This is a genomic window from Dolichospermum sp. LEGE 00240 (assembly GCF_015207875.1).
Taxonomy (GTDB): Bacteria; Cyanobacteriota; Cyanobacteriia; order Cyanobacteriales; family Nostocaceae; genus Dolichospermum; species Dolichospermum gracile.
Map to the genome: position 1 here is coordinate 1 of NZ_JADEVZ010000042.1, position 43176 is coordinate 43176.

General features: G+C 37.6%; 42 protein-coding genes. 23 read left to right on the plus strand and 19 right to left on the minus strand.

Translation table 11 applies throughout. The features are described 5' to 3' along the window. Positions 1 to 544: 544 nt before the first annotated feature. From IQ226_RS14690 to IQ226_RS14720, 7 genes are all read right to left on the minus strand, one after another. Positions 545 to 1099, minus strand: coding sequence for a protoglobin domain-containing protein (locus IQ226_RS14690; RefSeq protein WP_193896504.1), 555 nt, complete (start codon positions 1097 to 1099; stop codon positions 545 to 547). 113 nt (positions 1100 to 1212) lie between these two features. After that, positions 1213 to 2091, minus strand: a complete 879-nt coding sequence (locus tag IQ226_RS14695) for a DUF4388 domain-containing protein (RefSeq protein WP_193896506.1) — start codon at positions 2089 to 2091, stop codon at positions 1213 to 1215. 77 nt (positions 2092 to 2168) lie between these two features. Beyond that, positions 2169 to 2714 (minus strand): ATP/GTP-binding protein, encoded by a 546-nt coding sequence (locus tag IQ226_RS14700; RefSeq protein WP_193896508.1) that lies wholly within the window; start codon positions 2712 to 2714, stop codon positions 2169 to 2171. Between the two features lie 223 nt (positions 2715 to 2937). Next, a complete protein-coding gene (locus IQ226_RS14705; RefSeq protein ID WP_193896510.1) occupies positions 2938 to 3309 on the minus strand; it encodes a roadblock/LC7 domain-containing protein in 372 nt (123 codons plus the stop codon). Positions 3310 to 3797: 488 nt separating this feature from the next. After that, the gene (locus IQ226_RS14710) at positions 3798 to 4460 is read right to left on the minus strand and encodes a response regulator transcription factor (protein WP_193896512.1); all 663 of its coding nucleotides are present in this window, start codon (positions 4458 to 4460) and stop codon (positions 3798 to 3800) included. 54 nt (positions 4461 to 4514) lie between these two features. After that, a complete protein-coding gene (locus IQ226_RS14715; RefSeq protein ID WP_193896514.1) occupies positions 4515 to 7685 on the minus strand; it encodes a type ISP restriction/modification enzyme in 3171 nt (1056 codons plus the stop codon). Between the two features lie 256 nt (positions 7686 to 7941). Further along, complete coding sequence (locus IQ226_RS14720) at positions 7942 to 9144, minus strand: sensor histidine kinase (protein ID WP_193896516.1); 1203 nt, start codon at positions 9142 to 9144, stop codon at positions 7942 to 7944. 218 nt (positions 9145 to 9362) lie between these two features. On the opposite strand from IQ226_RS14720, the gene IQ226_RS14725 reads away from it, so the two are divergent. From IQ226_RS14725 to IQ226_RS14740, 4 genes are all read left to right on the plus strand, one after another. Next, positions 9363 to 9833 carry a Spy/CpxP family protein refolding chaperone gene (locus tag IQ226_RS14725; protein ID WP_193896518.1) on the plus strand — a complete coding sequence of 157 codons (471 nt, stop codon included), beginning with the start codon at positions 9363 to 9365 and terminating at the stop codon, positions 9831 to 9833. Between the two features lie 142 nt (positions 9834 to 9975). After that, positions 9976 to 10293, plus strand: coding sequence for a hypothetical protein (locus IQ226_RS14730; RefSeq protein WP_193896520.1), 318 nt, complete (start codon positions 9976 to 9978; stop codon positions 10291 to 10293). 90 nt (positions 10294 to 10383) lie between these two features. Continuing rightward, on the plus strand, positions 10384 to 13575 hold the full coding sequence (locus IQ226_RS14735) for a type ISP restriction/modification enzyme (protein WP_193896522.1): 3192 nt from the start codon (positions 10384 to 10386) through the stop codon (positions 13573 to 13575). A 16-nt stretch (positions 13576 to 13591) separates the two neighbouring features. Next, positions 13592 to 14374, plus strand: coding sequence for an Rpn family recombination-promoting nuclease/putative transposase (locus IQ226_RS14740; protein WP_193896524.1), 783 nt, complete (start codon positions 13592 to 13594; stop codon positions 14372 to 14374). A gap of 146 nt (positions 14375 to 14520) precedes the next feature. Here the strand turns inward: IQ226_RS14740 and IQ226_RS14745 are convergent, their stop codons facing one another. Continuing rightward, positions 14521 to 15288 (minus strand): ChaB family protein, encoded by a 768-nt coding sequence (locus IQ226_RS14745; RefSeq protein WP_193896526.1) that lies wholly within the window; start codon positions 15286 to 15288, stop codon positions 14521 to 14523. A gap of 243 nt (positions 15289 to 15531) precedes the next feature. Between IQ226_RS14745 and IQ226_RS14750 the strand changes: the two genes are divergently transcribed. Further along, positions 15532 to 15912 carry a DUF2887 domain-containing protein gene (locus IQ226_RS14750; RefSeq protein WP_370567153.1) on the plus strand — a complete coding sequence of 127 codons (381 nt, stop codon included), beginning with the start codon at positions 15532 to 15534 and terminating at the stop codon, positions 15910 to 15912. Between the two features lie 69 nt (positions 15913 to 15981). Here the strand turns inward: IQ226_RS14750 and speY are convergent, their stop codons facing one another. Further along, the gene (gene speY, locus IQ226_RS14755) at positions 15982 to 17130 is read right to left on the minus strand and encodes a deoxyhypusine synthase (protein ID WP_193896528.1); all 1149 of its coding nucleotides are present in this window, start codon (positions 17128 to 17130) and stop codon (positions 15982 to 15984) included. Positions 17131 to 17347: 217 nt separating this feature from the next. Here speY and IQ226_RS14760 point away from each other — a divergent pair, with 217 nt between their 5' ends. The 3 genes from IQ226_RS14760 (at position 17348) to cobO (ending at position 19295) form a co-directional block, all read left to right on the plus strand. Continuing rightward, positions 17348 to 17707, plus strand: a complete 360-nt coding sequence (locus tag IQ226_RS14760; RefSeq protein ID WP_053540287.1) for a DUF433 domain-containing protein — start codon at positions 17348 to 17350, stop codon at positions 17705 to 17707. A gap of 117 nt (positions 17708 to 17824) precedes the next feature. Beyond that, a complete protein-coding gene (locus IQ226_RS14765; protein WP_193896530.1) occupies positions 17825 to 18301 on the plus strand; it encodes a hypothetical protein in 477 nt (158 codons plus the stop codon). Positions 18302 to 18608: 307 nt separating this feature from the next. Beyond that, the gene (gene cobO, locus IQ226_RS14770) at positions 18609 to 19295 is read left to right on the plus strand and encodes a cob(I)yrinic acid a,c-diamide adenosyltransferase (RefSeq protein WP_193896532.1); all 687 of its coding nucleotides are present in this window, start codon (positions 18609 to 18611) and stop codon (positions 19293 to 19295) included. Between the two features lie 384 nt (positions 19296 to 19679). On the opposite strand, the gene IQ226_RS14775 is transcribed toward cobO, so the two are convergent. From IQ226_RS14775 to IQ226_RS14790, 4 genes are all read right to left on the minus strand, one after another. Next, positions 19680 to 20378, minus strand: coding sequence for a hypothetical protein (locus tag IQ226_RS14775; protein ID WP_193896534.1), 699 nt, complete (start codon positions 20376 to 20378; stop codon positions 19680 to 19682). 435 nt (positions 20379 to 20813) lie between these two features. Then, positions 20814 to 21797: an RNA polymerase sigma factor, RpoD/SigA family gene (locus tag IQ226_RS14780; protein WP_193896536.1), complete on the minus strand. Its 984-nt coding sequence runs from the start codon at positions 21795 to 21797 to the stop codon at positions 20814 to 20816. 557 nt (positions 21798 to 22354) lie between these two features. Beyond that, positions 22355 to 24085, minus strand: coding sequence for an ATP-binding protein (locus IQ226_RS14785; RefSeq protein ID WP_193896538.1), 1731 nt, complete (start codon positions 24083 to 24085; stop codon positions 22355 to 22357). 120 nt (positions 24086 to 24205) lie between these two features. Beyond that, positions 24206 to 25000, minus strand: coding sequence for a glutathione S-transferase family protein (locus IQ226_RS14790; protein WP_193896540.1), 795 nt, complete (start codon positions 24998 to 25000; stop codon positions 24206 to 24208). A 370-nt stretch (positions 25001 to 25370) separates the two neighbouring features. On the opposite strand from IQ226_RS14790, the gene IQ226_RS14795 reads away from it, so the two are divergent. Continuing rightward, the gene (locus tag IQ226_RS14795) at positions 25371 to 26033 is read left to right on the plus strand and encodes a fasciclin domain-containing protein (protein ID WP_193896542.1); all 663 of its coding nucleotides are present in this window, start codon (positions 25371 to 25373) and stop codon (positions 26031 to 26033) included. Between the two features lie 350 nt (positions 26034 to 26383). Here IQ226_RS14795 and IQ226_RS14800 read toward each other — a convergent pair whose 3' ends face one another. Continuing rightward, positions 26384 to 26935 carry a ferritin-like domain-containing protein gene (locus IQ226_RS14800; RefSeq protein ID WP_193896572.1) on the minus strand — a complete coding sequence of 184 codons (552 nt, stop codon included), beginning with the start codon at positions 26933 to 26935 and terminating at the stop codon, positions 26384 to 26386. Between the two features lie 297 nt (positions 26936 to 27232). Here IQ226_RS14800 and IQ226_RS14805 point away from each other — a divergent pair, with 297 nt between their 5' ends. Together IQ226_RS14805 and IQ226_RS14810 are read left to right on the plus strand one after the other, a co-directional pair. Then, positions 27233 to 27913 carry a HEAT repeat domain-containing protein gene (locus IQ226_RS14805; protein WP_193896544.1) on the plus strand — a complete coding sequence of 227 codons (681 nt, stop codon included), beginning with the start codon at positions 27233 to 27235 and terminating at the stop codon, positions 27911 to 27913. 222 nt (positions 27914 to 28135) lie between these two features. Beyond that, a complete protein-coding gene (locus IQ226_RS14810) occupies positions 28136 to 28702 on the plus strand; it encodes a phycobiliprotein lyase (RefSeq protein WP_193896546.1) in 567 nt (188 codons plus the stop codon). Positions 28703 to 28997: 295 nt separating this feature from the next. Here IQ226_RS14810 and IQ226_RS14815 read toward each other — a convergent pair whose 3' ends face one another. After that, on the minus strand, positions 28998 to 30482 hold the full coding sequence (locus IQ226_RS14815) for a site-2 protease family protein (protein WP_193896548.1): 1485 nt from the start codon (positions 30480 to 30482) through the stop codon (positions 28998 to 29000). A 165-nt stretch (positions 30483 to 30647) separates the two neighbouring features. On the opposite strand from IQ226_RS14815, the gene IQ226_RS14820 reads away from it, so the two are divergent. Continuing rightward, complete coding sequence (locus tag IQ226_RS14820; RefSeq protein WP_193896550.1) at positions 30648 to 31358, plus strand: MBL fold metallo-hydrolase; 711 nt, start codon at positions 30648 to 30650, stop codon at positions 31356 to 31358. Positions 31359 to 31471: 113 nt separating this feature from the next. Here the strand turns inward: IQ226_RS14820 and ctpA are convergent, their stop codons facing one another. Continuing rightward, positions 31472 to 32725 (minus strand): carboxyl-terminal processing protease CtpA, encoded by a 1254-nt coding sequence (gene ctpA, locus IQ226_RS14825; protein WP_193896552.1) that lies wholly within the window; start codon positions 32723 to 32725, stop codon positions 31472 to 31474. Positions 32726 to 33119: 394 nt separating this feature from the next. Between ctpA and petB the strand changes: the two genes are divergently transcribed. The 4 genes from petB to IQ226_RS14845 all read left to right on the plus strand — a co-directional run bounded on the left by petB (position 33120) and on the right by IQ226_RS14845 (position 36028). Continuing rightward, entirely contained in the window at positions 33120 to 33767 is a 648-nt protein-coding gene (gene petB, locus IQ226_RS14830; RefSeq protein WP_027404375.1) for a cytochrome b6, read from the plus strand. Between the two features lie 279 nt (positions 33768 to 34046). Continuing rightward, entirely contained in the window at positions 34047 to 34529 is a 483-nt protein-coding gene (gene petD / locus IQ226_RS14835) for a cytochrome b6-f complex subunit IV (RefSeq protein ID WP_193896554.1), read from the plus strand. Between the two features lie 419 nt (positions 34530 to 34948). After that, positions 34949 to 35395, plus strand: coding sequence for an anti-sigma regulatory factor (locus IQ226_RS14840; RefSeq protein WP_193896556.1), 447 nt, complete (start codon positions 34949 to 34951; stop codon positions 35393 to 35395). Between the two features lie 261 nt (positions 35396 to 35656). Beyond that, a complete protein-coding gene (locus IQ226_RS14845; RefSeq protein WP_193896558.1) occupies positions 35657 to 36028 on the plus strand; it encodes a hypothetical protein in 372 nt (123 codons plus the stop codon). A gap of 306 nt (positions 36029 to 36334) precedes the next feature. Here the strand turns inward: IQ226_RS14845 and rimI are convergent, their stop codons facing one another. Further along, the gene (gene rimI / locus IQ226_RS14850) at positions 36335 to 36856 is read right to left on the minus strand and encodes a ribosomal protein S18-alanine N-acetyltransferase (protein WP_193896559.1); all 522 of its coding nucleotides are present in this window, start codon (positions 36854 to 36856) and stop codon (positions 36335 to 36337) included. Between the two features lie 125 nt (positions 36857 to 36981). Between rimI and lysA the strand changes: the two genes are divergently transcribed. The 3 genes from lysA (at position 36982) to IQ226_RS14865 (ending at position 40183) form a co-directional block, all read left to right on the plus strand. Continuing rightward, positions 36982 to 38394: a diaminopimelate decarboxylase gene (gene lysA, locus IQ226_RS14855; protein ID WP_193896561.1), complete on the plus strand. Its 1413-nt coding sequence runs from the start codon at positions 36982 to 36984 to the stop codon at positions 38392 to 38394. Positions 38395 to 38483: 89 nt separating this feature from the next. Beyond that, positions 38484 to 39437: a diadenylate cyclase CdaA gene (cdaA, locus tag IQ226_RS14860; RefSeq protein ID WP_193896563.1), complete on the plus strand. Its 954-nt coding sequence runs from the start codon at positions 38484 to 38486 to the stop codon at positions 39435 to 39437. Next, positions 39434 to 40183 (plus strand): isoprenyl transferase, encoded by a 750-nt coding sequence (locus IQ226_RS14865; protein WP_193896565.1) that lies wholly within the window; start codon positions 39434 to 39436, stop codon positions 40181 to 40183. The genes cdaA and IQ226_RS14865 overlap by 4 nt, the downstream gene beginning before the upstream one ends. An 83-nt stretch (positions 40184 to 40266) precedes the next feature. Here the strand turns inward: IQ226_RS14865 and IQ226_RS14870 are convergent, their stop codons facing one another. Together IQ226_RS14870 and IQ226_RS14875 are read right to left on the minus strand one after the other, a co-directional pair. Next, positions 40267 to 40533, minus strand: a complete 267-nt coding sequence (locus IQ226_RS14870) for a DUF3143 domain-containing protein (RefSeq protein WP_096665616.1) — start codon at positions 40531 to 40533, stop codon at positions 40267 to 40269. 51 nt (positions 40534 to 40584) lie between these two features. Then, complete coding sequence (locus IQ226_RS14875) at positions 40585 to 41055, minus strand: J domain-containing protein (RefSeq protein ID WP_193896574.1); 471 nt, start codon at positions 41053 to 41055, stop codon at positions 40585 to 40587. Between the two features lie 106 nt (positions 41056 to 41161). On the opposite strand from IQ226_RS14875, the gene IQ226_RS14880 reads away from it, so the two are divergent. The 4 genes from IQ226_RS14880 (at position 41162) to IQ226_RS14895 (ending at position 43026) form a co-directional block, all read left to right on the plus strand. Then, the gene (locus IQ226_RS14880; RefSeq protein ID WP_096665612.1) at positions 41162 to 41521 is read left to right on the plus strand and encodes a type II toxin-antitoxin system Phd/YefM family antitoxin; all 360 of its coding nucleotides are present in this window, start codon (positions 41162 to 41164) and stop codon (positions 41519 to 41521) included. Then, positions 41518 to 41832: a type II toxin-antitoxin system RelE/ParE family toxin gene (locus IQ226_RS14885; RefSeq protein ID WP_168645727.1), complete on the plus strand. Its 315-nt coding sequence runs from the start codon at positions 41518 to 41520 to the stop codon at positions 41830 to 41832. Before IQ226_RS14880 ends, IQ226_RS14885 begins: the two co-directional genes overlap by 4 nt. A gap of 274 nt (positions 41833 to 42106) precedes the next feature. Further along, on the plus strand, positions 42107 to 42580 hold the full coding sequence (locus IQ226_RS14890) for a DUF29 domain-containing protein (RefSeq protein WP_193896568.1): 474 nt from the start codon (positions 42107 to 42109) through the stop codon (positions 42578 to 42580). A 113-nt stretch (positions 42581 to 42693) separates the two neighbouring features. Further along, positions 42694 to 43026: a hypothetical protein gene (locus IQ226_RS14895; protein WP_193896570.1), complete on the plus strand. Its 333-nt coding sequence runs from the start codon at positions 42694 to 42696 to the stop codon at positions 43024 to 43026. Positions 43027 to 43176: the final 150 nt, after the last annotated feature.

Consider the following 43176-nt stretch of genomic DNA (forward strand, 5'->3'; position numbering starts at 1 on the left):
TTACTTAATATGTTCTATTTTTTGGCAAATAAAGTTAAACTCAACCAGAAAATTAGGTAGATAAAATTTTCCTGGCTGAAATTTTTCAAAAATCCCAATAATCTAGGTCACATCTGCGGAATGTGGGTTAGAAACCGCGTCTACACAGGCAAAACCCACCTGCGTGGGTTTAAATTCCTTGATTTTTCGTTAGTCCGCGTAGGCTAACTATCCCTGCGGGACGCTAGAAGAACTCTTGTGTAGCAGCGGTTGATCTTGGCGTGGGGAAGCCATATTCTATGCGCCAGTCCTAAGAGGATGTTTGAAAAGTCCTATCCCGTAATTTTCATCACATTGTTACCCCCCTTTCCCTTTATAAAGGGGGGTAACAATAAAAATCCAGTTCCCTCCCCTTAGTAAGGGGAGGGTTAGGGTGGGGTAAAAAATATTTGATACATCAACCATAACTTTTAAAACACCCTCTAAGTTGACACCAATAAACACTGCTAAACCCTATTCCCCATTACCCATTACCCATTACCTATTACCTATTCCCCATTACCTATTACATATCAGATGCACCAGTAGCAATCAAACGTCTGAATAAAGCTGCTGACCAACCAGTTTCTTTAAGTACCGCAGCAGAAGAAACTTCTACATAAGCTTGTTCAATAAAAGCTAAATCAATCATGCAAACTTTAGCCAAGGCATCTTTTAATTCATCTGATTTACCATCAGCTTTGAGTTTTTTACCGACTTTATCAACCACAACTGCCATTGCTGGAACTACGTGCTGAGGACCAATACCAATTTTCACATGAACCAAGCCAATATGCCAACGACATTTTGCATATTCATCGCCCCAATTATCCATCCCTGTAAACATTTGATTAAACCAATCAATAAAGGTGGCGTGTAAACGATGAACCCGTCCCTCAGTGGCATTTAAAATACCACTCATTTCTGCATCACGTCCCAGGAATTCATAGAAATGATTTGCCATTTCTTCAGCAACTGCTGTTCCCCAATCGGTATTTGCTTGCATTATCTTTTTATCTTCAGCCGTTAGACTAATCCTGGTTTCCATGGTGGTCAAAAAAGCGCGAGGTTCAATAGCCATAATGAATCCTTAAAAATAGTTAGGTGTGGATTTAATTAACTTTTGTTGATACTCTGTAAAAGATAGAGTATAGAAATTTCTCAAAATTAAGCTAGTGGCGGTAACAGGATTAATTAAGCAGTTTTACTCCGCAGAAAACCGACTAAATTTTTGAGAAATGATTGACTAACTGCTGGCTTTTGAGTAGGTTCTGGAACTGGTTCAACTATGGGTATTTCGTAAGTAGAAACTTCCTCGGTCATGGAGACAGAAGTAGCCGCAACCATAAAATGTTCTTCTGCTAAACCAATCACAATGAGACGGAAAGCTATTTGCAATACTGTATCTACGGCGAGATTAAGTTGATCCGCAATTTTGGCTAGAGAAACTTCACCATTGGCAAATTCCCAGACTTGCCATTCTTGAGCATTTAGCTGTAATTTAGGCTGTTTTGAACTTAGACCTGATAAGCCAGAGGTGGGATCTGGTAGTTTTTCAGCTAAGGCATTCCAGTCTCGTAATGCTCGCAATCCGATTAATATAACTTCGGTTGCGGACATACTTAAACCTGTCATTTCTCCCAATGGTAAAGCTGTAATTGGTTCAAATTTGAACTGACCATCTTTAATTTGAAATAAGGCACAGACTGGACGGAGAACCTGAGAGTTAAACAATAGTTTCAGTTGTTCTGCTTGGATTAAACCTTGGGATTTTAGGCACAGTCCCAAAGGTGAATTAATAAAACAGGCAGAAATGTGAGTCACCCTAGAAATTACCCGCTCACTTACCCATCCTCGTTGAGCAATTAACAATGTTAAACCTTGTTGATCTAAACGATCGGATGCAGCTACAACTCGTCCTTGATGCAGCCAAATATAATAAAGTTGCTTGGCGTTAGTTTGATTTTTGTCAGATGACAATTCAATATGAAGTATACCTGTCTTTTTGCCTTGATCTAAAAATTGCAGCAGTTCTGGTAAAGAAAAATCTGCAAAGTTACCATTAATAGACATAATCAGCCTCCTTGATGAAGAAGAGATTTATTAAAACCCATAATTCAAAATCCCAATTTGTACTTTCAAAAAAGCTCTTAACTCTCAACTGCACAACTTTCCATTAAGTATTGTACTAAGTGAATTACTGCTTCTGCTACTGAGTCTCTTTCGTTAGGATTCACCTTGACTAAAGGAGGCCGATTCTGCTCATCTACATAACCAATTGCTAAGTATATATCTTCCTCTGCCCAAGCTCCGGGACAATCTGTATGGCTGATACCGATGATCATCGGTACACTAACTCTCGCTTGCATGAAGTTGATAATATTCCGTGCTTGACGAAATTCTCTTGGTCTATGGGCTGCGATGAGTACGATATAGGCGTGTGCCTTATTAATCAAAATATCCCACATAAAGTCAAATCGAGTTTGACCAGGTGTTCCGTAAAGGTGCAGTGCCATATCTGGACCAAATTGCAATCTGCCGAAGTCAAAGGCTACAGTGGTTCTTTTCTTGAGCAATGCTGTTTCATCAGTTGCACGGGTATCTGTATCTACAACTTCAATTTCACTAACGGAACGAATAAAGGTAGATTTACCAGCCCCTACAGTTCCTGTGACAACCAAGCGCATAATTTCCATCTTTATCACCCTCCCATACAAAAATGTTTACAGTTGCTCACATTTTTATTTTCTTCTTGTTTAATTCTGGCAAGGTTGGCACTATCCCGTACTCAGGCTGACACGACCAATCTAGCTACTTACTGCAAAAATAAACACATCCAATTAAGTCAAAAGTTGCCTAGAATCAGCAGTATTTATCTATTGGGGAACTCTGAATAAGTTACCTCCGAGGTGATATGATTTACAGGAGGATCAGCTTTAATTCTGCCAGAACTCGTTTGATTTCTAGCATTAGTAATCCTTGTTTAGCACTTTCACTGGCTAAAACTAGCAGCACGGCATCTTGACCACAACTAGTTAAGATACCAAAGCCTTTATTGCCTTCTACAAAGATTCGGTCAATAGTTCCTCTGGCTAATTCCATACCAATTCTTTCGCCTAAGGATAACATAGATGCGGACATGGCTGATACCCTTTCTTCATCCATTCCACCTGGCAAGCTGGCTGCTAAAGGGAGTCCATCGGGAGTAACAAGTGCTGCTCCCTGTACATCAGTAGTAGCACTAACAAAGTTTTGTAAAACCATGCTGAGTTTTTCTGAGTTGATAGCCATGATGATTATTCTCCGTTGTTTTAAATGGGAAAGTGGGTAGGAAAATCAAGTAAGTACGGAATTAAACAAACTGTTTTCACTTGTAGTAGTACAGTATCATTTATTTTAAAGAAACAATAATGGCACTGTGTAAATAGAGGCCTCTTTTTTAGTATCCTTGTGATTTAAATTATGCACCAGTCAAAACTAAGATGATACCGAAAAAATACGGAATTTAGTTTTTCTTATTATTAATATAAGTTAAGATTATTGCTTTGTTTGTAATCTTAAGCTGTGTAACTTATATGACATCAGCTTTTGAGGTGATTTAATCGGTGTCAATTTTGGGTATTCTGTTTTAGTTTTTGTTGAGAGTGTCAACTATAGGAAGTTTTAAGTATTGTGATTAACTTTTGTCAATATTATCAAGTATGTCTATATAAATGTGGTGCTGAGGAAAGGTTGTAATCTGATAATGACTACATCAAAGAAACTACGTGCTATTTATTTCAAATATCTTGTTCTAAGTATGTCAAAAAACTATTGGCTAGGATAGCAGCTTGTGTGCGATCGCGTAAATTTAACCGATTTAAAATATTGGTGGCATGATTTTTAACTGTTCCTTCGGAAATATACAGTTTTTTGGCAATTTCTCGATTATTTTCGCCAATGGCAATTAACCGCAAAACTTCTTTTTCTCTAGGCGTAAGTTCTACTAAGTTCGGTGGTACAGCTAATACAGGTTGGGGTGGAATAGCAGGAAATTGAGTAATAAGTTTTTTAACTATTCCTGGTCCTAGTTGGGAATATCCTTTATTAACCGCACGAATAGCAACTGCTAACTCTTCTGAAGGTGTATCTTTGAGTAAATAACCCATTGCTCCATTTTGTAGTGCTGCTTTCACATATTCATCATCATCAAAAGTTGTTAAAATTAGAATTTTGCTGTGAGGGAATTGATGATTAATTTCTTTAGTTGCAGCAACTCCATCTATAATAGGCATTCTGATATCCATTAAAATTACATTTGGTTGCAGTTCCTTAACTAAATCAATTGCAATTTGACCATTTTCTGCTTCTCCGACAATTTTTATATCTGATTCTAGTTCTAATAATGCTCTTAAGCCTTGACGAATTAAGCTTTGGTCATCTACAATTAAAATTGTGATCATGGTAATTAGATTTGCCACTTTTATAATAATTCGGGAATCTGAATCTTGGGGTATTTATATAATAGGAAACTGAGGGATTATATCATCTATCTCTGTCATTAATTTAATTGTTTCTATGACGACAATAATGATTTTTTGATAATGAGTAATTTCCGCATCAGATAAATCTATGTTAGCACTTTTTCGGTCTTTTAACCATTTATCTAATACTTGATAACCACCAATTTTAAATTCCCACACTATTGGAGAAACTCCCGAAAAATAACAGTTCTGATTAATCAAAATCTGCTGTTTATTTGTATTATATTTAACTTGAGTTATTTCATTTTTACCATCACCTTGATAATGAATAGCGCCTCTTTCTTCTCCATTAAATAAAGGTAAATTAGCAGTAGTAGAAGTTTCTGATTTAGTCATGGGAGTTGGGGGCAGATTTTTCATCAAATGTAAATTAACTAACTTTTCTCCTTTGATAACTAATTGATTAAATAATTCATTATTGCTAGTTAAAGGAAGACGGGGAAAATCAATCTTTAAAAACTGGGAGTATCGTTGACGATATTGAGGAGAATGAAACACAGCATAAATATAGTAAAAGATATTTTCCGCTGTGGGAATATAACCTAATTTGGACTTAATTGCAGTCAGAAATTCTGGAGAAAAATTAGGTTTTCTGTCTTGGGTTGTTTCGTTTTCTGGATAAATATAAAGAGGGAATAAATAATTAATTTCCTTGGTTTTATTAGAAATAACACAAGATTCTATGATATCTTGAGTAGTACCAACTAAAGACCATTCCCCAGACTGAGATTGTTGTCTAACGGTAATTAATCCTAAATTATCACCTAATAACATATTTTTCATCACATCATTTCGAGGCATACAAATAAATCCCCTTGATTTACCTGTATAATAGGTGTATTTGATATCAAAAGGACGATATAAAATCCGTTTAATCGAATTTCTATTTATTGTATTAATTTTATTTTTTTTAACTCTGCTTTTTCTAAGATCATCTTGCGCTAAAGCAACCTGCCAATCTCTTGTATCTTTTCCTAAATTATACTTTTCTCTTGCTTCTTCTGGTGGTAAAAATGCAAAATCATTAACAATTTTTTCCACGTCTTCAGGAGTTTTCTGAATTGTTAAAGAATCTCGTGCTGTGACAATTCCCACAGAATTAACAAGCATGATATCAGTTATTTTCCAACCTCGATTATATTCTGCTAAAGCATAAACATCTTGAGGAGTCAACAAATAAAAAGGAGAAATAGGATTGATTTTTTCCCATGCTACGGTTTTCATCGTTAATTCTTTCAATAACTCATATTTATGTTCACGATTTCCCCATAAATCAGCATAAAAAACGCCATTCTCTGGTGCATTTTGTTGATTAAATATAAGCTGATTTTTAGGAATATCCTTAACAGCAATTAAAATCGCTACTCCCTGTTGAATATCAAAGACATTTTTATCTATACTTCCATCTGGAGAAACTTCTTTTTTCTTAGCATTACCATGTAAATTCAGAATATAAATCCGATTAAAACTTTGTAATAAACTTTGACGCATTCCTCGAAATGTGGGGTTATCTAAATAACCATGATTGGTAACAAAAGCTAAAATTCCTACTCCTATTTTATCAATTCTCCATTGTCCAAAGCGAATAAATTTTACATAATCATCTTGTAACCATTTGGGATTTTTTTCATCTAAAGATAATCCATCTATTTGATAATAATCTTTAACTAATCCTTCTATCCATTCATTTTTATTTTCTGAATGTCCCGAATAGGGAGGATTTCCTAAAACTACATGAATAGGGATTTCCGTTTTAATTGCTGCTGCTTGGTTTGCTTCTGCTGAGATATACTGGCCTAAAATTAATTCTGATTTTTTCACTCCTTCATTTAAAGCATTAGTTAAAAAGATATTTAATCTTTCTTTTTCTTGAAATTCATAACCTAAGTTTTCTAATAATAATCCCAGTTTTAAATGTGCAATTGTATAAGGAGTCATTAATAACTCAAAACCATATAAACGTTTGAGAACTTGTTTATCTCTAAATAATTGATTCCAACGGTTGACTCCATATTTTTCAAAGTTAAAATAAATTTGTTTAATGACTTCATATAAAAAAGTTCCTGTTCCCGTAGCTGGGTCTAAAATTGTGACGTTTTTACTACCTAAACCATCATCTAAATTAAAATCATTTTCTAAAATATGATTAACTGCTTTAACAATGAAAGAGACTACGGGTTCAGGAGTATAATAAACTCCTCTACTTTTTCTTAATGATGCTTCATAAGCTGCTAAAAATGTTTCATAAAAGTGGACTATGGGATCTTGTTTTCGTGTCTCTTGTCCAAAGTTTTCTAGAATATTATTCATATCAACTTTAGCTAAAAGTTCCACTAAGCTATCAATTGTCCAATTAATTTTACTGATGATATCTGTGGAAATAACTGTACTAAATAATCCTTGTAAAAAGGGAATTTTATCACTAATATGAATACCCGCAGTTTGACGATTAAATTGATATGTTATTTGTCCATGACAATGGCCTACCCTAGCGGTAAATAAACCATAAGCTATGGTTTGAGCGTACATATCAGCAAAGTTATAATTATCTAAATCTGGTAATAGTAACTCTTGAAATAATAACTTTAATTGAGTTAATTCTCCTGTTTGTTCTTCGGTTTTCAATGCTTCATTAATACTATAACGAATAGCTTTAGTTGCTGCGGCCATTTCCTTAGCTAAATCATAGTAGTTATTAATAGTTTTTTCTTGCTTACTGAGAAATGATCTAATTAATTGTTCTGTTTCTAATATATTAGAAGCAGGAATTATTTGATTGTTTTCAATTGTAGCTAAGGTGGTTTTTAATTGCAGTTTACCATCAAGATACCAATGAAACTGAAGATAATTAGTCAGGATCAGATTTTCACCAATGGATGATTCTAAATAACGTTGTAATTGTTCAGTTTTTTCAATTTTATCTAAGTTCTCTCCGATTTTTTTGGCTTCAATATAACCGAGTAATTGATTATTCTTTCTCACAGTAAAATCAGGAATACCTGCTTGATTTCCCAATTCTTCAACGGTGGATTTTATTCCTAAAATAACACTATTAATCAGATTTTCTAATGTGGAGTAGTGAGTGCGTTCACTGCCTTTTTCTAGTTTGCTTTGCACTTGTTGTAAATAGTGTCTAAAGTCCATATATTTTCCGTGTTTTTTAAATAAATATGTGATGTTATTAATGATAAGTTGCTAGTGAAATACATCGTCAGAATCAGGATATCCAGGAATTATATTACTAATTACCAATTAGTAAGCTCTACTAAATAACTGGTCACTCTATGATTATAATTCATTTTAAATATAAAGGTGATGAAATTCACGAATTTTTAATATTTCTTGACTTTATTTTCTGAGATAAATTTTCTAAAAACTATGATTTTGAGAGTAAAACAGTTTAATAATTCAGTAAAGGAACTTGGACAATAATTTGACAACCTGCACCTGGATGAGTGTTAATTTCAAATTCTCCTCCTAATGCTAAAATGCGATCGCGCATACTTTGTAAACCAAATCCTGTAGTATTTTGACCCCCATCAAAACCTTTACCATTATCCTGAATTATTAGCTTCAAGCCTGTTAAAGTTGTTATTAATTCTAGTCGAACTTCTGTAGCTTGAGCATATTTAGAAATATTCGTTAATGATTCTTGAATAATTCGATAAATAGCAGTGCTGATTTCCATAGACAGTGGAGAAATAATATAAATTTGACAAGTAGGTAAAATGCCATTATAACGCTGAAAATCCGCTGCAAGAACCTTAATTGCTTCCTCTAATGTTTGTCCCTGTAAAGGATGGGATCTCATCGTAGAAACCGATTGCCGAACATCTTGTAAGGCTTTTGAACCAAGTTCTTTCGCAGTGGCTAAAAATGTCATCGCTCTAGGTATATCATGTTTTGATAACTTTAAAGCCGTTTCTAATTGCAGATTTAAAGCCGTTAGAGAATGTCCTAAAGAATCATGAATTTCTCTAGCAATGCGATTGCGTTCTTCCAAAGTTGCCTGACTTTCAATTTTCAAGGCATATTGACGAAGTTTTTCGTTGGCAGCTTGCAGTTTATCTCGACTTTGCCGTTCAGCTAAAACAGTATTCATTAGTAGTAACACAAATACTAAACTTAAGCCAAATAGAACCGCCAAACTAAAACTGAAAAATCTAAATCTTTCCTGCGCTATTGGTGAAAATCTTCCAGGAGGAATCCGTTGTCTCAGAGTAAATATAAATAAAATAAATGAAGATAAAGTAACTGTTAATCGTCCGGGAAGTTGAAAAATCAAACAACTACGAGTTACCAAAATTAAATAGAGAAAGGGAAAAAGTCTCGCACTTCTACCACCGAAAAAACCAGTAATTAAAATTAAAATAACTTCCAATGCCGTATAAATGATTTTATTGGTTTTATTGAAAGTAGGCAACCTTAACCCCATTAAACCAAAAATTGTTAAACTACAAATTGTCAATTCTGGATACATTGCCGAAAAACGCGGTGAGGGAGATGGCATTAATGCCATTAAGGCTGAAAATCCCAACAATAGCCATTCTAAATACAACAGAAATCGAAAAGGATGATTATTAAACTGAATAGGACGATTCATAATTGATTGATAGTTGATATAGTGACAAGGCTGAAATCCTCAACCTGACTTAAAATATTTGTATCACGATTAAGTTAAAATGGAACAAGCATAAGATATCTGAATGCTAATGTCATGACTAAAGTAATGGGTGTAGACGTGACTTTTGCCTCATGTGGTTACTGGGTGCTAGTCTCTATGATAGGAACATAGAAACCCGACATAACCAAAAGGTAATTATGAAATTGAAGACATTATCACTAATTGCTGGTACTCTGGCTTTGACTTTAATCGCAACTCCCTTTGCAGTTCAAGCAGAAGAAAATTCATCTTCACCCCAACCTGGTCAGGAATGGCAAAAAGAAAGTCCATTTAAAAAGTTGAATTTGACCCCTGAACAAAAAGCTAAAATAAAAGCAATTCGTAGCAATACCCGCACTCAAATTGAGGCTGTTTTGACGACTGCACAAAAGACTAAATTACAAGCTGCAATGGCAGAACATAAAGCACAACGTCAACAAGGACGTGGAAAAAGAGGTGATATTTTTGCTTCATTAGGCTTATCCACTGAACAAAAAGCTAAAATGAAAGAAATTAGAGAGTCATCAAAACAACAAATGGACGCTATATTAACTCCTGAACAAAGAGCGCAAATACAGCAAATGTGGGAAAATATGCGTTCTCCTCGTCAACAAAATAAACCCCAATAATTTTCAACTATTCAAATAAGAATAATACATCAGGGGTGGGTATAAAAAACTCATCCTATTTTTGTGCAGATATTTTTCAATGAATTAAGAGCTATGGCACATTATGCTAAAATGAGAAATACACTTTAATCAAGTGATTAAGATGACACAATCTACACCCCAAAGGGTTGTCCGTCGTGGTCGAGTATTTCCCGAAATTCAGTGGACAGAAACACAAAAAGCTCAAGATAGAGCTAGAAGACAGGCTTTTTCTGAGCGTTGTTGGGTAATTTTTGAGCGGTTAAAACCAGAGATATTAAATAAATACTATGGTTGGTACATTGCTATTGAACCTGATAGCGGTGATTATGTCATTGATCAGGATCAAGAGGTAGCTAGTAAAATGGCTAGAGAAAAGTATCCTCATATCATTCATCATATTTATGGCATTAATGAAACAGGAGTTAGTGGCAGAATATGATTGAGGGCAGATTTGGAGATAAAGGTAATTTTAAAAGTTGAGTTACTTATCACTTAATTCAATCTAAATTGTTTTCAAATCCATACATATATGAATAATCTACAAACCTACATTCAAGAAATTACGCAAATTTATCAACAACAAAATGCCACAGAACATACTTATCGCCCAGCATTAAAAAAATTAATGGAATCTTTAGATTCTCAAATTCAAGCTATTAATGAACCAAAAAGAATAGCTTGCGGTGCGCCAGATTTTGTAATGAAAAATGGTATTTTAGAAATTGGACATATTGAAGCTAAAGATATTGGTATTTCTCTCAAGAAAGTAGAAAAAACTGCACAAATGGGACGTTATTTTCAGGCTTTGGGTAATTTGATTTTAACTGATTATTTAGAATTTCGCTGGTATATTCAAGGAGAATTAAAATTAACTGCGTCTTTAGGAACTATTGATAAAAACAAAAAAATCAAAGTTGATAAAGAAGGAATACAGGAAGTTGACCAACTTTTACGGCAATTTTTATTAGCTAAAGTTCCCCAAGTTACCACACCCAAAGATTTAGCTAAACGCATGGCTAGTTTAGCCCAATTAATGAGAGATGCTATCAAAAGTGCTTTACAGGATGTAGATAATGGGGGAATGTTACGTCAGCAGTTAGAGTCATTTCAACGAGTATTAATTAAAGATTTGACGGTCGAACAATTTGCGGATATGTACGCCCAAACTATTTGTTATGGGTTATTTGCAGCGCGGTGTAATACTGATAATCTTAATACTTTTTCACGGGAAACAGCAGCTTTTAAATTACCAAAAACTAACCCATTTTTAAGAAGTATTTTTGGACAAATAGCCGGACCAGATTTAGATGATAGAATTAGTTGGACTGTGGATAATTTAGCGAATATTCTCCAACAAACGGAAATGGCAGAAATTCTCCAAGATTTTGGTAAACGGACTCGCAGAGAAGATCCTGTTGTGCATTTTTATGAGACGTTTTTGGCAGAATATGATCCAAAAATGCGAGAATCAAGAGGGGTTTATTATACTCCTGAACCTGTGGTTGATTATATTGTTAAAAGTGTGGATTATATTCTCAAACATAAGTTTAATATTAGTAAAGGTTTAGCAGATTCTAAAAAGATTAAAATCCCCAATCCCAAGGGTGAGGGAACTCTAGAAACCCATCAAGTTTTGATTTTAGATCCTGCGGTGGGTACGGGAACTTTTATGCACAGTGTAATTGATTTTATTTATGATCAGTTTAAATCTCAAAAGGGGATGTGGTCAAGTTATGTTAGTCAACATTTGTTACCCCGATTATTTGGGCTTGAATTGTTGATGGCACCTTATACTGTAGCACACATGAAATTAGGTTTACAGTTGCAAGAATTGGGTTATGATTTTAGTTCTGATGAACGGTTAAGGATTTATTTAACAAATACATTACAAGAGGCTTTTCAAATTCCTGCTGCTGATGGTTTGATGAACAGAATTAGAGATGAAGCAGAAGCAGCAAAAGATATAAAACAAGATGTTCCTGTGATGGTAATTTTAGGAAATCCTCCCTATTCTTATGAATCTATAAATACTGACCCTTGGATTGTGGGATTAGTTAGAGATTATTATCAAGTGGACGGGAAACCTTTAGGAGAAAGAAACCCGAAAGGATTATTAGATGATTATGTAAAGTTTATCCGTTTTGCTCAACATCGGGTTTCGGAAACGGGTTATGGTATTGTGGCTTTAATTACGAATCATGGTTATTTAGATAATCCCACTTTTCGGGGAATGCGTCAAAATTTGATGCAAACTTTTGATGAGATTTATGTTTTAGATTTACATGGTAATAGTAAGAAAAAAGAAGTTTGTCCTGACGGTTCACAGGATAAAAATGTTTTTGATATTCAGCAAGGTGTAGCAATCAGTATTTTTATTAAATATGAACATAGTCAGCAAAAGTTAGCATCTGTTTATCATGCTGATTTATGGGGTATGAGAGAGGTTTATGAAAATAAGGAGTTAGTTGGAGGTAAGTATCATTGGTTAGCTGAAAATGATATTAGTTCAACTGATTGGAAAATTGTCAAACCTGAAGCTAAATTTTATCTATTTAACCCTCAAAATACCAGTTTATCATCAGAGTATGAACAAGGATGGAAAGTTATTGATATCATGCTAGTGAATGCTGCTGGTATAAAAACCCATAGAGATCATTTTGCTATTGATTTTGAGGAGGAAAGCATTACTCAAAAATTTAGAGAATTGCGAGAAACTAATTTATCTAATGAAGACTATAGCAATAAATATAATATTCACGATCATCAAGATTGGCGATTAGATAAAGTCCGTCAATTAATTCGCTTAGATAATCAATGGGAAGATAAAATAATTAGTTGTTCATATCGCCCTTTCGATTGGCGTTACTGTTATTATAGTGATCTAATAATGGATAGGCCTAGACGAGAATTACTTGATCATGTTTTTAGAAAAGATAATTTATGTTTAGGTTTAGGTCGTCAAGGAATTGCTGTAAATGATCCTATCTGGTCTTTGGTATCAGTTGCGAACCAACCTATTGATACTAATATTTTTAGAAGAGGTGGAGTTAATATTTTCCCTCTTTACCTTTACCCAACAGATACCCCAACTTTATTTGATTCTATCCCAACTAATACACCTAGAGGACGTAAACCGAATCTATCCCCAGAATTTATTATTGAATTTTCCCAAAAACTAGATTTAGAATTTATGTTTGATGGAAAATCAGATAAAAATAAAACCTTTAGACCAGAGGATATTTTTAATTACATTTACGCTATCTTTCATTCTCCTATTTACCGTCAACGCTACGCCGAATTTTTAAAGATTGATTTTCCTCGCGTTCCTTTAACTGCCAATTCTGCGCTTTTTTGGGAATTAGTAATCAAAGGTGATAAATTAGTAAAATATCATCTCATGAAAGAAACAGGAACAGAAATTTCTACTTATCCCATTCATGGTTCTGATATTGTGGAACAAGTGAAATATAATGAAAATCATCAACAAATTTGGATAAATTCTGAACAGTATTTTGATCAAGTTCCGCAACAAATTTGGAATTTTTATATTGGAGGTTATCAAGTTTGTCAGAAATGGCTGAAAGATAGAAAAGGGAGACAATTGAATTTTGATGATATTAGCCATTATCAAAATATGATTTCTATCATATCGGAAACTATTAAGATTATGGAAGATATTGATCAAATTATTGAAAAATATGGCGGTTTTCCGTTAGAATAATAGTTAACAACAAGATATGAAGACAGACACGATATTTTACACATTACTGCAAAATCTCCCCAGTGTGTTATTTGAACTGCTAGAACAGCCTCCTAAACTAGCTTTACACTACGAATTTTCCTCAGTAGAAATCAAAGAATTAGCCCGACGGATAGATGGCTTATTTTTACCCAAACCAGAGTACCCGCAAGACCCGGTTTATTTTGTGGAAGTACAATTCCAAAGCGATGATAATTTATACTGGCGATTAATTACAGAAACATTTCTTTATTTAAACCAATATAAACCTCAAAGAACATGGCAAGCAGTTGTATTATGGGCAAATCGGGATCTTGATCCTGGTATACCCTTAGCATATCAAAGTTTACTAACTGCGGGACTAATTCATGTCGTTTACTTAGATGAAATAACCGATACATCATCTTCAATTGGTTTAGGTATTATTAAATTAGTAGTTTCCCCTGAAGATGAAGCTATCCAACAAGCAAAAACTTTGATCAATTTGGTAGAAAAAGCAGATGCGGCCAAGAGTCGTAATCTTTTAGAATTAGTAGAAAGAATGCTGGTTTACAAATTTTCATCCTATAGCCGTCAGGAGTTAGAAGCAATGTTTGGATTAACAGAATGGCAAAAAACTCGATTTTATCAAGAAGTAAAAGAAGAGACGGAGTTAGAAACTAAGTTAAAAACGATTCCTAAACTGTTAAAGGAGGGGCTAACTGTAGAACAAATTGCTCGGATATTTGAGTTAGATATCGAAGTGGTAAAACAAGCAATTAAACAGCAAAGTAGTAAATAGACATTTGATAAATAAATGTAGGGGCGATTAACCTGTTTCTGGATCTAAATAGCGGGCAAGATGCCCGCAGCACAAGAGTATTTCTCTAGATTAATAACTGGGTAAATATTTTTTGCTAGATTGGGCAATTTGTTATTTGCATATCCCTAGCGCAAAACTTTAACTTTTGAAAAAACTCCATTTTCGTCTTCATCAAATTGTTTGTGAACTTCATCCCAAGCCATTTGTTCAGAAGTAAGTTCATCCATATTTTCATTCAGTGCCGTATTATAACGTTGCATGAATATCCGCTGGGCTTCTGGGGAAAGATGGGTGCGAACTTCAGGAGATAAATCATCTGCACTGTTACAGATTCCTGGACAAGGATGGGGAAGTGTTTTTTCAATTGTGTTAATTTCTTCAGCACCAGCACTTTCGAGAATTAATTGAAATTCGCCACTGCGATCGCTCGGTACTTCTACCATCACTAAAAATTCACCAGCTTCTAAACGGGTTTGATAGAGTGTAGCTTTGTCTTCTGGCATTCCTAAAGCAGTGAGAACTGATACCAAACCTGCACCAGCACTACCAGCGATCGCACCACTTGCAGCCCCCAATAAGATCGCCCCAATTGGACCTGCTGCCACAATTGGCCCGACAAAGGGAACAAATAATACACCTACACCTGTTAACAAACTCAGGAACGAACCAAACAAAGAACCGAAAATTGCTCCTGTTCTCAAACCTCCGAGAATCACATCTCGCTTCGTAATAAAACCAGAAATTCGCGTTTCTGATTGGAAATTTCTCCCCATCACCGAAATATTATCCTTGGGGACATTTCTATCTAGTAACCGCCGAATTACATTATCAATTTGTTTCTCTTCTTTAAATACAGCGGAAATTGTCCGTTCTGCTTGATATGTTTCTGACACTTCTTTACTCCTAATATTTTGTGTTGACAATGATCAATTACACTGATATTTTTAAAATCTATTTTGTCGTTCAATCAATACTGAATAATAATTTAATTAAATATTTTCTGAATCAATCTTCAGAGATAGTTGACTTGAATTTGTAATTAGTTGAATTTAGATAAAAATCACTCTGGGGATTGATACAATCTCAATAAGTCAGAAATGGAGAGCGATCGCTACCATGTTTGAGAAAATGATGAAATAACCGATACATCGTCTTCAATTGGTTTAGGAATTATTAAATTGGTAGTTTCCCCTGAAGATGAAGCTATACAACAAGCAAAAACTTTGATCAATTTGGTAGAAAAAGCAGATGCGTCCAAGAGTCGAAATCTTTTAGAATTAGTAGAAAGAATGCTGGTTTACAAATTTTCATCCTATAGCCGTCAGGAGTTAGAAACAATGTTTGGATTAACAGAATGGCAAAAAACTCGGTTTTATCAAGAAGTTGAAGAAGAAACTAAGTTAAAAACCATTCCTAGACTGTTAAATGAAGGGCTAACTGTAGAACAAATTGCTCGGATACTTGAGTTAGATATCGAAGTAGTGAAACAGGCAATCAAACAACAAAGTAGTAAATAGACACTTAAAGAATTAAATATAGGGGCGATTCAGCTTGATTAGCGATCGCCCACAATAGATAATAAATCCCTAACCTTTCACAGGTGTACCGCAGGGATAAGTAGCAACTTTTTCCTGACTACTCTCACTCACAGGCTTGTCTTTAGCCGCTAGATAATCTTTTTGCAAAGTATCTAATAAAGCTTCTCGTTCATCAAACAATCGCTTCAGGGGACGAGGTGAACATTGATTCAAGACATAAGCCGTCACCAAAGGTAAAGCGATCGTACTATCGGTATAACAAACAATGGCGCTCGGTAACTCATCTGGGTCAATCTTACCCCAACTCACAGCTTCTGCGGGAGTCGCACCCGACAAACCACCAGTATCAGGACGGGCATCAGTAAACTGGACAAAGAAATCATGTCCCCGTTCTTCCAATCCTAACACCTCGTGAAGTTGCGGTTGTGTTTGTAATAAAAAGTTCTTGGGACTACCACCACCAATAATTACCGCCGCACTTGTACCATCGTTTTCTCGCGCTCCATAAACGATCGCTGCTGTTTCATTGACATCAATGGACGGATCTATTACCAGCTTTGAACCTTCTAAAGCCAAAGCAGCCACATTCATCCCAATGGAACTATCTCCAGGAGAAGAAGTATAAATAGGTACGCCACATTCATAAGCCGTCGCCAATAAGCAGGAATTTTTGACACCCAATTGCTTTTCGATTTCCCAGACGCACTTACCCAGTAAATGATGAAATTCAGCCGTTCCCATGGGTTTTTGGAAAGGTTCAGCTTGGAGAACTTTGCGAATAAAAGCGTCCGTTTCTAGCAGTACGTCGTAACCAAAAATAATGTCATAAATTCTGATTGTTCCTTCTTCTCGCAATTTGACATCATCTAAAAAGGGACTACCCGCAAATAGTTCAAAACCCAAACCATAGTGCATATCATGGTAAAGATTCGCACCTGTGCAAATCATCCAGTCAATAAAACCATTGCGAATGAGAGGCGCAAGGGCGGAAACTCCAAAACCTGCCGGTGTCATCGCCCCAGATAGGCTTACTCCTACGGTGACACCCTCTTGAAACACTTCCTTAGTTAGCAGTTGACAGGCTTCCCGCAACCGGGCTGAGTTGTAAGCGGTAAAATAGGTATCAATCAAGTCAACCACGCTAACATTGTTAGACATGGGGATAGGTGCAATTTTTTTACCTGGCTTTTGTGACATTTTTGAGAAATCCTGAATAGTAAATATGCCGAATACAATGTTATCGTATTCAAATGTAGGGAAGTTGCTAAAATGTTATGCAGCTATATAAATTAGCGGCAATGCTGAAGATAATACTTCGGAAGTCATCCAATTTTCTATTTCTATTTGAGCAAATCCAAAGGTATATCTCAACCAATATTTGCTATTATTAAACATAACTAACTTGTTATTAATTATGGCACAAGCGTTAGTGAGTCTCTCTGAAGGAATCGCATCCGAACCTGCACCATTGGAATTTACCACTGATGGTGTGATTAGGATAGGTAAAACTCGTGTAACACTCGATACGGTAATTGCTGTTTTTAAACAAGGAACAACAGCAGAAGAAATTGCTTATCGTTATCCATCCCTTAAACTTGCTGATATTTATGCTACCATTGCCTTCTATCTCAATCATCAACAAGAAGTGGAAGTGTATTTACAGCAAAGACAGCAACAAGCACAGGAAATTCGTAAAATAAATGAGGCCAGATTTGATTCCCAAGGGTTGCGTGATAGATTGTTGGTGCGGAAAGCAGAACGGGAAGTATGTTGAAACTGCTGGCTGATGAGAATTTTGATAATACTATTGTGAGGGGATTGTTGCGACGTAACCCAAATATTGATATTGTCACGCAATTAATTACCTGTTAACTTAAGTGTGGTGGTTGAAATGTACGTAAATATTAAACATTATAATTCTAATGAAGGGTCTTCTGGAGAAATAACTGAAAAAAACCTATCTGAAATATTGCATATTCTCAATTCAGAAAAATATATGCAGAGAGTATCCGCATCACAAGAACTTGATGATTCCGATCTAAAAGAAATACGGAGTGAACTCGATAATGAAGCTGAGGAAAAATTCTTGCAGGGTGAGATCAGTTCGTTCTTTAAGCTTATGTACAATGGAAACTGCCATTGCCTAACCCGCAAAATGCAAGAGAAGGGAGGATGGACAATAGTTTTTGGTTATACTTTTGAAAAAAAGAATTTAGCTGAATCTTCAATAGTATTAATATCACATTCTATCACTAGAGATGAATTCGGTAAATTAGTGGAATTAACTCCTTTCTTTCCTCCTGATTTATATCACTTCATTGGGCATGAAATTGGTAAATCTGGTATTGACTTAATAGCTTGTAGATAAACACTTATGAATCAATTTCACGGTTAATTTTTGAATTTTTAAAGCGATTACTAGGTTGCGCTATCTCTGTTCTTTCGGTAATGTAAGGGATACGAGACGCGATCGCTCTTTTTGGTTTACAATAAGATTATCCCAGAGGATTAACTCGGAAACCGATGCCAACCCTCACAGATATTTCTACTTTTTATTAAGATCACAGCTAACATAATTTATGTGATTTCTGGTCTATCATAACTAATGAATTTGTCGAAGCAGAAAAATTATACTTCATGTTCTTAGTCTTAACAGTTATTTATCAACAGGATTTATGAAAAGCGACACACCAGAAGAATTACATCCAGATTCAGCAGATCAAGAGATTTCCCGGTTAATTGATGAGGTAATATCAACATCCCAAACTGATGAAAAATACCGTCAGAAAATGCAGCGACGGAAAGAAGTCCAAGATCAACGTATAGCCAAAGCCATACCGGAAAAAGGCTTAATTATTGTTAATACTGGTCATGGAAAGGGTAAAACTACAGCGGCTTTGGGAATGGTGTTGCGATCGCTCGGACATGGATATAAAGTAGCTATAGTGCAGTTTATCAAAGGCGCATGGGAACCAGCAGAAAAACGCGCTTTTAGCCATTGGGAAAACCAACTGGAATTTCATGCAATGGGAGAAGGCTTTACATGGGAAACTCAAGATCGTGATCGTGATCTGGATAAAGCTGCTGCTGCTTGGGAAAAATCCCTAGAATTTATCAACAACCCAGACTTTAAATTAGTTCTCCTTGATGAAATTAATATTGCTCTGAAACTGGGTTATTTACAGGTTGAAGAAGTCCTAGCAGGTTTAGCTCAAAAACCAGCAGACAAGCACGTAATTCTCACGGGAAGAGGCGCACCACCCGCATTAATTGAAAAAGCCGATTTAGTCACTGAAATGACATTAGTTAAGCATCCTTTCAAGGATCAAGGCGTGAAAGCACAAGCCGGAATTGAGTATTAATTCAAATTAGTCATTGATCATTGGTTATTGGTCATTAAGAGGGTGTTTGAAAAGTCTAATTTATTACTTGCAAGGGCGACTAGAAGTCGCGGAACCACACAGACGAAACCCACCTATTCCTTCGGTCGCGTAAGGGATACGTGGGTTCAAAAGTCTTGATTTTTCCTTAGTCCACGCAGGTGGACTTTGTTTGTGTAGTAGCGATTTCTAATCGCCGGAAACTTTTCAAACATCCTCTAAATTATTTCTCCCTGCTTTATAGCATTTCCTAATTATATCGAGTATATTTATAGCCTCCTCCTCGCTTGCGGGGGTTCAGGGTGGGGTTCTTGTACCTGACTAAAAAATGCTATATCCCAAGGACAATTATTTACGTCCACCTACTTATTTAAAACCATCGCTTTCTTGTTGACACATCTGCAAAATTTCCCTATCATTAGAACTTACAGAACTCAACTGATGATAGTCTTGTAAAGTTACTGAATAAGGATAAGTTGTGAACTCATTTTCATTAACTTTAGGGATTGTACTAGCTGTAGCAACCTCTATTGCACCAACTTCACCGGGAGAACTTTTCACCGTCATTGCTAATTCTCCTGACTTAGCCAAAGTTCCTTGAAAACAACTAAATTCAGAGTGAGGAAAATACAAAGCACCAATAATTTTACCTTGTTGTTTTTGAAAGAGAATGTAACCTTGTCCTAATTCATTTGGTGTGGATGATTGTCCATAAAGATAAGTCCCATCTTGTTCGGGAAATTGGACTTGTCCTTTTCTCCCCAATTCTCTCGTATTTGTAGATAATGCTGTGATATTTTCTGTTAACTTATCAGTAGATATCTGATTAGAAATATTCACTGGTGATTTTTGCATAGCTTCCTCTTTAATCACAGCAGGATCAAAGTTAATCTGTCTTTGATTTATGGGTACTACATAATTAGTAGTTAAGGCTGTTGATGAGAGGAGTTTGTAATGTTGTTGACTAGAATAACTAATACCCAAAATACCAGCCGAAACAATTAGTCCAAGAATGGGAAATTTAAATTGGCTAGAAGTCATTAATTTGGAAATATGATTAAGCATCGGATTTCTCCTGTAATAAAGTTAACTATTGTTGTTTCCTGGATTTTTGCCATAATAACTGAATACTCATTACTGACGATTCCCTCAAAAGTTTTATCTATATATTTAATTTTAAATTCAGCAAAAACTTACTATTTATGTAAATTTGGGGAATAATCTCAGATTATCATTAGTTAATAAATTTATCCATCACTTCATAAAATCCTCCACCGGAGGGATGTAAAATCGAGATTGAAAATTCTCAGCCTGTTTCCATGTTTAATTCTTGTATTGATCTGCCAGTAGATACAACTTCCCATCTACAGATTTCGCAAAATAAATCAGAAATTTGCAGAACCTTTTCTATTTCTTCAAAAAAATCGCCCCCTGTTTTCAACTCAGGAGGCGCATCACCAAGAGGGATGTTTTGAAATACGCTGTTGCGTGTCCACATTTCTAGCTGGCAACGTATTCTTTGACATTAGCTCGACGGCGACGTAAATGTGCAAGAGCTTGATGCTCTAATTGACGGACTCGTTCCCGACTGAGGTTCAACCGTTCACCAACTTTCGCCAAGGACATTTCATTTCCATCTTCTAAACCAAAGCGTAAGGCGACAACTTGACGCTGTTGGGGTGTGAGTTCTGCAAGTAAATTATTCAAGTCTTGACGTAGAAACTCTTGAGTAGTGTAATACTCAGGGGAAGGACCGTCATCTTCCAACATTTCTTGTAATTCGGTATCTTGGTTTTCACCGACGCGCACATCTAAAGAGACTGGTTGACGCGCCATATTCAGATATTCACGAATCTGAGCCGGTTCTAACTCCAGTTCTTTGGCGATTTCTGTGGGTGAGGGTGATCTTCCTAGCTTTTGCGCTAACTCCCGTTGAACTTTTTTAATTTTGTTCAATTTTTCGGTAATATGGATTGGGAGGCGAATGGTTCGACCTTGTTGAGCGATCGCTCTGGTAATTGCCTGACGAATCCACCAATAAGCATAGGTTGAGAACTTATAACCCCGCATAGGATCAAATTTCTCCACACCCCGTTCTAATCCCAAAGTACCTTCCTGGATTAAATCCAGAAATTCCATATTTCGCTTTTGATATTTTTTCGCAATAGCTACAACCAAGCGTAAATTAGCCTCAATCATTTTTTGCTTGGCTCGCTTACCTTGTACCATCAGATGATTTATTTCTGTTTCTGATTGATTAACACGGGCAGCCCATTCTGATAAACTAGGTTCATGATCAATTTCCTTGCTCAAAGCTTCTTTAGCTTCTAGCAGTATCATCATTTGCTGTACTTGTTTACCGTAGATAATCTCTTGTTCACGGCTTAACAAAGGTACACGACCAATTTCTCGCAGATAGGTTCTGACCATATCAGCGGTAAATTTGGCATTGACATTCTCTGTATGATTTTTGACTGTAGGCATTGGTGCTTGTATCCTCTACTCCTTAAACATAATCAATATTTTTTTAACAAAGGCAATTCGTAAGCTTATAATATACACCACTGGATATGAAAAGCTACCATCAGGCATGATTGATATTGATCCAACCTTTATGAAGATGTTGTTAGTCTAAAAATATGTCTCCTTACCCTCTCGATAATTTTAATTTTGGAGTTTTAGCGGAAATACATTGGATTGGTGGCTAGAATTCTTTTGTTTAAGTTATCTAGTAGTGGTTTTGAAAACGGAGTCAGTATGAGTTTACTTTGATTTTATGTTACGACAAACAGAGTCAATAGTAAAGTTCCCAGATGATAAATATCTCAGTAATCAAGCCAAAAAGCTGATAACTATTTTTTTTAACCTCCAAAAACTGTGTTCGCATATCCATAGTGACGCGAAAACCCCTCTAAAGTTGCTTTTGATTAGCCGGATAACCGAACTTGAGCTATTTGGGTAATTGGTAATTGGTAATGGGTAATGGGGATTCTAACTTCTTTCTTCTCCCTGAACTCTTGACTCCTGACTCCTGACTCCTACTAAAATCCTAAATCTGCTTTTGCTAGTTCAGCAGCAGTGAATACTTCCTCATCTGTTTTTTCTTCCCAAGCGATCGCCCCAATTTCGGAATAAAAGGTAGAATCATAGGGACGAGTCCGCACGACTACTGGCATAGGAACAGCATGACCCAAAATTAAAGCTTGTTGTTTAGAGTCCAACTTAGCTAAGACTGAGCGTAAACCACCCGCACCAGATACACCTGTAAAAATAGCATCAATATCTTTTTCATCATTCAGCAAAGCGGTGATTCGAGTCCCAATCTGAGACATAACTTCATTATCTATCCCTGATGGACGTTGATCAACTACCAAAAGTGTGACAAAATATTTCCGTAGTTCCCTCGCAATAGTCCCAAAAATTGTACTTTGTACCACCGCTGGGTCAAGAAAACGGTGTGCTTCTTCTATTGTAATCATTAATGGTGTGGGCCGATCCAAAGGATTTTTACTTTGGAGAAATTTATCAGCTTTTTTCACATAATGCTCATGTATTCGTCTGGTAATCATATTCGTCACCAACATATATGAGAGCATATTGGACTGGGAACCAAATTCGATAACTACGTTTTTTCCAGCTTCTAAAGATTGGACGATATTTTTAATATAATTTTGCGGACAAGCACTTCGCATATACTTTAAACTATCTAAGCGAAAAAGTTTCCGTTGTAATGCCATAATTGAGCCTTTGTGTCCGCGTTTTTCGTCACAAAACATCTCAATATCTTCATTACTCATATTGAGTAATTGAATAATCCAAGATTTACCCAACTCTGTAAAGAGGATATTGGCATTATCTAAAGCCGCTTCTGAAAGTCCTAAATCACGATTACATAGTTTAATATCTTCAACTTCCACCTGTTCATAGCTCAGATAAAGTTCTTGTGCATCTCGTACACCTCGCCGTTTAGTTGAATCTGGATCAAGTGTGTAAACTTCAACTTGTCCGGGAAACAGTTGTTTTAAACCCTTAACAGTATTAACGTTCTTTCCTTCGGCGACTGCTTCCCAACCATATTCTGAGTGCATATCAAAAATCAAGTTAACAGCCGCATTTTTACGAATCACCCCGGCTAAAATTAACCGTGTCAGGAAAGATTTCCCAGTCCCCGATTTACCAAAAATCCCATTACTCCGTTCCACAAAGCGGTTTAAATCAATGCAAATCGGCACATCCATATCTAAGGGTTTACCGATAGAAAAGTTGTTGCGTTGAGGGTCATCTTCCCAGCCAAACACCTTGCGGAAGTCCTCTTCATTGGCTTCGTAAACTTGGCTAAAGTGACTAGGAATAGTTTTCACAGGTAATAATTCCATCGTCGTACTGGTTTGGGGTTGAAAGGATGCTAAACCAGTGGACGATGGGATAAAAGAATTAGAGGATTTACCATTATGAGAAAAGCCAGATTCTGGAGATTCAGGGGTAAACATCAACATCGGTGCTAGGTTGATCATCCCATAAGTACCGCTACCTGCTAATACTTCGCGCAAAAAACTATCTTCCCAATTGGGAGGACTAGCTGTAATGCGGTCATTCGCCATACCCAAGGATACATCTGTTAGCATACAGAAAAAGCGCGATCGCATCCCTTGTACCACGAGAAATTTACCTACCCGCATATCTTCGACAGAAATATCTGGGTGTAATCTGACCTCCAAACCCCCAGTCAGAGAACCTTCAATAACAGAACCTAATGGTAATCCCAAATTCATTTTTGTTTGTTGTCAGTTGTCAGTTGTTATAGCAGGGAACAGGGAACAGGGAACAGGGAACAGGAAATATTGATATTTTTCTTGCCTCTTGCCTCTTGCCTCTTGCCTCTTGCCTGTTGCCTAATCAATTTGAATACTTGTGGGTGAATTTCCTACGGGTGGTGTGATTCCTGGTAATGGTTTTCTAAATTGAGAGTAGATGCGATCGCGCCAAGCGAAAAATGCTTCATAATCAGGATTATTGGCTATACTCGACAACCCTTTCCCTCTAAGAGATACCGGTAAATCCAAATAAGCACCTTCGGGGAACTTCAAAAGCATGGATAAACTAGCAACCGTTAAATCAGCTAAAGTTGGTTCATCACCCGTTAAATAAGGACTACCCACCAATAATTGGGTAATAATATCCAAATCTTGTTTTAAGCTAGTAACAGCCGCATTTACCACATCTGGGGTGAAACCGACACCAAAACCCAGCACCGAGAGAAAATCACCAGGAACACCTTCCACAACACTTCTGAGAATATCTGGAGTAGAAACTGGTAACAACGACTTACGAAAACTCTGATCTTGACTAATAGCTGCAAATAGAGCCTTTCTCCCTTTAACACCGATAGATTCATCAGCCCAATCTTCCAATAATAAAGTCAAAGCCCGTTTTTTGGGATCAGTCGGTATCAGAGGATTATCTGGGTATTCTGAATCTAAATATTTAGCGATTTCTGTAGAATCAGCAATATATCTATTGCCATCTTTTAACACTGGAACTTGCTTTTGTCCAGTTAACCGAAATAATTCTAACTGGCCAATTCCTGGTGCGACTTCGATTTTGCGATACTCCAGCCCTTTATAATCTAGGAGTAAACGAACTTTTTCGGAAAATTGAGATAGTTCCCACTGATATAGCTCTAGCATATTGTATATTCTGCAACTTGTTTAGTTGTTAATTTCATAATTGTATCTTCAATTCTGAGGATTTTCCTGTGAATTTATCATTTTCTGGGTGGAGTTGTTGCCCATCAAATTGAAAATTACTCGATTTTGTGGGGGTATTAACCCCAGTTATTCATTCACAAATCGCACAGAATTCATTCTAAATTCTCAATTCCGACTCCTGAATTCTGTTCGATAAATATTCCTAGACCTGACCACCAATTTCTAAATTCTTTGATCACCTTACCTCAATTTTTGCGAAAAATTTTGTTCCTGAGTCAAGAACCTTTTTAGTTGGCAAAATGCCATAAATCTTGGTATAACTTGTATGCAATCAATACAAACAAAATTTATGAACGCTAATTACAGCAAATTATTGCCCAAAATCACTGCAATCATGGGATTAATGAGTATCGGTCTTTTGACTACCATTCCATCTCCAGCGCAAGCACAACGGAGGGGCGGTATGAATCCCAGACCAAGTATTTTCAATGAACCACCTTACAATCGCCGTAACAAGCCCAGTGAAACCGCACCGGTTAGCGAACCTACCCAACCAGCTACAGAAGCTCCCACTGCACCGGTTAGCGAACCTACGCAGTCAACATTAGTGACTTTGCTTGAGAAAAATGGATCTTTTAAAACTCTCGCTAAAGCTGTAGAAGCCGCAGGACTTACAAAAACCTTACAAGGAAAAGGTCCTTTTACCATTTTTGCTCCTACAGACGCAGCATTCGCAAAACTACCAGCGGACGCATTAAAGGATTTATTGAAGCCAGAAAATAAGGAAGTATTGGTCAAGATTTTAACCTATCATGTAGTCCCTGGTAAGGTACTCTCCACTGACTTAAAATCTGGGGAAGTAAAAAGCGTAGAAGGGGGTATTATTAATGTTAAAGTTGACCCGGCTACAGGTGTAACTGTCAATGATGCCAAGGTAACTCAGGCAGATATCCAAGGTAGTAACGGTGTTGTTCATGCAATTGATGACGTAATTCTGCCTCCTGATTTATAAATTTTTGAGATTTGAGTGATCAAAATTCGCAAATTAAAATCCCCGAACCATGAAAAATCGGGGATTTTATTATAGTCAGACGGCTGAGAGGTTGTCTGAAAAGTTTTAGGTTGTGATTTTAGGCATTTACAGATCCCCCATACCCCTTAACAAGATCTCGCGCGTATTGTATTCCTAACATCACCTCCCTATCGGGTAGGTGAGAGGCTTCTAAATAGGTAAACCGAAAAATTTAAAGGTATGTGAAGAAAAGTAAAATCGCCCAAAACTCTCTTCCTGTTCCCAGTTAAGAGTTCCCTGTTCCCTTGCCCCAACAACAATTTTTAACGCCAACCTACTTACTGTTTAGGTTAACGAGCCTTAGCAGTAGCCTTAGCTTCAGGTTGCTTTGCTTCTTGAACTAACTGCATCATCAACTGTTCCAGTTTTTGTGCTGTCTGTTCTTCTTGGTGTAAATTTTGCTCTAACAACTGGACAATTTGGTTTTGTCCCATTTGCTCGGCAACTTTAATTAAGCCACGATAACAAGCAATTTCCAATTGTTCAATTTTACAATGCCATTCTGCTAGTCCTACGTCTAAAATTTTGGGATTATCCGCAGCTAGAAGTGTGAATTTTTGACATTCACTAATTAAACCAGTCGCAAGATCACAAGTAATTCGTTGTGGTTGCTCTCCTAAAATATTTAACACCTGTTTCAAGTTTTCAATGTGCTGTTCAGTTTCTTGAATATGTGGCTCAATCACTGCTTTCAATTTACTGTTTTGACAACATTGCCACATCATTTGCTGGGCTTCTAAAAAGCGATTTTCAGCATCGGACATCGTGTTAATTTCATAGATAAACTTCTGTTGTAAGCCAGTGATTTTCTTTGTGCCTGGGCGATCGCTAACTAAAACCATGATCATTCTCCTAATGGTAATTTCGCTGTCTTTCACAGTCGTTCCATTAACCCTACGTCTATTCCGATCTATTCTCTTCTTTCTTAAGACATAGTATAGGTATGAAGTTTTACGGTTATTTAAGTAACAATATCATACCAAAGTCTGAACTATGATTTGTGTCATCTCTTTGATTGAGATGATTAATGGGTTTATTGTCGCCAAAATCATCCAAATTATCAGAATCACAAGAATCGTAGTTGAGATTGCCCCAATTACGTTAAAGTAAAGATAAATTAAGAAATTGCTGTCAAATAAATGGCTGCTCCAAGTTTAGAAGTAATTGCGACTCAGTTAGAAAGTCCAAATTTGCGCGATCGCATGGTAGCTCTTGCTAGTTTGCGTCATATATCTGCCGATGATGCAGTCCCTTTAATTAAAAAGGTTCTAGATGATGAATCCCTGCAACTGCGCTCAATGGCAATCTTCGCTCTCGGAATCAAAAAAACCCCAGAGTGCTATTCTATTCTGGTGAAAATTTTAGAAACAGACCCAGATTATGGCATCCGCGCTGATGCTGCCGGTGCATTAGGATATCTAGAAGATAATAGAGCCTTAGAAGTGCTATCACGGGCATTTTATGAAGATACAGACTGGTTAGTGCGATTTAGTGCTGCCGTATCTTTAGGTAATATCAAAGACCCTCGCGCCCATGATATTCTCATCCAAGCCTTAAATAGCGAAGAAATAGTCATCCAACAAGCAGCTATTTCCGCTTTAGGCGAAATCCGCGATGTCAATTCTGTCACCCATATTCTCCGTTTTGCCCAATCAGAGGATTGGTTAGTGCGACAACGACTAGCTGAGGCTTTAGGCAATTTACCGACTCCCAAAAGTGTCTCCGCTTTAAAATATCTAGAAAAAGATAGTCATAAAAACGTTGCTGAAGCAGCCAGGATTTCTCTACAAAGACTTGAGGAAACCAACAACCTGAGTTAACTGAGTTCGGTGTTAGGAGTTTCTCCTTCGGAGACGCTACGCGAACGGAGTTTGGAGTTATGATTTTTTCAAAGAGATCGTAAGGGTTTGAGAATTATACTTGGGGCGAGTTTTCCAACAATTCTCTTATGTCGAACTCAGGTTGAGTTGAACTTAAAGTTGCTTCCTAGTTTTTAATAATAGAAGGCATTGTTAAAATTGTGATGCAGGACAACTTTATTTATGAACATTGAAGGATTTTTTGAATTAAGTGCTGGAAAATGGTTTTCCCATCGCACCAGTCACCACTTAGCGTTTAAACAATCAGAAGACGGCAAATCAGACATTGTAATTGAAATGTTAGCCGCTGATCATCCAGAAGTAATTAAACTGTGTGAACAGTATGAAATTGCGCCAAATAAAGCTTCCTGTGGGGCGCGAGTTACCTGGAATGGCACAATGGAATGGGACGAAGAAAAACATCAGGGTTCGACTGTTTTAGCCACAGTCCCCAATACAGATAACCCAGATGAAGGTAAATTACTTCGGGAAATGGGTTATGCCGAAAAAGCCCCCGTTGCTGGTAGCTATAAAATCGGTGATGATGGGGCTTTAACTCTAATTACTGAGTATGAAACCATGTGGTCTGAAGAAAGGCTATGGTTTGCCAGTCCTAATTTACGGATGCGGGTAAGTGTGCTAAAGCGGTTTGGTGGCTTTAGCATGGCTTCCTTCACTTCTGAAATCCGTATGGGTAGCACAGATGCTTCTAAAAAGGCTACTGAAGCCGCTAATTCACAAAAATCCTAGACTACAATATTGGGGTTGGTAATAGGTAATTAGTCATTGGTCATTGGTCATTGGTAATTAGTCATTAGTCATTGGTAATAGGTAATTAGTCATTGGTCATTGGTCATTGGTAATTACCTCTTGCCTCTTGATCACATTTACAGCAGATTGTAGATTAATTAGGTACAGGATATAAATTCAAAGCCAGACAGCAAGCTAGTTTTTACTTCTTCCTCCTTCCTTCTTCTTCATCCTGACTCCTGACTCCTGACTCCTGACTCCTGACTACTTCTTTCTGACTCCTGACTCCTTCTTCTTAAATTTGCAACAAATTAGCTAGAAATTTGGGTAATGGTAAAACAATCAACAATAGCAAAGCCATTGACATTAATCCCATAAAATCCCGTTGATTATCTAATTCTGTGACATCATTTAAAGCAGGTTCATCAACTAAGGGAACAAATAATAAAATAATTGCCCAAAATAAAAATTCTTCTCGGATAAACGAAAGCATTAGTAATAATAATCTGGCAACTTGACCAATAATCACAGCAGTCCGTTGTCCAAACATAGCATGAACAATGTGACCACCATCTAATTGTCCCACAGGCATTAAATTTAATGCGGTGACAATTAATCCTAAAAAACCTGCAACTGCAACTGGATGTAAATCAATGGCAGATTTTGCAGTTAATTCGCTTCCTAAAGCCAATTTTGAAAGTAAAGCTAATAGAATCGAATATTTAGGATTGAGTGCATTGGGGTTTAAAAGTCCGGCTTTTTCGGGTAAAGCTACTATTTCTGAATGAGCTAAACCCCAAACTAATAAAGGTATAGTCATAATAAATCCTGCCAGGGGTCCTGCAATACTCACATCAAATAATGCTTTGCGGTGAGGTATGGGACTCTGCATTTTAATAAAAGCACCAAATGTGCCTAAGAAAAAAGGTATAGGAATAAAATAGGGTAATGTGGTGCGAATTTTGTAGAATTTCGCTGTTAAATAATGACCTAGTTCGTGAGTTCCTAAGATAGTTATTAGTCCCAAAGCATAAGGTAAACCCTGAAGAAATAATGTGAAATCAGATTCTAGTTGGGTGATATTAAAACCCGCGATTTTTGAGCCGATAAAAGTGGTGCTGAATAAAGTTGCTACTAACAATAGTAATGCTAAGACTGGTTCGGAAATTTTTCCTGAGTCTTGTTCTTGTTGGTGATTTTGTTTAACTGTTTGGGGGTTGGGAACTAATACAAAGAAGGGTTTATCATTCATTCCTTCTTGAAATATGACTAAAAAGCGATCGCCAAATTGTCCTTCAATATTAGCTTTAATCTGCTCATAAGCCGCACTAGCCATAGTTCGCAACTGTCCCCGACAAATTACTGCTTGGGGACGATACTCAATATTTTGCACATAATAAACAGACCAGGGAAAACAATTTCGCAATTGGCTTTCTTCTGCTAAGTCTATGGGACGGACAGGTGCTGTTTCTCCGGGAGGATGATTATCTGATGGTGATAGATTTTCTGGAGATTCATTTTGGGGATTTACGGGTAATTGCCGACCCCGATTAAACAATACCCAATATAATAATAAACAACCTCCCGATACCCAAAGAATGAGTGCTGATGGGGGAGCTTGTTTAGGACCATATATCAGCGTCCAACCAGTCAATACAAATGCAGGTGTCATTAAAACCAACCACAATAACCATACAGGGGTTCTTGTAGCCCGTGCAACGCTTTGTTGCATCATTAAATAAGTCAATGACCCCAGAAGGAGGAGAAACCAAAATGCCATATTATTTTCACTATGTTTGATAAAATGCCCTACTTATAATTTTTGTTACAGATTTTAATTATAAGCAAGACTGCACGCCTTAATTTTTCAATCACAGTTCACAGTCATGGTGAATACACTGTAACCTGATTGTTCACCACTCCTTGAGTTTGAGTTTTTTCATTTATGTCTTCTTTTCCCCAGCAGTCGAGTTACAAGACTAAACCACCACGTTCTATCTTGACAAAAAGCCCGTCAACGCCAGAAAATCCTCTGATTTTTACGAATAACAGTATTTTTGCCTTTCCACCTAATCGGGACACTTTAGGAGGAACATCTTACTTCATTATCAGCAATGAAGGAAATATTCTCATAGATTGCCCAGCTTTAGAACAAATAAACCAGGATTTTTTGTCCTTACATGGGGGAGTCAGGTGGTTTTTTATCAGTCATCGTGGTGCTATTGGCAAAGCCGCAGAATATCAGCAAATCTTAAATTGCGAAATTCTCATCCAAGAACAAGAAGCCTATTTATTGCCCGGTGCAACTGTCACCACTTTTACTGATGAGTTCACTCTCAATGCCACAACACAAATAATTTGGACACCAGGCCATTCTCCAGGCTCTTCTTGTTTATATTATCGTGAATTTGACGGCGTGTTATTTTCAGGACGGCATTTACTTCCTAACCAGCATGGCGAACCTATGCCACTACGCACTTCTAAAACTTTTCATTGGCTACGACAACTCAAAAGCGTTAAGTTATTGAGCGATCGCTTCACACCACAAACTTTAACTTATTTATGCCCTGGCGCTAATACAGGCTACCTCAGAGGTAAACCCTGTATAGACCAAGCTTACCAAAAAATCACCAACTTGAATTTAGGTGACAGGTGACAGGTAACAGGTGACAGGTGACAGGTGACAGTTAAGAGGGAATAGGGAATAGGGAAAGAAATTCCTACCAATTACCAATTACCAATTACCAATTACCAATTACCAATTACCAATTACCCATTACCCATTACCAAATTCTTACTCAAAAGTTCTACAGCCGCTTGATATTGAGCATCTGCATTTGTGCCGACTTGTTCCCGGTTAAGTGATGGTTGGGGAATAATTTGATCAGGTTTAATTCCCAACTTATTAATATCTCGATGGTTAGGAGTTTCATATTTAGCAATTGTCACCGCCAAACCAGAACCGTCGGATAATTCAAACAAAGATTGAATTAAACCCTTACCAAAAGTCGTTTCTCCAATTAATTGGGCGCGATGATTATCTTGTAATGCACCCGCGAGGATTTCGCTGGCACTGGCAGTTCCTTTGTTAACGAGAATTACTAAAGGATCCGTGGTTAAAGCCGGGCCAAAGGCTTCATAGCTTCCCTGAATGCCTTGACGGTTGGCAGTGTAAACGATTGTGCCAGAGTCTAACCATAAACGAGCAGTTTCAATTCCTGCTTGTAAGAGTCCACCGGGATTATTTCTTAAATCAAGAATATAGGCATCCGCGCCTTTTTTTTCTAGAATAGAAATAGCGTGTGCCAACTCAGTAACGGCATTGGCACTAAATTGACTCAGTGATAGATAACCAATCTTGGTTCCTTGGGGGGATAATCGTAAATCAGCAACAACAGGATTCAGCGAAATGCGATCGCGTACCAAGATAACTTCCTTGTCCTGTTCTCCTTCCCTGGCAATTAACAAAGTAACCACACTGCCCATTGGTCCTCGCATTCGCGCCGCCGCCTCATCAAGAGTCAGATTCTCTGTAGATAAACCCTCAATCTGCAAAATGCGATCGCCTGGTTTTAAACCCGCCTTATCCGCCGGAGAATTATTAATAGGTGTAATTACCTCCAACACACCAGTTTGGGGATTGAGCGTAATTTGTAAACCCACACCAGTTAACTCTCCAGAAGTGCTAACCTGCAAACTCCGATATTTCTCAGGATCAAGAAACCGGGTAAAAGGATCATCCAAACTCTTCAGCATCCCCTGAATAGTAGTATAGGCTGCTTCATGATTAGCAAAATGCCCTTTTAACGCCTTTTGTCGTACAGCAAGCCAGCTTTGATGGTTAAAAGTGCCATCTAAATAAGAGCGATTAACAATTCGCCATACTTCATAAACTAACTTCTGTTCTGGAGTCAAAGCCGAAGCCGGCGGAACATATCCTCCCAAAACCAAACCGAAAAGCAATAGTAGCAACCATCCTAGCCGCCAAACCCGTTTGTGAATGAACCCTAATTTCAGTGCCATCTCAGACTCAAATTCCCTAAAAATTTCTGTAATGCTCAGTTGCTGATGAAATCTATCTCTCGACTATGTTACTTTTTTTATAGAAGAAGTGCATTCTTCTCATAAAGTTGCTAGTCCAAATTTATGAGCTGCCCATTCTTCCTGATCAACGATAAAATCATCTTTGGAGTCAACATAGTTAGCGTTGGCTCGTAAAGACAAGAAGACAGGAATATCTATCAAAAATAGGGTGAGTTACACCCAAATTTACGCTCGTGGACAAATAGAAGCCCATTCTCTTGGATGAAGCGAGAAGCGAACCCTCTAACTGAGGTTAGTTGAATAGTCATGGCCGACTAAGCTTCGCATAACAAAACTTATCAACCGCAATCTATTTTTAGGACCTTAAGATTGTATGGCTAACGTCTATGACTGGTTTGAGGAACGCTTGGATCTCCAAGAAATTGCTGATGATATCACCACCAAATACGTTCCTCCCCACGTTAACATCTTCTACTGCTTAGGTGGAATTACCCTAGTCTGCTTCCTGATCCAGTTCGCCACCGGATTTGCGATGACATTCTACTACAAACCTACAGTTGCCGAAGCTTTCTCCTCCGTAGAGTACATCATGAACGAAGTCAACTTCGGTTGGTTAATTCGCTCCATTCACCGCTGGTCAGCCAGCATGATGGTATTGATGATGATTCTCCACACATTCCGCGTTTACCTCACAGGTGGCTTCAAAAAGCCCCGCGAATTGACCTGGATCAGTGGTGTTATCCTCGCAGTTATCACCGTTTCCTTCGGTGTAACAGGCTACTCCCTCCCTTGGGACCAAATTGGTTACTGGGCTGTAAAAATTGTTAGTGGTGTACCAGAAGCCATTCCCGTAGTCGGCGTTCTCATCTCCGATTTACTTCGTGGTGGTTCTAGTGTTGGTCAAGCCACCCTCACCCGCTACTACAGCGCCCACACCTTCGTTCTCCCTTGGTTAATTGCCGTCTTCATGTTGTTCCACTTCTTGATGATTCGCAAACAAGGTATTTCTGGACCTTTGTAATCAAAGTTATTAGCAAATAGGCGAAACTTGTGTTTCCAGATCATCGTAGTTTGTTTTAAACTAAAGAGAAAATACAGCAGAATTGAGGAGTCAGGAGTCAGGAGTCAGGAGTAAAACTGGCTTTGTGCATAAGTTTAAATTTTGTACCTCCTAACTACGCCACCTGCTGTAACTTGTCAGTTGTAGACATAAACTACCATCGGAAACTCAAGCTAGGTGTATTGTTGATAGCTTTCATCAATACTTTAAATTCACTTCAGCCGGAGAGCGCATTTAGAAATGTCAACCCAAAAAAAACCGGATCTGAGCGATCCCAAATTAAGAGCTAAACTTGCCCAAGGTATGGGTCACAACTACTATGGTGAACCAGCTTGGCCTAACGATTTGCTCTATATATTCCCAGTCGTAATTATGGGTTCTTTCGCCTGTATTGTGGCTCTAGCAGTCCTAGAACCCGCTGTCATCGGTGAACCAGCCAATCCTTTCGCTACTCCTTTGGAAATTTTGCCAGAGTGGTACTTATATCCTGTATTCCAAATTCTCCGCTCACTACCTAGTAAACTATTAGGTGTGTTAGCAATGGCTGCTGTACCCCTGGGCTTAATTCTCGTTCCCTTTTTGGAAAACGTGAATAAGTTCCAAAATCCTTTCCGCCGTCCCGTAGCAACAACAGTATTTCTTTTTGGTACTCTTGTCACCATATGGTTAGGTATCGGTGCTGCAATGCCATTAGACAAATCCTTAACTTTAGGATTATTCTAAGGTAGTTGTAGTTACAGTTAAAACTAAATCTAGTAGCGTCTGTGATTTTCAAGAGTATATACAGAATCATATCTGACAAATAGCCGTAATTATTTGATGGTCTACTTGTGACTGGTATTTTTCAAGAGATATACTTTTGAAGATCAACAGCCGCTAACTGAACTAAAACTGCGGGAAGAGTATATGAGTGATGAGGATAGAGTTGCAGGAGTCGGGAGTCAGGCGTGAAAGCCTGTTGTGGATGGAGTTTCATGAATACCTACGGTACCTTGACACGAACAATTCATGTCCTAACCACCTTGACCGTTGCTATAAAACCAAAATATCTCTAATCTAATCATCACCATTCCTAAATGTGAACTTCTCAAATCACAAAAACACAACTACTGTTCAATTACTTTCTATTCAAGTCACGGTCAATGCTTAGCATAGTGCAGCAAGACCATCGAACGGTAAGGAGCGATCTTAAGCTCTTAAATCCAGTGCAACAATGGTTTGAAGAATTCTGTCACCAATATTTACCTAAATATGGCTGGTCAGATAGCCAACTTTATCGTCTCAACCTAGCTTTAGCAGAAGGTTTTACCAACGCAGTTCGTCATGCTCATCATGCTTTACCACCGGAAACAACTATAGAAATTCAAGTCAGTTTATGGACTGATAGGCTGGAAGTGAGAATTTGGGATTATGGAAAACCATTTAATCCTGATGTGATTACCGAGCCAGAACCGGGAACTCTACAAGTAGGTGGATATGGATGGTTTTTACTCCGCCGTTTGGCGGATAAAGTTGTGTACGAACGTGATTCAGATGGTAGGAATTGCCTGTTAATTGTTAAATATTGTTTAGAAGAACAGCAAAATTAGAAGTTAGTCAGCTATCCGATATTTGAAAGTCAAAATTCAAAATTCAAAATAATTACATTTGTAGTTACAGCAAATTGCACATTAATCAGGTACAGGATGTAAATTCAAAACCAGGCAGCAAGCCAGTTGTAATCCTGACTCTTGACTCCTGCTGTATTTTGTGGTGTTTGTTATAATCAGACCGAAATAAAAAACTTTTTTCTCCACGAAAAGATAATTTTTAAAGAAGAGTTAATATTTTATTAGCACAAAGCAAGAGACATGACCTTTAAAAAATTGCAATTTAATTTTGAGAAAATCCGTCCGTGGCTAACCCTGTTAGCGATCGCCTGGTTATTAGCATCATTGGGATTGGGCTGGTTAGTTAATTCCTTAGTAATTATTTTGGGGTTATTGTTTTTGTTGCCTGTGATAGCATTCTTGGGGTTTCGCTGGTGGTTACAAAAGAATTTAGTTACTAGCCAGTGTCCTGTCTGTGGGTATGAATTAACAGGGATAAATAACAGCCAAGTACAATGTGCTAACTGTGGTGAACAACTATTGGTTAAAAACTTTCAATTCCAACGCTTCACACCAGAGGGAACAATTGATGTAAAAGCGGTTGAAGTGCAAGCCCAATCACTGGAAGATTAGCACCGCAAGGCGGAAGTCAAAAGTCAAAAGTCAAAAGTCAAAAGTAAGATGGAGTAAGATTTTTAGCGATTGGGAATGGTTGTCTCATTTACGCCGCAGTGTATTAGTAAGTTGTCACCTGAGTTCGACATAAGATAATTTTTGGAAAACTACCCCAAATATGAGTCTCAAACCCTTATGATCTCGTTGAAAAAATCATAACTCTGTTCGCGTAGCGTTTCCGAAGGAGAAACTCCGTTCGCGTAGCGTCTCCGAAGGAGAAACTCCTAACACCGAACTCAGGTGTTGTCAGTTGTCGGTTGGAATCTAGAAGGGTGAATTTAGGAAAGTTGCCCATTGATCTAGATGTTTGAGAAAATGTGGTTGTTGTAGTTCAGACAGCCAGAGAATCAAGGCATCCTCATTGTTATCTTTGTAATAACCCCGTCGTTTTCCCGCAGTTTTGAAACCAAATTTTTGATACAAAGAAATAGCAACGTGGTTAGAATCGCGGACCTCGAGGGTAGCCCTCTCCAAACCAATATCCACCGCAGTTTGCAGCAGGGAATATAATAGAGCTTTTCCCAGTCCTTGACCATGATATTGGGGATGAACTGCCAAAATTGTAATGTGTGCTTCCTCTAAAATTGACCAGAAGCACCCCATTCCTAGCAATTCGCAGTGATTAAAAGGTGAAAATAAACCCAAAAAATGACTATTAGGACTTTCTAACTCTCGTAGGTAGCCTTCCATAGTCCATAAACCATCAAAACAGGCCTTATCTAGTTCTAATAGTTCAGTGAGATTATCTTTGGTTAAAGATTGAATTTTTAAGTCGGATGAAATCACAATTTTTGAGGATTGAGGAAGGTTAATTACCAATTACCAATTATCCATTACCAATGAGAGGGTAAACTGGAAATTAGGACATATGCTCATGGCCTGATTTTTCACAAAGACAACTCTTATTAGTTATGGTATCGACTTACCCCGTCGAAGTTCAACTTTCTGGCCGTCAATATTTACAGTCAACAACTGGTGACAGTGCGGATATTTCTCCTAATCAACAACTCTTACCTTTGACAGCGAGAGTTAATGATCATGATCATCTGGAAATCGGTGGGTGTGATGTTACAACCCTAGTTGAACAGTTTGCTTCACCTTTATATATTTTAGATGAGGAAACCCTGCGGACAGCTTGTAGACAATATCGAGATACCTTCAAGGAATATTACAAGGGAGAATCTCAGGTACTTTATGCTTCTAAGGCCTGGAATTGTTTAGCTGTTTGTGCGATTGTGGCCTCAGAAGGTTTAGGAATTGATGTAGTCTCCGGTGGCGAACTTTATACTGCGCTGAATGCGGGTATAAGTCCTGATAAAATTTACTTACATGGAAATAATAAATCTCATGACGAGTTAGTTTTAGCGATTCAGTCTGGATGTACTATTGTAACGGATAACTGGCATGAATTAGATATGCTGGTGAAGATAGCCGGGGAGAATATGGAAAATTCTTCTCCTTCGCCCATTCGGATCATGCTACGCTTAACTCCTGGGATAGAATGCCATACTCACGAATATATTCGCACTGGACACTTAGATAGTAAATTTGGTTTTGATCCTAATGATTTACAAGAGGTGTTTGCCTTTGTGAGTCAACAGCCTAGTTTAAACTGTGTGGGGTTACACGCTCATATTGGTTCACAAATTTTTGAACGTCAACCACATAGAGATTTAGCGGCTGTGATGGTGCAGTGGTTAAGGGATGCGGCTAAACATGGTTTGCAGGTGACAGAATTAAATGTTGGTGGTGGTCTAGGGATTAAATATACAGAATCTGATGATCCCCCAACTATTGTGGAATGGTCGAAGGCAATTTGTGAAGTTGTACAAGCTGCTTGTATATCGGAAAATTTGCCTTTACCAAAGTTACTCTGTGAGCCAGGGCGATCGCTTATTGCCACATCTTGTGTCACTGCTTATACAGTTGGTGCTACCAAAGTGGTTCCTGAAATTCGCACCTACGTGGCGATTGATGGCGGAATGTCAGATAATCCCCGTCCTATCACCTATCAATCAGTTTATCGGGTGGTGGTTGCGAATAAAATATCTGCTCCTTGCACCGAAATCGTGACATTGGCGGGTAAACATTGCGAATCAGGAGATATTCTGATTAAAAATGCCCAACTGCCAAAAACTGAAGCAAATGATATTCTCGTAGTTATGGGAACTGGTGCATACAATTACAGTATGGCATCTAACTACAATCGCCTCCCTCGACCGGCAGCAGTTGTAGTGGCAAATAGCGAAGCAAATTTAATTTTGCAGCGCGAAACTTATCAAGACTTGATTCGACAGGATTGCCTACCAGAAAGACTTAAATAGTCAGTAGTCCTTGGTCATTAGTCATTAGCTAAGAACCAATGACTAATGACTAACGACAACTGACAAATGACTATAAGAATCCAGATGTCATGAGAGATTGGTGGAAGCAATGGCTGATAAACCTGGGAGATTGGTCGCAGTCCTTGCTCCTTGGGACTCTGGATATGATGTTGGTGCTGGCACTGACATACATGATCCTGGTGATTATTAGTGAACGGCGCACATTATGGATGGTGCGAGGGTTTATAGTCTTAATGCTTTGCTCGGCGCTCAGTGGCAAGTTAGGATTACCTTTGCTAAATTTTGTTCTGGAAAAATTGGTGATTGGCTGTGCTGTGGCTATGGCTGTGGCGCTGCAATCAGAATTTCGCCGTTTTTTGGAACAATTGGGACGTGGGGAATTTTGGCAGTTATTTCAAAATAATGCTAGAGCAATTCCTAAGTCGGATAGTGTAATTGATGAAATTGTTGATGCAATTAAAGAGTTATCAAAAAATCGGATTGGCGCTTTACTAATTTTAGAAACCACAGGACCTATTGAAGAACAAGATTTTTCAGTGCCAGGGGTGAAGCTAAATGCTGAAGTTTCTAAAGAACTGATCCAAACTATTTTTCAACCAAAAACCTTGCTACATGATGGAGCAACGTTAATTCGTGGTTCGCGCATTGTGTCATCTGGTATAATTCTACCACTTTCAGGACGCACAGCGTCGCGGCAGTTGGGAACACGCCACCGGGCGGCAATGGGAATTACTGAAAGGGTCGAAAATTGTATTTGTGTTGTTGTATCTGAAGAAACGGGTTCTATTTCCTTAGCGGAAAAGGGAACTCTATATAGACCACTAACTATTAAAAAGCTCAAAGAGTCCTTAGAGGCTCGATTTTCTCCGACTGTAGATCGGGAAGCTCATGCACCTGGTCTTTTAAGTTTAGTTCGTCAACTTGGTGATCAATCACTAAAATTAATGTCCCGGTTACTTGGCTTACCTTGCCTTCGACACGCTACCCGTAGGGGTACGACCGCTTCTCAAGATAAAAAATGAAAACACAACAAACTGAATTGCAATATTTACCTCTTGATTTAAAACAAGAATTACTACCTCAGCACGTCGCAGTAATTATGGATGGTAATGGCCGATGGGCAAAAAGTCGTGGTCTACCCCGCATTATGGGTCATAAAGCTGGTGTCAATGCTCTCAAGGATTTGCTGCGCTGTTGCAAGGACTGGGGAATTAAAGCCCTAACTGCCTATGCTTTTTCAACGGAGAATTGGCAAAGACCAGAGGAAGAGGTGGAATTTTTGATGAATCTATTTCAGCGGGTTTTACGGCAAGAACTGCGGGAAATGGTGGAGGAAAATGTGCAAATTCAGTTTGTGGGTAATTTATCGGCTTTACCACAGGCTCTTCAGGCTGAGATTTCCCATTCTATGAATCAAACTAAGGATAATCGGAGTATCCGGTTTACAATTGCGACTAATTATGGGGGTAGGCAGGAGATTTTACAGGCTTGTCGGGCGATCGCTCAAAAGGTTAAAGAAGATTTACTACAGCCGGAAGATATATCTGAAGAAGTATTTGAAGCTCATTTATATACGGCTGGAATCGCAGATCCAGATTTATTAATTCGCACCAGTGGGGAAATGCGATTATCTAATTTCCTACTTTGGCAAATGGCTTATAGTGAAATTTATATTTCTGATATTCTTTGGCCGGATTTTAACCGTCATGAATTTCATCAAGCTTTATCTGCTTATCAACAACGAGAACGTCGTTTTGGGAAGGTGTGACGATTTTGGGTTTTAGATGCGGTAATCAATCAAAGAGGGCGCAGGCCCTGCGCCCCTACCTCCTGACTCCTGACTCCTCCAAATTATGGTCCTGAAAAAACCGCTTCTTCGATGTCTTCTCGACTCAAGGAATATTTAAAGGAACGTTGTATATCTTGACGGTTTTCTCCTGATTGAAAATAGCGAACTGTAATTTGTTCAGTGTCTAACCAAAGTTCTGCTTCCCAACTAGATCGTTGGACACGCCAACAATGTAGTTGGGTATCGTCTTGTTGACAACCTTGGTTTTTTAGCCATAGTTCGATTTGTGGTAAAGAGTGACTATATAGGGGTGTATCAGAGGAAAGCATAAGCAATTTAATTCAAAGTTATTCGGCTATTTTAGAGGTGGGAAATTGAGTTTAACTGATTGCTTCTCCACGGAGAATGGCGATCGCCAGCGCTAACAGCATACAACCAACTATGGTTAACCCCAAAATAAATAATACAAATATTTCTCCAGAAGACAAGGGGCGATCGCTGGCATCCAGATACATTGATTTGGAAAAATCATACGGCTTATGCACGGGGTGGTTTAAGTCTGGTGGGACTTGAATGACACCAAACCGCGAATAGCCAATTTTTGCATCATAGTTTAAGCGCCGTTCTGGATTACTCAGGGTCGCGTAAGCTGTGTTAATTTGCTGAAATTGATCTGTAGCAATATTAGCAGGTAATTCTGTCGTATCTGGATGATAGAGTTTGCTCAGTTCTCGATAAGCGCGACGGATATCAATTACAGATGCTGAGGGTTGTAGTCCTAGCAGGGAGTAATAGGTAGTATTGCTGCTGTGTGGGACTTCCCCATTTTGGGTTACGGTTTTTTGAGTCACTTTGCTCAAATAAGTTTTTTTCTATTCTAAATCTCTTGGGTAGCTATAGCAGAAACAGCCACAAAACATCTTATAATATGTATTATTCAGTATTTTATTAGCTGCGATGCAAACTAGAATTAATCTCCAAAATATCCAAACTCTTACCGATTTCAAACGTAACGCCAAAGACTACGTAGAAAAAATTAAGTTGACAAAATCCCCACTGGTGTTGACTGTCAATGGCAAAGCTGAGGTTGTAGTGCAGGAAGCACAAGAATTTCAACAGATGTTAGATCAACTGCAAAACCTTAAGGAAGAACTGCAAAAACTCAAATTAGCAGCTTTACGCAATGAAATTAACATTGGTATTCAGCAACTAGAAAATGGTGAGTACACTGAATATGATGAAGAGTCGCTAACAGATTTTTTTGCAAATATTAAAGCCAGAGTTCAGAAAAGTGAAGTTGAAAGTGATTTTGTATGAGTCAATTTCGCATTTCTAGCCAAGCAGCAGGAGATATTGAGAATATCTGGAAATACGTGGCGCAAAATAACTTCAAAGCTGCTGACAAACTTTTTGACATCCTACGATCCACTTTTCCCAAACTAGCCAAATTTCCCCAAATGGGTAAGGAACGCCCTGAACTAGCTTTTTCTTTGCGAAGTTTTCCTGTAAACAGCTACTTAATTTTTTACCGAGTCATTGATCAGGGTATTGAAATTGTCCGTATCTTACATGGTTCACAAGATATAGAGGGAATTTTTCATGATCTAGAAAATACAGAGGATGAATAAATAGCCTTGGAATAAATAGAATCTGATATGAATTATCAATTGACAATTGATAGCTACCTGTGCAAAATTAATTGGATATTCTAAATGTTGGGTTTCTTTGCGTCAACTCAACCTACACAAAGCTTAAAACGTTTTCAATTAATAATGAAATACATCATAGCCCTGAGTGGGGTTCTTGTACCGCATAGCACCGTAAAGCACTGTAAATTAGGAAATTCTGCATGAGGATTTTTATGGGGTATAATCAAATTATATTATTTTTTGAGGTAGAAATATGCAAACTTTAAGCACAAATAACTTAAAAAAATTATATAAATCAGACTATTTAGCCTGGTATGAAATGACTTTGGAACAAATAAAAAATGATCAATTAAATGATTTAGATGTAGATAGCTTAAGTGAGGTTTTAGAAAATTTGGTTAGAGATACTAAACGTAGTGGGGAAAGTTATTTGAGACAAATCATCATTCATTTATTATTAATTGAATATTGGGAAGCAGAAAGTATAAATCGTCGTCACTGGGCAGCGGAAATTGTTAATTTCCGGAATGAATTAGAAACAGATATGACTAGGAATTTAAGAAAACACTTAAATGAAGAAAAAGAAAATAATTATCAAAAAGCTATTAAGTATGTGATAGCAAAAACAGGATTAAAGAAAAACACTTTTCCTGAGCAATGTCCTTATACTTTAGAACAGTTAATTAATGATGATTGGTTTTCTGATACTATTAATATTCAATTTTAGGCGCTCCATAAATTAGGAATGATTTTAATGGTTTTGTGAGATGGTTAAGTTTGATGTTTCATCAAAAATAATCAGTTCTAAGTCTTCAGTGCAAAATTAATCGAATATTTTAAATGTTGGGTTTTCTTGCGTCAACCCAACCTACACAAAGCTTAAAACGGTTTCAATTAATTATGTATAAAAACAAGAATTTCACTTTCCAGTTAATATTGCTATTGCTCTGGACAGTAATTGGCGCAATTTTACGCTTTACTAACTTAACTGCTAAACCACTGTGGATTGATGAATTTGCCACGTTGGTTTTTAGCTTAGGTAATTCTTTTCAAACAGTCCCCTTAAATCAAATCATTACTGTTGATACTCTTTTGCAACCGCTACAACCTCATTCAGATAAAGTGATTGGTGATGTAATCCATTCATTACTTAGAGGGTGTTTGAAAAGTTAGAAGTTGAGTAAAAAAAGCTCTCAGGGTATAATCTGTAAATACAAAGATACAGAACCGTAGAGAGCAATGAGTAAAGTATACTCCAGCAACTTAACTAGAGAACAGTGGGAACTAATAGAACATTTAATTCCAGCAGCTAAAACTGGTGGT

Bases quoted from the DNA above. Each gene is read 5' to 3' on its own strand.
- IQ226_RS14820 (WP_193896550.1), top strand. From the start codon at position 30,648: ATGTCTTCTTTTCCCCAGCAGTCGAGTTACAAGACTAAACCACCACGT.
- IQ226_RS14895 (WP_193896570.1), top strand. From the start codon at position 42,694: ATGTTGGGTTTTCTTGCGTCAACCCAACCTACACAAAGCTTAAAACGG.
- IQ226_RS14890 (WP_193896568.1), top strand. From the start codon at position 42,107: ATGCAAACTTTAAGCACAAATAACTTAAAAAAATTATATAAATCAGAC.
- speY (WP_193896528.1), bottom strand. From the start codon at position 17,130: ATGTCACAAAAGCCAGGTAAAAAAATTGCACCTATCCCCATGTCTAAC.
- IQ226_RS14805 (WP_193896544.1), top strand. From the start codon at position 27,233: ATGGCTGCTCCAAGTTTAGAAGTAATTGCGACTCAGTTAGAAAGTCCA.
- IQ226_RS14865 (WP_193896565.1), top strand. From the start codon at position 39,434: ATGAAAACACAACAAACTGAATTGCAATATTTACCTCTTGATTTAAAA.
- lysA (WP_193896561.1), top strand. From the start codon at position 36,982: ATGGTATCGACTTACCCCGTCGAAGTTCAACTTTCTGGCCGTCAATAT.
- IQ226_RS14725 (WP_193896518.1), top strand. From the start codon at position 9,363: ATGAAATTGAAGACATTATCACTAATTGCTGGTACTCTGGCTTTGACT.
- IQ226_RS14730 (WP_193896520.1), top strand. From the start codon at position 9,976: ATGACACAATCTACACCCCAAAGGGTTGTCCGTCGTGGTCGAGTATTT.
- IQ226_RS14815 (WP_193896548.1), bottom strand. From the start codon at position 30,482: ATGGCATTTTGGTTTCTCCTCCTTCTGGGGTCATTGACTTATTTAATG.
- IQ226_RS14735 (WP_193896522.1), top strand. From the start codon at position 10,384: ATGAATAATCTACAAACCTACATTCAAGAAATTACGCAAATTTATCAA.
- IQ226_RS14880 (WP_096665612.1), top strand. From the start codon at position 41,162: ATGCAAACTAGAATTAATCTCCAAAATATCCAAACTCTTACCGATTTC.
- IQ226_RS14845 (WP_193896558.1), top strand. From the start codon at position 35,657: ATGACCTTTAAAAAATTGCAATTTAATTTTGAGAAAATCCGTCCGTGG.
- IQ226_RS14885 (WP_168645727.1), top strand. From the start codon at position 41,518: ATGAGTCAATTTCGCATTTCTAGCCAAGCAGCAGGAGATATTGAGAAT.
- ctpA (WP_193896552.1), bottom strand. From the start codon at position 32,725: ATGGCACTGAAATTAGGGTTCATTCACAAACGGGTTTGGCGGCTAGGA.
- IQ226_RS14870 (WP_096665616.1), bottom strand. From the start codon at position 40,533: ATGCTTTCCTCTGATACACCCCTATATAGTCACTCTTTACCACAAATC.
- petB (WP_027404375.1), top strand. From the start codon at position 33,120: ATGGCTAACGTCTATGACTGGTTTGAGGAACGCTTGGATCTCCAAGAA.
- petD (WP_193896554.1), top strand. From the start codon at position 34,047: ATGTCAACCCAAAAAAAACCGGATCTGAGCGATCCCAAATTAAGAGCT.
- IQ226_RS14810 (WP_193896546.1), top strand. From the start codon at position 28,136: ATGAACATTGAAGGATTTTTTGAATTAAGTGCTGGAAAATGGTTTTCC.
- cdaA (WP_193896563.1), top strand. From the start codon at position 38,484: ATGAGAGATTGGTGGAAGCAATGGCTGATAAACCTGGGAGATTGGTCG.
- IQ226_RS14775 (WP_193896534.1), bottom strand. From the start codon at position 20,378: ATGCTTAATCATATTTCCAAATTAATGACTTCTAGCCAATTTAAATTT.
- IQ226_RS14840 (WP_193896556.1), top strand. From the start codon at position 34,949: ATGCTTAGCATAGTGCAGCAAGACCATCGAACGGTAAGGAGCGATCTT.
- IQ226_RS14780 (WP_193896536.1), bottom strand. From the start codon at position 21,797: ATGCCTACAGTCAAAAATCATACAGAGAATGTCAATGCCAAATTTACC.
- IQ226_RS14795 (WP_193896542.1), top strand. From the start codon at position 25,371: ATGAACGCTAATTACAGCAAATTATTGCCCAAAATCACTGCAATCATG.
- IQ226_RS14700 (WP_193896508.1), bottom strand. From the start codon at position 2,714: ATGGAAATTATGCGCTTGGTTGTCACAGGAACTGTAGGGGCTGGTAAA.
- IQ226_RS14690 (WP_193896504.1), bottom strand. From the start codon at position 1,099: ATGGCTATTGAACCTCGCGCTTTTTTGACCACCATGGAAACCAGGATT.
- IQ226_RS14705 (WP_193896510.1), bottom strand. From the start codon at position 3,309: ATGGCTATCAACTCAGAAAAACTCAGCATGGTTTTACAAAACTTTGTT.
- IQ226_RS14765 (WP_193896530.1), top strand. From the start codon at position 17,825: ATGTACGTAAATATTAAACATTATAATTCTAATGAAGGGTCTTCTGGA.
- IQ226_RS14720 (WP_193896516.1), bottom strand. From the start codon at position 9,144: ATGAATCGTCCTATTCAGTTTAATAATCATCCTTTTCGATTTCTGTTG.
- IQ226_RS14740 (WP_193896524.1), top strand. From the start codon at position 13,592: ATGAAGACAGACACGATATTTTACACATTACTGCAAAATCTCCCCAGT.
- IQ226_RS14800 (WP_193896572.1), bottom strand. From the start codon at position 26,935: ATGGTTTTAGTTAGCGATCGCCCAGGCACAAAGAAAATCACTGGCTTA.
- IQ226_RS14695 (WP_193896506.1), bottom strand. From the start codon at position 2,091: ATGTCTATTAATGGTAACTTTGCAGATTTTTCTTTACCAGAACTGCTG.
- IQ226_RS14785 (WP_193896538.1), bottom strand. From the start codon at position 24,085: ATGAATTTGGGATTACCATTAGGTTCTGTTATTGAAGGTTCTCTGACT.
- IQ226_RS14715 (WP_193896514.1), bottom strand. From the start codon at position 7,685: ATGGACTTTAGACACTATTTACAACAAGTGCAAAGCAAACTAGAAAAA.
- IQ226_RS14790 (WP_193896540.1), bottom strand. From the start codon at position 25,000: ATGCTAGAGCTATATCAGTGGGAACTATCTCAATTTTCCGAAAAAGTT.
- cobO (WP_193896532.1), top strand. From the start codon at position 18,609: ATGAAAAGCGACACACCAGAAGAATTACATCCAGATTCAGCAGATCAA.
- IQ226_RS14760 (WP_053540287.1), top strand. From the start codon at position 17,348: ATGGCACAAGCGTTAGTGAGTCTCTCTGAAGGAATCGCATCCGAACCT.
- IQ226_RS14710 (WP_193896512.1), bottom strand. From the start codon at position 4,460: ATGATCACAATTTTAATTGTAGATGACCAAAGCTTAATTCGTCAAGGC.